This window comes from Saccharothrix sp. NPDC042600 (assembly GCF_040647305.1).
Lineage (GTDB): Bacteria > Actinomycetota > Actinomycetes > Mycobacteriales > Pseudonocardiaceae > Actinosynnema > Actinosynnema mutabilis.
Genome location: NZ_JBEZBW010000061.1, coordinates 1 through 48,793, shown reverse-complemented (window position 1 = coordinate 48,793; position 48,793 = coordinate 1). Strand labels below are relative to the sequence as shown.

General features: G+C 73.3%; 42 protein-coding genes and 1 pseudogene. 17 read left to right on the top strand and 26 right to left on the bottom strand.

The window, feature by feature from the left end:
• Positions 1–313 precede the first annotated feature (313 nt).
• From secA to AB0A74_RS28885, 7 genes are all read right to left on the bottom strand, one after another.
• Positions 314–3,187, bottom strand: a complete 2,874-nt coding sequence (gene secA, locus AB0A74_RS28915) for a preprotein translocase subunit SecA (RefSeq protein WP_358254282.1) — start codon at positions 3,185–3,187, stop codon at positions 314–316.
• 532 nt (positions 3,188–3,719) lie between these two features.
• Entirely contained in the window at positions 3,720–4,412 is a 693-nt protein-coding gene (gene raiA, locus AB0A74_RS28910; protein ID WP_343935857.1) for a ribosome-associated translation inhibitor RaiA, read from the bottom strand.
• 431 nt (positions 4,413–4,843) lie between these two features.
• Complete coding sequence (locus AB0A74_RS28905; RefSeq protein WP_358254280.1) at positions 4,844–5,506, bottom strand: phosphoribosyltransferase; 663 nt, start codon at positions 5,504–5,506, stop codon at positions 4,844–4,846.
• 149 nt (positions 5,507–5,655) lie between these two features.
• Positions 5,656–7,455 carry an LpqB family beta-propeller domain-containing protein gene (locus tag AB0A74_RS28900; protein WP_358254278.1) on the bottom strand — a complete coding sequence of 600 codons (1,800 nt, stop codon included), beginning with the start codon at positions 7,453–7,455 and terminating at the stop codon, positions 5,656–5,658.
• Positions 7,452–9,179 carry an MtrAB system histidine kinase MtrB gene (gene mtrB, locus AB0A74_RS28895; RefSeq protein ID WP_358254276.1) on the bottom strand — a complete coding sequence of 576 codons (1,728 nt, stop codon included), beginning with the start codon at positions 9,177–9,179 and terminating at the stop codon, positions 7,452–7,454. Before mtrB ends, AB0A74_RS28900 begins: the two co-directional genes overlap by 4 nt.
• Positions 9,180–9,189: 10 nt before the next feature.
• Positions 9,190–9,867: an MtrAB system response regulator MtrA gene (gene mtrA / locus AB0A74_RS28890; protein WP_121009184.1), complete on the bottom strand. Its 678-nt coding sequence runs from the start codon at positions 9,865–9,867 to the stop codon at positions 9,190–9,192.
• Between the two features lie 186 nt (positions 9,868–10,053).
• Positions 10,054–10,704, bottom strand: coding sequence for a dTMP kinase (locus tag AB0A74_RS28885; protein WP_358254273.1), 651 nt, complete (start codon positions 10,702–10,704; stop codon positions 10,054–10,056).
• Between the two features lie 143 nt (positions 10,705–10,847).
• Here AB0A74_RS28885 and AB0A74_RS28880 point away from each other — a divergent pair, with 143 nt between their 5' ends.
• Positions 10,848–11,786 carry a hypothetical protein gene (locus AB0A74_RS28880; RefSeq protein ID WP_358254271.1) on the top strand — a complete coding sequence of 313 codons (939 nt, stop codon included), beginning with the start codon at positions 10,848–10,850 and terminating at the stop codon, positions 11,784–11,786.
• 123 nt (positions 11,787–11,909) lie between these two features.
• On the opposite strand, the pseudogene AB0A74_RS28875 reads toward AB0A74_RS28880, so the two are convergent.
• The 4 genes and pseudogenes from AB0A74_RS28875 to ahcY form a co-directional block, all read right to left on the bottom strand.
• Positions 11,910–11,999: pseudogene (locus AB0A74_RS28875) on the bottom strand (DUF2510 domain-containing protein); the annotation flags it as partial.
• Positions 11,999–12,673, bottom strand: a complete 675-nt coding sequence (locus tag AB0A74_RS28870) for a DUF4041 domain-containing protein (RefSeq protein WP_358254269.1) — start codon at positions 12,671–12,673, stop codon at positions 11,999–12,001. The pseudogene AB0A74_RS28875 and the gene AB0A74_RS28870, both read right to left, overlap by 1 nt.
• A complete protein-coding gene (locus AB0A74_RS28865) occupies positions 12,661–12,978 on the bottom strand; it encodes a hypothetical protein (RefSeq protein WP_358254267.1) in 318 nt (105 codons plus the stop codon). Before AB0A74_RS28865 ends, AB0A74_RS28870 begins: the two co-directional genes overlap by 13 nt.
• A 158-nt stretch (positions 12,979–13,136) precedes the next feature.
• Complete coding sequence (ahcY, locus tag AB0A74_RS28860) at positions 13,137–14,600, bottom strand: adenosylhomocysteinase (RefSeq protein ID WP_358254265.1); 1,464 nt, start codon at positions 14,598–14,600, stop codon at positions 13,137–13,139.
• 130 nt (positions 14,601–14,730) lie between these two features.
• Between ahcY and AB0A74_RS28855 the strand changes: the two genes are divergently transcribed.
• A complete protein-coding gene (locus AB0A74_RS28855) occupies positions 14,731–17,124 on the top strand; it encodes a hypothetical protein (RefSeq protein WP_358254263.1) in 2,394 nt (797 codons plus the stop codon).
• Between the two features lie 168 nt (positions 17,125–17,292).
• Complete coding sequence (locus tag AB0A74_RS28850) at positions 17,293–17,976, top strand: Crp/Fnr family transcriptional regulator (RefSeq protein WP_358254261.1); 684 nt, start codon at positions 17,293–17,295, stop codon at positions 17,974–17,976.
• Here the strand turns inward: AB0A74_RS28850 and AB0A74_RS28845 are convergent, their stop codons facing one another.
• Entirely contained in the window at positions 17,977–19,338 is a 1,362-nt protein-coding gene (locus AB0A74_RS28845) for a glutamate mutase L (protein WP_358254259.1), read from the bottom strand. It lies immediately after the preceding gene.
• A gap of 80 nt (positions 19,339–19,418) precedes the next feature.
• On the opposite strand from AB0A74_RS28845, the gene AB0A74_RS28840 reads away from it, so the two are divergent.
• Together AB0A74_RS28840 and AB0A74_RS28835 are read left to right on the top strand one after the other, a co-directional pair.
• Positions 19,419–20,942, top strand: a complete 1,524-nt coding sequence (locus AB0A74_RS28840; protein WP_358254258.1) for an amino acid permease — start codon at positions 19,419–19,421, stop codon at positions 20,940–20,942.
• Between the two features lie 11 nt (positions 20,943–20,953).
• Complete coding sequence (locus AB0A74_RS28835) at positions 20,954–23,116, top strand: hypothetical protein (RefSeq protein ID WP_358254256.1); 2,163 nt, start codon at positions 20,954–20,956, stop codon at positions 23,114–23,116.
• Here AB0A74_RS28835 and AB0A74_RS28830 read toward each other — a convergent pair.
• The 6 genes from AB0A74_RS28830 to AB0A74_RS28805 all read right to left on the bottom strand — a co-directional run bounded on the left by AB0A74_RS28830 (position 23,074) and on the right by AB0A74_RS28805 (position 28,354).
• A complete protein-coding gene (locus AB0A74_RS28830; RefSeq protein ID WP_358254254.1) occupies positions 23,074–23,994 on the bottom strand; it encodes a cation diffusion facilitator family transporter in 921 nt (306 codons plus the stop codon). The two genes, AB0A74_RS28835 and AB0A74_RS28830, sit on opposite strands and share 43 nt — an antisense overlap.
• 62 nt (positions 23,995–24,056) lie before the next feature.
• Entirely contained in the window at positions 24,057–25,265 is a 1,209-nt protein-coding gene (manA, locus tag AB0A74_RS28825; RefSeq protein WP_358254252.1) for a mannose-6-phosphate isomerase, class I, read from the bottom strand.
• A gap of 13 nt (positions 25,266–25,278) precedes the next feature.
• Entirely contained in the window at positions 25,279–26,355 is a 1,077-nt protein-coding gene (locus AB0A74_RS28820; RefSeq protein WP_358254250.1) for a hypothetical protein, read from the bottom strand.
• A gap of 4 nt (positions 26,356–26,359) precedes the next feature.
• Positions 26,360–26,557, bottom strand: a complete 198-nt coding sequence (locus AB0A74_RS28815) for a Trm112 family protein (RefSeq protein ID WP_358254286.1) — start codon at positions 26,555–26,557, stop codon at positions 26,360–26,362.
• 5 nt (positions 26,558–26,562) lie between these two features.
• On the bottom strand, positions 26,563–27,915 hold the full coding sequence (locus AB0A74_RS28810; RefSeq protein WP_358254248.1) for a phosphomannomutase/phosphoglucomutase: 1,353 nt from the start codon (positions 27,913–27,915) through the stop codon (positions 26,563–26,565).
• A 79-nt stretch (positions 27,916–27,994) separates the two neighbouring features.
• Positions 27,995–28,354, bottom strand: coding sequence for a DUF3499 domain-containing protein (locus AB0A74_RS28805; RefSeq protein ID WP_121225427.1), 360 nt, complete (start codon positions 28,352–28,354; stop codon positions 27,995–27,997).
• Between the two features lie 138 nt (positions 28,355–28,492).
• Between AB0A74_RS28805 and AB0A74_RS28800 the strand changes: the two genes are divergently transcribed.
• A complete protein-coding gene (locus AB0A74_RS28800; RefSeq protein ID WP_343935946.1) occupies positions 28,493–28,939 on the top strand; it encodes a metallopeptidase family protein in 447 nt (148 codons plus the stop codon).
• A gap of 90 nt (positions 28,940–29,029) precedes the next feature.
• On the opposite strand, the gene AB0A74_RS28795 is transcribed toward AB0A74_RS28800, so the two are convergent.
• Together AB0A74_RS28795 and AB0A74_RS28790 are read right to left on the bottom strand one after the other, a co-directional pair.
• Positions 29,030–32,296: a glycosyltransferase gene (locus AB0A74_RS28795; protein ID WP_358254246.1), complete on the bottom strand. Its 3,267-nt coding sequence runs from the start codon at positions 32,294–32,296 to the stop codon at positions 29,030–29,032.
• A 63-nt stretch (positions 32,297–32,359) separates the two neighbouring features.
• Positions 32,360–32,668: a WhiB family transcriptional regulator gene (locus AB0A74_RS28790; RefSeq protein ID WP_358254244.1), complete on the bottom strand. Its 309-nt coding sequence runs from the start codon at positions 32,666–32,668 to the stop codon at positions 32,360–32,362.
• 274 nt (positions 32,669–32,942) lie between these two features.
• On the opposite strand from AB0A74_RS28790, the gene AB0A74_RS28785 reads away from it, so the two are divergent.
• From AB0A74_RS28785 to AB0A74_RS28770, 4 genes are read left to right on the top strand one after another with little or no spacing between them, the layout of a single operon-like run.
• Positions 32,943–33,710, top strand: a complete 768-nt coding sequence (locus tag AB0A74_RS28785) for a site-2 protease family protein (protein WP_358254242.1) — start codon at positions 32,943–32,945, stop codon at positions 33,708–33,710.
• Between the two features lie 39 nt (positions 33,711–33,749).
• Positions 33,750–34,715, top strand: coding sequence for a 2-phospho-L-lactate transferase (cofD, locus tag AB0A74_RS28780; protein WP_358254240.1), 966 nt, complete (start codon positions 33,750–33,752; stop codon positions 34,713–34,715).
• Positions 34,708–36,042, top strand: coding sequence for a coenzyme F420-0:L-glutamate ligase (locus AB0A74_RS28775; RefSeq protein WP_358254238.1), 1,335 nt, complete (start codon positions 34,708–34,710; stop codon positions 36,040–36,042). The genes cofD and AB0A74_RS28775 overlap by 8 nt, the downstream gene beginning before the upstream one ends.
• The gene (locus AB0A74_RS28770; protein ID WP_358254236.1) at positions 36,039–36,581 is read left to right on the top strand and encodes an NUDIX hydrolase; all 543 of its coding nucleotides are present in this window, start codon (positions 36,039–36,041) and stop codon (positions 36,579–36,581) included. Before AB0A74_RS28775 ends, AB0A74_RS28770 begins: the two co-directional genes overlap by 4 nt.
• On the opposite strand, the gene AB0A74_RS28765 is transcribed toward AB0A74_RS28770, so the two are convergent.
• On the bottom strand, positions 36,566–37,453 hold the full coding sequence (locus AB0A74_RS28765) for a DNA-3-methyladenine glycosylase 2 family protein (RefSeq protein ID WP_358254234.1): 888 nt from the start codon (positions 37,451–37,453) through the stop codon (positions 36,566–36,568). The two genes, AB0A74_RS28770 and AB0A74_RS28765, sit on opposite strands and share 16 nt — an antisense overlap.
• Entirely contained in the window at positions 37,446–38,525 is a 1,080-nt protein-coding gene (locus tag AB0A74_RS28760; protein ID WP_358254232.1) for an NDP-sugar synthase, read from the bottom strand. The genes AB0A74_RS28765 and AB0A74_RS28760 overlap by 8 nt, the downstream gene beginning before the upstream one ends.
• Positions 38,526–38,682: 157 nt before the next feature.
• Here AB0A74_RS28760 and AB0A74_RS28755 point away from each other — a divergent pair, with 157 nt between their 5' ends.
• Positions 38,683–39,171 (top strand): hypothetical protein, encoded by a 489-nt coding sequence (locus tag AB0A74_RS28755; RefSeq protein WP_358254230.1) that lies wholly within the window; start codon positions 38,683–38,685, stop codon positions 39,169–39,171.
• Between the two features lie 5 nt (positions 39,172–39,176).
• Here the strand turns inward: AB0A74_RS28755 and AB0A74_RS28750 are convergent, their stop codons facing one another.
• The 3 genes from AB0A74_RS28750 to AB0A74_RS28740 all read right to left on the bottom strand — a co-directional run bounded on the left by AB0A74_RS28750 (position 39,177) and on the right by AB0A74_RS28740 (position 42,289).
• Positions 39,177–40,031 (bottom strand): glycosyltransferase family 2 protein, encoded by an 855-nt coding sequence (locus AB0A74_RS28750; RefSeq protein ID WP_358254228.1) that lies wholly within the window; start codon positions 40,029–40,031, stop codon positions 39,177–39,179.
• A 19-nt stretch (positions 40,032–40,050) separates the two neighbouring features.
• Positions 40,051–41,175, bottom strand: coding sequence for a glycosyltransferase family 1 protein (locus AB0A74_RS28745; RefSeq protein WP_358254284.1), 1,125 nt, complete (start codon positions 41,173–41,175; stop codon positions 40,051–40,053).
• Positions 41,176–41,242: 67 nt separating this feature from the next.
• Positions 41,243–42,289, bottom strand: coding sequence for a glycosyltransferase family 1 protein (locus AB0A74_RS28740; RefSeq protein ID WP_358254226.1), 1,047 nt, complete (start codon positions 42,287–42,289; stop codon positions 41,243–41,245).
• A 20-nt stretch (positions 42,290–42,309) separates the two neighbouring features.
• Here AB0A74_RS28740 and AB0A74_RS28735 point away from each other — a divergent pair, with 20 nt between their 5' ends.
• Genes AB0A74_RS28735 through AB0A74_RS28715 form a run of 5 tightly spaced genes read left to right on the top strand, consistent with a single transcriptional unit; the run spans position 42,310 to position 47,952 of the window.
• Positions 42,310–43,227: a glycosyltransferase family 2 protein gene (locus AB0A74_RS28735; protein WP_358254224.1), complete on the top strand. Its 918-nt coding sequence runs from the start codon at positions 42,310–42,312 to the stop codon at positions 43,225–43,227.
• An 8-nt stretch (positions 43,228–43,235) separates the two neighbouring features.
• On the top strand, positions 43,236–43,760 hold the full coding sequence (locus tag AB0A74_RS28730) for a CU044_2847 family protein (RefSeq protein WP_358254222.1): 525 nt from the start codon (positions 43,236–43,238) through the stop codon (positions 43,758–43,760).
• 47 nt (positions 43,761–43,807) lie between these two features.
• Entirely contained in the window at positions 43,808–46,300 is a 2,493-nt protein-coding gene (locus AB0A74_RS28725) for a glycosyltransferase (RefSeq protein ID WP_358254220.1), read from the top strand.
• Positions 46,293–47,384 (top strand): glycosyltransferase family 1 protein, encoded by a 1,092-nt coding sequence (locus AB0A74_RS28720; protein WP_358254218.1) that lies wholly within the window; start codon positions 46,293–46,295, stop codon positions 47,382–47,384. Before AB0A74_RS28725 ends, AB0A74_RS28720 begins: the two co-directional genes overlap by 8 nt.
• A 10-nt stretch (positions 47,385–47,394) precedes the next feature.
• The gene (locus AB0A74_RS28715; RefSeq protein WP_358254216.1) at positions 47,395–47,952 is read left to right on the top strand and encodes a sugar O-acetyltransferase; all 558 of its coding nucleotides are present in this window, start codon (positions 47,395–47,397) and stop codon (positions 47,950–47,952) included.
• Here AB0A74_RS28715 and AB0A74_RS28710 read toward each other — a convergent pair.
• Complete coding sequence (locus AB0A74_RS28710) at positions 47,949–48,092, bottom strand: hypothetical protein (RefSeq protein ID WP_358254214.1); 144 nt, start codon at positions 48,090–48,092, stop codon at positions 47,949–47,951. The two genes, AB0A74_RS28715 and AB0A74_RS28710, sit on opposite strands and share 4 nt — an antisense overlap.
• Before the next feature lie 118 nt (positions 48,093–48,210).
• Here AB0A74_RS28710 and AB0A74_RS28705 point away from each other — a divergent pair, with 118 nt between their 5' ends.
• Complete coding sequence (locus AB0A74_RS28705; protein WP_358254212.1) at positions 48,211–48,651, top strand: Imm1 family immunity protein; 441 nt, start codon at positions 48,211–48,213, stop codon at positions 48,649–48,651.
• The last annotated feature ends 142 nt before the right edge of the window (positions 48,652–48,793 follow it).

The following is a 48,793-nucleotide window of genomic DNA, read 5'->3' as shown; positions in this document are numbered from 1 at the left end:
GCGGCGAGGGCGGCGGCGTGGCGCGGCGTGGCGGCGGTGGCGGCGGGGGTGGCGGGCTCGTGGTGGGTTGGGGGGTGCTGTGGGGTGGCGGGTGTGGCGGGCTGGTGGTGGGTGGCTTGTGTGGGGCGTTGTTGGTGGGGGTGCGTGGGTGGGGTGCCCTTGGGGGTCGGGGGGCCGTTTGCCGCGCTCCTTGTTTACGGGACGTTTGAGATCGGAGTTGGTCGCGGATCCTGTATGTCGCTCGATTGGGTGATGTTGGTCGGGCATGGCGGTGCCCCCGTCCCGAGGGGCGGGGGCACCGGGGGTGAGCTGGTCAGTTGCGCTTGCGGTTGGCCTTTTCGGCGGCTCGGGCTGCTGCTCGGCGTTCCTTGCGGCTCGCCTGGTTCTGGGCGCCGCCTCGTTGCTGGGTGCCGCCGGTCGTTTCCTCGTCGCCGCTTTCCGACGGGCCCGAGTAGGTCAGGCCCTGCTGGGCGCCGCGCTGGTCCAGGCCCTTGCCGCGCAGGGCGGGCGGGATGGCGGTGCCGCTGGACAGCTGTGCCAGGGCCGGACCCGCCGGGGCCTCGGCCGGGGCCTGCTGCTGCTGCTCGGCCGCCGCTGCGGCCGCCGCCCGCGCACGGGCTCGGCTGCCGGTCAGGGGGCCGGCGCCCGCGGCGATCGAGACCTGGACCGGGGGTTCCGGCGCGGGCTCCGGTTCGGCGGCCTCGACCTGCAGGTTGAACAGGAAGCCGACCGTCTCCTCGCGCAGGGCGTCGAGCATGCTGTTGAACATGTCGAAGCCCTCCCGCTGGTACTCGATCAGCGGGTCGCGCTGCGCCATCGCGCGCAGGCCGATGCCTTCCTTCAGGTAGTCCATCTCGTACAGGTGCTCGCGCCACTTGCGGTCCAGCACCGACAGGAGGACCCGCCGCTCCAGCTCGCGCATGGCGCCCGGGCCGACGCGGCCGTCGATGTCGGCCTCGCGCCGGTCGTAGGCCTCCAGCGCGTCCTTCTGGAGCAGCTCCTTCAAGGACTCCTTGGTGATGTCCTCGTCGGACTCCAGGAGGTCCTTGAAGTCCAGCGTGATCGGGTACAGGGTCTTCAGCGCCGTCCACAGGCGGTCGAAGTCCCAGTCCTCCGCGTAGCCCTCGGCGGTCGCGCCGTCGACGTAGTCGCCGACCACGCCGGTGATCATGTGCTCGACCTGCTCGCGCAGGTCCTCGCCGGCCAGGACGCGGTGGCGCTCGGCGTAGATCACCTTGCGCTGCTCGTTCATGACCTCGTCGTACTTGAGGACGTTCTTGCGGATCTCGAAGTTCTGCTGCTCGACCTGGGTCTGGGCGGACCGGATCGCGCGGGTCACCATCTTGTGCTCGATCGGCACGTCGTCCGGCACCCGCAGGCGGGTCATCACGGTCTCGACCATGGCCGCGTTGAAGCGGCGCATCAGCTCGTCCTTCAGCGACAGGTAGAACCGCGACTCGCCCGGGTCGCCCTGGCGGCCGGACCGACCGCGCAGCTGGTTGTCGATGCGCCGCGACTCGTGCCGCTCGGTGCCCAGCACGTACAGGCCGCCGGCCGCGCGCACCTCCTCCGCCTCGGCCTTGACCTCGGAGGTGATCTCCTCGATCAGCTTGGACCAGGCGGCCTCGTACTCCTCCGGGTTCTCCACCGGGTCCAGGCCGCGCTCGCGCAGCTCGTGGTCGGCGAGGATGTCCGGGTTGCCGCCCAGCACGATGTCGGTACCGCGACCGGCCATGTTCGTCGCGACGGTCACGGCGCCCTTGCGGCCGGCCTTCGCGATGATCAGCGCCTCGCGGTCGTGGTGCTTCGCGTTGAGCACCTCGTGCGGGACGCCCATCCGGACCAGCAGCTTCGACAGGTACTCCGACCGCTCGACGCTGGTGGTGCCGACCAGCACCGGCTGGCCCTTCTCGTGCCGCTCGGCGATGTCCTCGGCGACCGCCTCGAACTTCGCCTCCTCGGTCTTGTAGACCAGGTCGGGCTGGTCCTTGCGCTGCATCGGCCGGTTCGTGGGGATCGGCACCACGCCCAGCTTGTAGGTCTGGTGGAACTCGGCCGCCTCGGTCTCGGCGGTACCGGTCATGCCGCCCAGCTTCTGGTACAGGCGGAAGTAGTTCTGGAGGGTGATCGTGGCGAGCGTCTGGTTCTCGGCCTTGATCTCCACGCCTTCCTTGGCCTCGATGGCCTGGTGCATGCCCTCGTTGTAGCGGCGGCCCGCCAGCACGCGGCCGGTGAACTCGTCGACGATCAGGACCTCGCCGTTGCGGACGATGTAGTCCTTGTCGCGGGTGAACAGCTCCTTGGCCTTGATCGCGTTCTGGAAGTACCCGACCAGCGGCGTGTTGGTGGAGTCGTAGAGGTTCTCGATGCCGAGCTGGTCCTCGACGTACTGCACGCCGGCCTCGGTGACGCCGATCGTGCGCTTGCGCTCGTCCACCTCGTAGTGGGTGTCCTTGCGCATCTTGGTCGCCAGGCGCGCGAACTCCACGTACCAGCGGGACGACTGGTCGGCCGGGCCGGAGATGATCAGCGGCGTGCGGGCCTCGTCGATGAGGATCGAGTCGACCTCGTCCACGATCGCGAAGTAGTGGCCGCGCTGGACCATCTCGTCCTGGCTCCACGCCATGTTGTCGCGCAGGTAGTCGAAGCCGAACTCGTTGTTCGTGCCGTAGGTGATGTCGGCGTGGTAGGCGGCCCGGCGCTGCTCCGGGGTCATCTCGGAGAGGATCGCGCCGACGGTGAGGCCGAGGAAGCGGTGGATGCGGCCCATCCAGTCCGCGTCGCGCTTGGCCAGGTAGTCGTTGGTGGTGACGACGTGGACGCCCTCGCCGGCGATCGCGTTGAGGTAGGCCGGCAGCACGGAGGTCAGGGTCTTGCCCTCACCGGTGCGCATCTCGGCGATCTGGCCGAGGTGCAGCGCCGCGCCGCCCATCAGCTGCACGTCGAAGTGCCGCTGGCCCAGCGTCCGCTTGGCGCCCTCGCGGACCACGGCGAACGCCTCGGGGAGCAGTTCGTCCAGCGACTCGCCCTCGGCGTAGCGCTTCTTGAACTCCTCGGTTTTGGCGCGCAGCTCGGCGTCGGTGAGGTCGACGACGTCGTCTTCGAGGTTGTTGATGTGCGCTGCGATGTTGCGCAGGCGCTTGAGCATCTTGCCTTCGCCGGCGCGGAGCAGTCGGGACAGCACCATCTCGGGTCGACCTCATTACCTCATCGCGTCGCGCCCGGGGATGGGCGCCTTCCAGCGGCTCGCCACGGGGGATGACGAGCCCACACCACCCGCCATCGTAGGCAAGCCGTGGAGGTGTGTGCACAGACACAGGTAGGAAGGGGTGCGGAACTGCCCGTAATCGCCTGATCACCCGGCGGGGGAGGCGGCCGGACGGGCGTGCCTGGGGTGCTGGAGGCGGGTCGCGCGGTCGGGCGTGTCGGATGGGTCGGGGTGCTGCGGCGCGGGTGGGTGGAGCGGGCCGGCGTGACGGAGGTCTCGGCGCGGGATGGCCGGGTGACGGGTGCGGCGGCAAGCGCGGGCGGCGGCAGGCGCGGGCGGCGGCAGGCGCGGGCGGTTCGGGGGTCCGGCGGCAGGCGCGGGCGGCGGTAGGCGCGGCGGGTGGCAGGCGGCGGGCGAGCCGGTGGCGGGGCTTGGCCGGGTCTGGACGGCACGAACCCCGGCGTGCAGAGAAACGCCGGGGGTCGTTGAGAGTTGGGTTGGGCCGGCTCCCTCAGGCCAGCCGGATCACGCCGTAGTCGAATCCCTTCCGTCGGTAGACGACGCTGGGGCGCCCGCAGTCGGCGTCGGAGAACAGGTAGAAGTCGTGGCCGACCAGTTCCATCTCGTAGAGGGCCTGGTCCACCGTCATCGGCTTGGCCGCGTGTTCCTTCTCGCGCACGATCTGGCCGGGCAGCTTCTCCTCGATGTCGTCCCACCGCTGCTGCGCGGGCACTTCCGCCATGCCCCCGTAGGTCGGTTCGGACTCCTCGGCTTCGAGCAACGCGGTGTGCCCGAGCCACATGCCCTGTGCTTGTCCGTCGTGGTCGGTCTGGACGGGGGGAAGTGGCGCCCCCAGTCCGCTGGTCGCCTCGGCGACCGAAGTCGGGCCGCGCCGCCCGTGGTGCACCCGCCGTCGGTCGTGCGACCGGCGCAGGCGGTTCTCGAGCTTGGTGACCGCGGAGTCCAGGGCGGCGTAGAAGTCGCCCGCACACGCTTCGGATCGGATTACCGGGCCACGTCCTTTGCCCGTGATCTCCACCCGCTGGCAGTTCTTCGACTGCCTGCGGTTCGGCTCGTGGAAGAGTTCCACGTCAAAGCGGATGACCTTGCGGTCGTATCGCTCAAGCCGGGCCAGCTTCTCGGCGACGTGGACCCGGTAGTGATCGGGCACCTCGACGTTGCGGCCCTTAACGACGATGTCCATACACGACCTCCCTCGCGTTAGCTGCGAGCTATGGCATTGGATCGCTTCGGCACCGGTCGCGCGATCGCCTTCGCGCGTTGTCGCTGAGGGTTGTCCCTCAGACCTCCACCGGCGCCAGGGTCATGGGCTGTTCGCCTCCTCCCCGCGTGCCGGGAACGCTGATAGCGGTGCACGTTAGCCCGGTATTCGCCGATGCGACAGCCCCCGAGGCGGGGGAACTCCATGATTTTTCGTTCGTAACGCAGAGCGACGAAAAACGGGCACCGGCGGTGCGCCAGGCGGGCGCGCCGACAGGACGCCGAGACGGCAGCTCACCCGTTCGGCCCAGGAACGCACGGGCAGCCGCCGGCTCGGTCACTGCGCCGAACGGCCTCCGTGCGCGCCTCATACCCGGCCAACGGCCGAACGTGCCGAGGGGTTCCCGCCTCGAATCACCCGTGTGGGTGGGTTGAGCGGGCCGCGGTCAGCGTCAGGACGGCGGTTACCCGGAACCCGGCCGCCTTCAACACCGCACCGCACACTTCGGCCGTCGCACCCGTCGTGACCACGTCGTCCAGCAGCACCACCGCTGTTCCCGGCGGTGGCAGGCCGCTCGGCCGCAGCCGCACGCGACCGCTCAGGTTGGCGCGCCGGGCCGCCGCGTCGAGGCCCACCGAGTCCCGGACGCCCGGTAAGAAGTGCAAAACCGGGGCCACCGAAGCGCCGGACGCCCGCGCTGTTCCCACCAGGTGGGAGCCGCCGCGCCGCCGGGACGCTGTTCGCCGTGACGGAGCGGGCACGAGCCACCATTTCCCGAACTCGTCGGGACGCACGCCCGGGAGCCGGGGCAACGCCGCCGCCACCAGCGCGCCGAACACGGCCGCCAGCTCCCGCCGCCCGCGTTCCTTGAACGCGAGGACGAGTTCACGTCCGACGCCCGCGTAATCGGCGAGCGTGAACACCGGCGGCCCTTTACCGGATACGCGGACGGATCGGGGTGGGCCGAACGCGCCGAGGCAGCGGGCGCAGCACAGCGCCCCCTCGGCTCGGCAGCCGGCGCAACGGGGCGGAAACAGCAGGTTGATCAGCATGTGATCGAGCGTGCCGGCACCCACCGACAATTCCGCGCGTGCGGCCCGCGGAGGAGTTGCGAAACCCGACGGCGGCCGGCTCGGCGGAGGAGTTGCGAAACCCCACGGGCGGCCGGCTCGCCGAAGGAGTTGCGAAACCCCACGGCAGCCGGGCCAGTGAAGTTGCGCGGCGGTCAGCCCGGGTAGAAAGCCTTCGCGCTCGATTCGACCTTCACCGCCGACGCCCGCCACACGTCGCCGACGTCGCCCGCGCTCCACAGCCCGCTCTCGTCCACGGCCACCACGTTGCGCCCCGGCGCGGCGGTCACCGAGCGGACCGGCACGGTCAGGTTCGACGCGTTGTACCGCTCCACCTTCAGCCCGTCGACGTTGACCTTCGCGATCGGCAGCGACGCCAGCGACGTCCCCGCCACCAGCACGTCCTGCGCCAGCCAGTCCACGGTCAGCACGGCCGTCCCGAGCACGGTCGGCTGCAGGTTGCGCGCGAGCCGCAGCGACACCGACGAGTCCTGCCCGCGCACCACGGCCGCCACCACCAGCCGCCCGCCCGCGACCGCCGCGACCCGCGTGCCGTCCCGGGACAGCCGCAGCTCGGTGATCGGCCCGAACGTCGAGGACAGCTCGGAGGCGTTCACCGCGTTCGCCCGCCACCCGGCGTCGGTCTTGAGCACCCGGACCACGTTCGACCCGTCCGCGACCGTCCACACCTCGGTGCTGGGGTCGTCCTCCCGGCCGCCCAGCAGCCACGTGGGCCGCGTCAACGAGGTCGCGGGCAGGTCCACCAGCCCCAGCGGCTCTTCGAGGTTCCCGACGCGCAGGCGGACGTTCTTCTCGTCCACCCGGCTCACCACGGCCAACTGCGTGCCGTCCAACGACTGCGCCGCGCTGACCACCTGGTACTCACCCGTCCCGGACGGCCCCTTGACCGGCTCGCCGCCCACCAGCTTGCGCACCTGGCCGCCGCTGACCACCAGGCCGGACAGGTCGGCGTCCGGCGTGACCAGGGCCTCCCCGGTCTGCGGCTGGATGTCCGCGAGCCGCCACTCCGCCTGGTCGGCCGAGATCCGGGCACCCTCGACCAGCACGCGGATGCGGCTGCTCGACACGCCGACCAGCGACTTCACCACCTGCGCCACGATCTGCTTGCGCACCTGCACGGTCAGGTCGCCGACCCGGGTCAGGTCCACCTGCAACGCCCCGTCGTCGGCTTCCTGCGTGTTCGTGCGCTGCGACGCGCCGTTCGGGATGGCCGTCACCAGCGCGCCGCGCATGCCGACCGCGGGGCCCTTGAGCAGCAGTTCCGTCACCCGGCGCGGGATCGAGGTGGACGGCGTGACCACCACGTACCGCGGGTCGGGCACCAGGACGGTGAAGTCCGGGTTGTAGAAGTAGAGGGTCACCCGGCGGTAGTTGGAGTTGAAGCCCGCCTGGGGCACGTAGATGCCGTCCGGCGGGTCGGAGATGCGCCACTCGCCGTCCTTGTCGGTCTCCAGGCCGATCGTGGCGGTCAGGTCGCCGACGCGCTGCACGAACGAGTTGTCCACCTCCAGCGAGCCGATGTTCTTGCCCTGGAGCAGGACCGTGCGGCGCTTGGGGTCCGACGGCAGGTCCGCGCCGGTGGGGACGGTGTTGAAGGTCGACTCGATGATGGTCGGCGCGACCTTGATGTCCCAGGCCTTCTTGGCGTCCTCGGTGAGGTAGGCGCGGGCGGCGGCGTAGTCGCCGTCGGGGTTGGCGGAGGCGTTGACGAACTCGCGGACCAGGGTCAGCGGGTCGATGCCCTTGGCGGGCTTCGGGGCGGCGGCCTCGGTGGCGTTCCCGGCCGACGGGTTGATCGGCACCGGCGAGGTCTGGGTCGGGATCGCGGCGCAGCCCGACAGCGCGAGCAGCGCCGCGACCAGCGCGAACAACCGCCGGCCCGGCACGCGACCGGCCGGGCGGGATCGGGGCGGGGTCGGGCCGGAGCGGGTCACCGGACCTCCTCGCGCTCGCCCGTCACCGGCTCGGCGGGCTGCCACGTGATCTCCTCCTCGGTCAGCTCGACCTCGCCGGTGGGCTCCTCGTCCGGTTCGGGCTCGGCCGGCACCGGCGGCAGGTCGGGCGGTTCCAGGGGCAGCGGGCTGGCCGTCAGCTCGTGGCCGTGGCGGCACGGCAGGGTCAGCCGGAACACCGCGCCGTACCCGCGCTCGCCCCACGCCTCCAACCAGCCGCCGTGCAGGCGGGCGTCCTCCAGCGAGATCGACAGGCCCAGGCCGGTGCCGCCGGTGCGCCGGTTGCGCGACGGGTCGGCCCGCCAGAACCGGTTGAACACCAGCTCCGCCTCGCCGGGCCGCAGGCCGACGCCGTGGTCGCGCACGGTCACCGCCACCGCGTCGCCGTCGCCGCGCAGGGTCAGCTCCACCGGCAGGCCCTCGCCGTGGTCGATGGCGTTGGCGAGCAGGTTGCGCAGGATGCGCTCGACGCGCCGCGAGTCCAGCTCGGCGGTCACCTCGTGGTCGGGCAGGTCCATGACGATCGTGGTGCCGCTGCTGTTCGCGATGGCCCGCACCGAGTCGTGCGCGCGCCGCGCCAGCACGCGGATGTCCACCAGTTCGGCGGCCAGCTCCTCGACGCCCGCGTCCAGGCGGGAGATCTCCAGGAGGTCGCCGAGCAGCGACTCGAACCGGTCCAGCTCGTCCACCAGCAACTCGGTGGACCGGGCCAGGCCGCTGGGGAACTGCTCGCGCGACGCGTGCAGCACGTCGGCCGCCATCCGGACCGTGGTCAGCGGGGTGCGCAGCTCGTGCGAGACGTCCGAGGTGAACCGCCGCTGGAGCTGGCCGAACTCCTCCAGCTGGTGGATCTGCCGTTGGATGCTGGCCGCCATCTCGTTGTACGACTCGGCCAGCCGCGCCACGTCGTCCTCGCCGACCACCGGCATCCGCTCGTCCAGGCTGCCGTCGGCGAACCGCTCCGCGATCTCGGCGGCCTGCCGCACCGGCCGCACGACCTGCCGCGTGACCAGGTTCGCGATCACCGCGAGCAGCAACAGCAGCACGACGCCGCCGACCACGAGCGTGGACTGGACGACGTCCGCGGTGGCCTGCTCACCGGTCAGCGGGAACAGCAGGTACAGGTGCATCGAGCGGGACGCCGTGTTCACCGGCTTGCCCACGATGAGCAGCGTGGTGGGTCCGGTGGGCCGTTCGACGGTGGTGATCTGGTAGCCGGCGCTGCCCTGGTCGAGCATCTTGACCAGCGCCTTCGGCACGTCCTCCCAGGGGCCGACGGCCGTGGGCAGCCCGTCCGGGCCGACCTCGACGGGGTCGTAGAGCACCGGTTCGAACGCGCCCGCGCCGGAGGACGACGAGTCCAGGCCCGCGCCCGCCGCGTTGATCTTGTTCAGGGCGGCGGTGAACCGGGCGCGCACGCTGTCCGGGCCCGGGTTGAGGCCGGACAGGTCCGGCTGCACCGCGGCGGCGCTGGCGTCGGCCTGGCGGATCGCCGCCTCGGTCTTGGTCTCCAGCAGCTGACCGGTGATCTGCACCTGGAGCACCATGCCCAGCACGAACACGACGGCCGAGGACAGCGCGAGGGTGCTCACCACCACGCGCAACTGCAACGACCGCCGCCACAGCTCGCCGAAGGCGACGCCGTGGCGGCGGGCGGTGTCGATCCCTCGCCGCAGCTCGCGCCGGGCCGAGTCGAGCAGGGTCATCTCGCACCCGTCACGGAGGACCGGCCTTGTAGCCGACGCCGCGGACGGTCAGGACCACCTCGGGGTGCTCCGGGTCGCGCTCGACCTTGGACCGCAGCCGCTGCACGTGGACGTTCACCAGGCGGGTGTCGGCCGCGTGCCGGTAGCCCCAGACCTGCTCCAGCAGCACCTCGCGGGTGAACACCTGGCGCGGCTTGCGGGCCAGCGCGACCAGCAGGTCGAACTCCAGCGGGGTGAGCTGGATCGGCCGGCCCTCGCGCAGCACCTCGTGCCCGGGCACGTCGATGGTGAGGTCGCCGATCTGGAGCACCTCGGCGGGCTCGGCCTCGGTGCGGCGCAGGCGGGCGCGGATGCGCGCGACCAGCTCCTTGGGCTTGAACGGCTTGACCACGTAGTCGTCCGCGCCGGACTCCAGGCCCAGCACGACGTCCACGGTGTCGCTCTTGGCGGTGAGCATGACGATCGGGACGCCCGACTCGGAGCGGATCGCCTTGCACACGTCGATGCCGTTCATGCCGGGCAGCATGAGGTCGAGCAGGACCAGGTCCGGTTTCAACTCGCGCAGGGCGGGCAGCGCGCGGGCGCCATCGGCCACCACCGCGGTATCGAAACCCTCGCCCCGCAGCACGATGGTCAGCATCTCCGCCAGAGCGGGGTCGTCGTCCACCACGAGCACGCGTGCCTTCATACCCAACATCGTCCCACTAATGGCCGGAGCACCACGCACCGCCCACGGCTCATCGCCGCTGGTCGTCGCACGGGTCCACTCCGTGGTCGGTCTCGGTCGCCGTTCCACGTGCCCACCTCGCCCTCGCCGAAGGGGTCTCGTCAGCGACTCATCGGCACGGCGGTCACGTTTTGTTACTTCGTAATACTAATGGGTGAAATACCGGTCGAGTAGCGGTTCGACGGCGGTGGTCGCGGCGCCGGCCGCGCCGTCGATGACCTCCCACGGTGACAGCCAGTGCGCGGCGGCCAGCTCGTCGTACACGGCGGCGCACCGGGACTGGAGGTCGTCGTCGGACTCGTACAGGTCGCGTTCGCGCTGCTCGGTGGCCTCGCGATGGGCCGCGCGGTCCGCGGCGACGGCGACCGGGACGCGCAGCAGGAGCTGGAGGTCCGGCATCGGGGTCCCGAAGCGGTCCACCTCCAGCGCCTTCACCCAGGCGACGAACTCGCCGTCCGCGTGCTCGCGCAGCCGTGCCGCCCCGTAAGCCGCGTTCGACGCGATGTAGCGGTCGAGGAGGACGACGTCGTACTGGGCGAGGTCGGCGCGGATCTTGGTAGCGGCGTCCCGGCGGTCCAGGGCGTAGAGGACGGACATGCCGTGCACGGAGTCGGTGAGGTCGCCGAGCCGGCCGTGCAGGGCGTCCCGGACGAGTTCGGCGTGCACGTCCTCGTCGTACCTCGGGAACGCGCCCGTGACGACCTTCGCGCCCCGGGCGGCGAGGCCGTCGGTGAGCCCCTTGGCGAGCGTGCGCTTGCCGGCCCCGTCCAGGCCCTCGATCACGACGAGTTTTCCCACGCCGCCACCCTAAGGGGCGGCCTTCGTCATCGATCGGGGGCATCAGATCGCCCACACGGGTGACTGGGCGATCTTTCTCTCACCGAAACGAGTGACTACGGTGTTCCCAACCTGGGGCCTGTGCGGAAGAGGGTGGTGCCGCGGTGACCGCGGATTCCGGGCACGCCACGTCGGCCGGATCGGTCGACCACCCACCCGGGTTGCCCCGTGCCCTGGTCGAGACGCTGCGTTACGGGCCGTTCCACCGGGCGCTGCACGACGCGATCGCCCACCGCGGGTTGTCGCTGGCCCGGCTGCGGGCACACCTGGGGCAGCACGGCGTGCAGGTCGGGCAATCGACGCTGAGTTACTGGCAGCGTGGACTGCGTCACCCGGAAGTGCCGCGGGCGTTGGAGACCGTGCGCGCCCTGGAGACCGTGCTGCGGCTGCCGCCGGACTCCCTGGTCGCCCTGGTCGGCACCCGCCCGCAACCCCGCCCGCCACGCGGGTACGCCGAGCCGGCGTGGGTCGCGCCGACCGACTTCGAGGCCGCGCCGGACAACACGGACCTGGAGGTGCTGTCCGCGCACGACACCGTGCTCGTGGGCCCGCACCGCGAACGCCGCACCGTCACCACGCGGCTGGTCGTGCGGGCGCTGCGCGCGGGCCCGGACCGGTTCGTGGCCGTGCACCGCGGCGACGAGGGTTCGGCCGTGGAGAACGCCCTGGTCAGACCCGCCGAGGGGTGCCGGCAGGGCAGGCTGCGCCGGCAACCCCGGACCCTGGTCTTCGAACTGCTCTTCGACCGCCGCCTGGACGAGGGCGAGGAGCACGTCTTCTCGTTCACGGTCGTGGACGACACCGGCGGCCCGACCCCGGGCCACGTCCGCACCTTCGCCACCCCGTGCCGCGGCTACCTGCTGCAACTGGCGTTCAACCGCAGGGCGCTGCCGGCCCGGTGCACCAAGCAGTTCCGGACCGAGCCGAACACCGTGCCGGTGGACGTGGAGGACCTGGTGTGCGGCATCGGCGGGGTGGTGAGCGCGTACTTCACGGACATCGGTCCGGGAACCGCCGGCATCGGGGTGGAGTGGAGCGGTTAGAAGACGTCCAGGCGGGGCGCGGCTGAGGCCATCTGCGCTGCTCGGGCCACTGCCTGGGCGTCCTCGACCCGGGCGACCCGCACCGAGAACCGGTGCGACCACGGGCCGCGCGACCTCGCGGACGGCGGTGTGGAAGGTCCAGCGGTGGCCGTCCCAGTAGCGGACCAGGGCGTCGTCGAGGGGGTCGGGCAGCCAGGCGGCGGGCCGGGTCATCACTCGCCCCCGTCGTCGGACAGGTCGCCGTCGCCACCCGCGTCGGTGCGCGCGCCGACGGCGACCGGCGCCGGGGTCCCGCGCCGCACCGGGTCGGACGCCCGCCACTCCACCGCCTCGGCGGCCTCGGTGAACTCCAGGACGTGGTCGTCGCCCAGGTCGAGCAGGAGCTCCCGGACCTCGGCGGGCGTGGGGTAGAAGAACTCGCGGCGGGCGTTGACCAGGTTGACCCGCTTGTGCGCCAACCGCTGGTGGAGGGCGGTTTCCAGCGCCACCGCGTCGGTCGAGAAGAACAGCGCGTGCGTGTCGAACCGGAAGGGGACCGAGGCGTCGCCGAGCTCGCGGACGCGGTCCATCGGGTCGAGGCGGCGGGTCATGCCGATCTTGACCATGTCCGGACCGAACGCGCCGATGTTGGAGATCACGCGGTGGGCCTTCGCCTCCTCGCGCTCGTACTCGGCCTTGACCAGGTGGTCGGCGGTGAGGTCGATCTCGACCAGGCGGAGGCGGTGGTAGTCGAGGGAGATCGAGATCCCCATGAGCGCGCCCAGCTTGCCGACGGTCTCGCGGGTCTTGGAGAGCTTCTCCTTGACCGACTCGCGGGTGTGCGGCTTGACCGAGCGGACCGCGTTGTCGGCCTCGGCGTTGTAGGCGCGGAGCATCAGCTTGGCCATGTCGCGGCCGAGCTTCTGGCCCTCCTTTGGAGAAGGGCGAGTTCGCGGGTCTCGACCAGCTGCGATCGCAGGCCTCGCAACTCGGCGGACAGTTGCTGCCGCGAGGCCCCCAACGCGTCGAACGTGGCTTTCTGCTGGTCAACGGCCGCTCGGAGGTCACGCAGCTCGGCTTCGGCGGCTTGAGCGCCCGCGCCCCGGAGCTGGTGCACCCAGCCGCGCAACTCGTTGATCGTGGCCTGCGCCCCCATCAACTGGTCGTACAGCGCCGCCGCCTCCGGGTTCTCCCGGTTCCCGAACAACGCCACGCTCGGCCCCCTCGATGTCACTGTCCGCGATGGCATTCGGGCATCGCAGGGCGACATTCCGGCGTTACCGATCAAGGTCCGCACACGCGAAACGGCCCGGAACCGAAGCCCCGGGCCGTTGACGCGAGCCGCGCGACGCTTGGTCGCGACGATCGGACTCAGTAGCGGTAGTGCTCGGGCTTGTAGGGGCCCTCGACGTCGACGTCGATGTACTCCGCCTGGTCCTTCGTCAGCTTGGTGAGCTTGCCACCCAGCGCCTCCAGGTGGATGCGCGCGACCTTCTCGTCCAGCTTCTTCGGGAGGCGGTAGACCTCCTTGTCGTACTCCTGGAACTTGGTGAACAGCTCGACCTGCGCGATCACCTGGTTGGAGAACGAGTTCGACATCACGAAGCTCGGGTGGCCGGTCGCGTTGCCCAGGTTGAGCAGGCGGCCCTCCGAAAGCACCAGGATGCTGTGGCCGTCCGGGAACACCCACTCGTCGACCTGCGGCTTGATGTTGATCCGCTGGATGCCCGGGTAGCGCTGGAGGCCGGCCATGTCGATCTCGTTGTCGAAGTGGCCGATGTTGCCGACGATCGCCTGGTGCTTCATGCGCTCCATGTGCTCGATGCGCACGACGTCCTTGTTGCCGGTCGTGGTGATCACGATGTCGGCCTTGTCCAGGACGTCTTCCAGCACCTGCACGTCGTAGCCGTCCATCGCCGCCTGCAGGGCGCAGATCGGGTCGATCTCGGTCACGATGATCCGGGCGCCCTGGCCGCGCAGCGACTCCGCCGCGCCCTTGCCGACGTCGCCGTAACCGCAGATCACGGCCACCTTGCCGCCCATCAGCACGTCGGTGCCGCGGTTGATGCCGTCGATCAGCGAGTGGCGGATGCCGTAGCGGTTGTCGAACTTCGACTTGGTGACCGCGTCGTTGACGTTGATCGCCGGGAACAGCAGCTCGCCGGCCGCCGCCAGCTGGTACAGGCGCATGACGCCCGTGGTGGTCTCCTCGGTCACGCCGCGGATGCCCTCGGCGATCTTGGTCCACTTGCCGGAGTCCGCCGCCAGGGACTTGCGCAGCGTCTCCAGGACGATCTGCCACTCCTCCGGGTCGTCCTCCGAGGCGGCCGGCACGACGCCCGCCTTCTCGTACTGGACGCCCTTGTGGACCAGCAGGGTGGCGTCACCGCCGTCGTCGAGGATCATGTTCGGGCCGCCGCCGTCGGGCCAGGTCAGCATCTGCTCGGCGGTCCACCAGTACTCCTCCAGCGTCTCGCCCTTCCAGGCGAACACCGGCACGCCCTTGGGCTCCTCGACGGTGCCGTGCGGGCCCACCACGACCGCCGCGGCGGCGTGGTCCTGGGTGGAGAAGATGTTGCACGAGGCCCAGCGGACCTCGGCGCCGAGGGACACCAGCGTCTCGATGAGCACGGCGGTCTGCACGGTCATGTGCAGCGAGCCGGAGATCCGCGCCCCCTTCAGCGGGTACACCTCCGAGTACTCGCGCCGCAGCGCCATCAAGCCGGGCATCTCGTGCTCGGCCAGGCGGATCTCCTTGCGGCCGAACTCAGCCTGGGAGAGGTCGGCCACGGCGAAATCGATGCCGTTTCGGGTCTGGAGCCTCTCGGCGGTCATGACGGGTTCCTCCATCTCGGGGTCGGCTGCCGACCCTACCGCCCGCCACGCCGGGACTTCGGGTCGGCTGCGACGGGGCGTGCGATGGACCACTATGGCGGGGCTGGCGACACGGCTCGCGGGAGGTTTCGTGCTCATTCCCGGCCCCGACACACGGGTGGTCGAACTGCGCGTGCACGGCGTCCAGGGCACCACCCCGCAGTCCCTGGTGGACGCGGTGGCCGCGGTGGACGTCGCGGGTGACGGGCTGGGGCGGATCGTGCGCCCGGCCGACCGGCTGCGCAGACCCGCGCCCGGGCCGGTGCTCCAGGCGGGCGGGCGGCCGGTGCCGCGCGTGGTCGAGGGCTACGTGTGGGGCGCGATGACCTCCGGCGGCTGGGCGAAGGCGACCTGGGCGCTGCTGTTCCCGTTCTCGCTGGCGAACGTGGCGCACTGGATGCTGCCGCCGGTGCCCACCGGGTCGGTGCCCGCGCACCTGCTCGGGGTCGCGCTGCGGGCGCTGCTGCGGCTGGCGGCGCTGCTGCTGACCGTGCTGCTGGTGGCGCAGGTGGCGGTGATCAGCCTGGACCTGGTGGCCGCGCAGTGCCTCGCGCCGGGCTCGACGTGCCTGTGGGGGCCGGTGTCCGAGGTGCCGTGGCTGCGGTCGGTGGTCGGGATGGCGCCGATCGCGCTGGTGGTGCTCGTGCTGCACCGGGTGTCCAGTGTGGACTGGCGGATCGAGCGGAAGGCCGTGCCGGCGTCCGGTCCGGTGGGGTCGAGCCTGCCCGGGGCGCACGTCGCGACGGACCCGGACGTGCCGGCGCTGCGCGTGCTGCACCTGGTGGCGGCGTTGGGCGCGGCCGTGGTGGTCGGGTTGGGCGGGCCGCTCGGGCCGCTGGTCGCGCCCGGTTGGCACGGCGTCGCGCTGTGGGTGTGCTGGGGGCTGGGCGTGGCGCTGGTGGGGTTCGCGGCGCTGGCCGGGATGCTGCTGGACGACCCGACCGGCGGCGCGCCGCACCGGGGTGGCCGGTGGCTGCGGGCGGTGCTGGGGCGTCGGCCCCGGCGCGTGCTGCTGACGTCCGCGTGGGCGGTGTTCGCGGTGGCGACGGGGCTGGTGACGCGGCTGCCGGACCGGATGCCGGGCGCGGACCTGGCCGTGCAGGTGGTGGCGGCGCTGGTCGCGCTGGTGTGCCTCGCGCTGGGGCTGTTGCTGGTGCCGGCGGCGCTGCTGGCCCGGCGGACGTGGCGGGACCTGCCGCGCGACCAGCGGCCGTGGGCGGGCGGCTGGATGGCCGCGCCCGTGGTCGCGGTGGCGGCGCTGCTGGGGGGCGGGTTCGGGGCCGGGGTGGCGCTGGCGTTGCGGCGGCTGCTCGGGCACGGCGTGCTGCCGCGCGGGTACGACTACATCGCGCTGCTGTGGGGTCTGGCCGGGGTGGCGGCGTTGGCCGCGGTGCTGGTCATGGCGTTGACGACGGGGATGGTGCGATGGAGTTCGCTGCGCCGGGGCGAGGAGTGGGCGCGCGAGGCGGCGCTGCTGCACTCCGGACGGGCGCGGGACGTCGTGCGGGCCGCGCGGGCCTGGTGGTGGGCGCGGTGGCAGCAACGGCACAGCCACCACGTGGTGCTGGTCGCGGCCGGGGTGCTGGTGGCGGGCGCCGTGCCGGCGGCGGTGCTGCGGCTGCGCGAGGTGGACCCGCCGGGGTGGGCGCGGCCGTTCGCGGCGGCGGGGGTCGTGGTGCTGGCCGTGCTGGTGCTGTCGTTGCTGCGGGCGGTGTGGTTGGCGGCGCGTCGGCCGGACACCGCCCGGCAGCTCGGGGTGCTGGCCGACCTGGCGGCGTTCTGGCCGCGCGAGGCGCACCCGGTCGTGCCGCCCTGCTACGCGTTGAAGGTCGTGCCGGAACTGGTGGCGCGGGTGCGGGAGCACCTGGCCGACCCCGGCACGCGCGTGGTGCTGGTCGGGCACTCGCAGGGTTCGCTGCTGGCGGCCGTCGCGGCGGCCCGGCTGGTCGAGGAGTTGCCGGAGGACCAGGTGGCCCGGCTGGGCCTGGTGACCTCGGGGTCGCAGTTGCAGTGGGCGTACCAGCGGGCGTTCCCGGCGGTCGTGCCGCACAGCTCGCTGGCCGCGTTGTCCGGGAGCCTGCGCGGGCGGTGGCGGGCGCTGTGCCGGGGCACCGACCCGTTGGGCGGGGCGGTGACGACGTGGGGCCGGCAGGTGTTCGACGGCATGCTGCTGGGCGTGGGCTTCCTGCCGGACGGCACGACCGGCGCGCTGCCGCCCGCGAAGCGCGGCCCGACCGGGGCGCTGGTGCTCGGCGGGGACCACTGGCTGCCGGACCCGCAGCGCGGACCGTTCCCGGGGCGGCGGTGGGCGGCGGGGGTGAACCGGCACGCGGACTACCCGTCGGACCCGGAGTGGGACCGGGCGGTGGCCGTCGCGGCGGGGCTGGAGGACCTGTCCGCGCCGCCGCCGTCGCCGGGGTTGGTCCTGCCGGTGGCCCGCAACGCGCCGGGACCCGCGGCGCCCGACGTGGTCCCGGGCGCGTGAACCCGGCGCGGCCCGGCTGCGGCCGGCGCGGCTCCGGGCGTGGCGGGGCGGCGCGGCGCGGTGGCACGCAGCGTGGCGGCGGGTCGCGCAGCGCCGCCCGGATGGAGCAGTACCGGGCCGGGCCGTCCGCCCTCTTGTCCCATGTGGAACCTCTCAGCGGGGGTGGCGATGGCTGACCCGGACTGGCCCGTCCGCACCCTCCTGGACCGGCTCCGGCCGGCCACCCGGCAGGAGCTGCTGACCATCGGCGCGCTCGTGCGCTACCCGGCCGACCGCCGGGTCATCGAGCAGGGCGCGCCGGACAACCACGCCCTGCTCCTGCTCGACGGCGTGGTGAAGGTCCAGGTCACCGACGAGTCCGGGGAGACGGGGCTGCTGGGCGTCCGGGGCCGCGGCGACCTGGTCGGCGAGATGGCCGCCATGGACGGCAGACGGCGGTCGGCGACCATCGTGACCTGCGGTGACGTCGTCGCCCGGCTGATCACGTCGAACGAGCTGATGGCGTTCATGCACCGGCGCACCGACATGTTCGTGGAGCTGATCACGATGCTCAACGAGCGCCTGCGCTGGGTCAACGACCGCCGCCGCGACTTCCTCGCCCGACCCGCGGCGGAACGGGTGGCGCGCGTGCTGGCCGAGCTGGTCCAGGCCCACGGCACGGAGCAGGCCGGCGGCTGGGTGCTCGGCGTCCCGCTGACGAAGGTCGAACTCGCGTCCATCGCGGGCATGAAGCCCCGGACGGCGGAGAAGGCGTTCAGCGACCTGCGCCGCGCGGGCGTGGTGGTGAGCCACGTCCGGCGCGACGTCCTGGTGCCCGACCTCGACGCGTTGCGCCGGTTCGGCGGGATGTGACTAGCCGAGGTGGGTGAGCAGCCGGTCGGCGGCGGCCACCCGGCCGGTGTCGGCGAGCAGGCCCGCCGGGGCCAGGACGTAGGCGCGGTCCACCGCGATCGCGGCCGACTTCAGGATCGGGCGCAGCACCGGGTCCCCGCGCAGCGTGCGGTCCACTTCGGACAGGTCCGGCGCGTGGCGGAACACGCCGCCGGACAACACCAGGCGACCGGCGCCCTGCGGACCGAGTTGCCCGTCCACCAGGCGCAGGTGCCGGCGGACGGCCAGGACCGCCGCCAGCGCGGCCAGGCGGAGGTCCACGGTGGGGTCCTCGGCCAGGTAGCGGACGTCCGCCGCGCGCCGGTCGGCCTCGGCGGCGAGCGTGGCGGCCTCGGTCTTGTCGATCAGCTTCTCGGCGACCGCCTCGGCCACCACGCCGGGCGCGGACCAGCGCATGCCCAGGTCGCCCTCGACGGTGCGGCGGTCCGGCGGGAGCGCGACGGTGCGCTCCTTGGTGTCCACAGTGGAGACGGCCGAGTAGACATCCGTTGTGGCGCCGCCCACATCCACCACCAGGACGGCGCCCTCGCTGTCCTGGGTGGCCAAACGCGACACTCCCTTGAGGACGGCGTCCGGCGTCACGGCGCGCACCATGCGGCGGAAGCGCGGTCCGCGGGACAGGCCCTTGCCGCCGATGACGTGCCGCAGGAACACCTCGCGGATCGCCGACCGGGCCGGGCCGGGGGCCAGTTCGCCCACGTCGGGCAGGACGTTGTCGGCGGCCACCACCGTGCGCCCGGCCAGGGCGGCCAGGGCGGCGTCGCGGGCCTCGACGTTGCCGGCCAGCACGATCGGGCACGCCAGCCGGTTGCGGCCGATGCGGTCCGCGTTGTGCAGCAGCACCGACGTGTCGCCGCCGTCCGTGCCGCCGACGAGCAGCACCAGGTCGGGCTTCGCCGCGCGCAACGCCCGCAGGCCGGGACCGTCGAGCAGGCCCGCCGAGACGTGCACGACCCGGGCGCCCGCGGACAGCGCCACCCGGTACCCGGCCTCGGCGCTGACCAGCCGCTCCTGCCCCACCACCGCCAGCCGCAACCCGCCACCGGCCGACGAGCACGCCAACACCTCGACCGCACCTGTCGACCCGGCCGCGCTGACCGACCCCGCCGGGCCGACCGGCCCCGACGCGCCGGCCGGCCCCGACGCGCCGGCCGCGCCGCCCGGTTCGGCCGCACCGACCAGCTCGGCCGACACGGCGGCGATCCCGTCCAGCACCTCGGGCGGCGACGTCGGCCGCTGCGCGGTCCCGAGCAGGTCGCCGTCGGCCGACACCAGGGCGCCCTTGGTCCAGGTCGAGCCCACGTCCAGGCAGAGCACGGTCATGTGGGGAAAGCTACCGGTTGGCGGCCGGGCTCTAGGCTGGCCCGACGTCAGGACAACCCTCGACGAGGAGGAGAAGCACCGTGCCGGGGAACGGGCTTTGGCGCACCAAGTCGATCGAACAGTCGATCGCCGACACCGACGAGCCGGACACCCGGCTCCGCAAGGACCTCACCGCGTGGGACCTCACGGTCTTCGGCGTCGCCGTCGTCATCGGCGCGGGCATCTTCACGCTGACGGCGTCCACGGCGGGCAACCTCGCCGGGCCGTCGGTGTCGCTGGCGTTCGTGCTCGCCGCCGTGGCCTGCGCGCTCGCCGCGCTGTGCTACGCGGAGTTCGCGTCCACCGTGCCGGTGGCGGGCAGCGCGTACACGTTCTCGTACGCCACGTTCGGCGAGTTCATGGCGTGGATCATCGGTTGGGACCTCGTGCTGGAGTTCGCGGTCGGCGCGGCGGCCGTGGCCAAGGGGTGGTCGCTGTACCTCCAGGCGGTGCTCGGGCAACTCGGCCTGGACCTGAAGACGACCGCGGTCGTGGCCGGGTTCGAGGTCGATTGGGGCTCGCTGCTGCTGGTGGCGACGCTGACCGTGCTGCTGGTCGTGGGCACGAAGCTGTCCTCGCGGGTCAGCGCGGTGATCACGGCGGTGAAGGTCGCCGTGGTGCTGCTGGTCATCGTGCTGGGCATCGGGTACATCAAGGCCGCGAACTACAGCCCGTACATCCCGCCCGCGCAGACCGGCGGTTCCACCGCGACCGGGCTGGAGCAGTCGCTGTTCTCGCTGCTCACCGGCTTCGAGGGCAGCACCTACGGCGTGCTGGGGCTGCTCGCGGCGGCGTCGCTGGTGTTCTTCGCGTTCATCGGCTTCGACGTGGTCGCCACCACCGCCGAGGAGACGCGCAACCCGCAGAAGGCCGTGCCGCGGGGCATCCTGGGGTCGCTGGCGATCGTGACCGTGCTGTACGTGGCGGTGTCGCTGGTGATCACCGGCATGCTGCCCTACGACCGGCTCAAGACCCAGCCGGACGGGTCCCGCGCGACGCTGGCCACGGCGTTCGCCGAGAACGGCGTGGACTGGGCGGCGACGGTCATCTCGGTCGGCGCGCTGGCCGGGCTGACGACGGTCGTGATGGTGCTCATGCTGGGCCAGTCGCGGGTGCTGTTCGCGATGTCCCGCGACGGCCTGATGCCGCGCGGCCTGGCGCGCACCGGCAAGCACGGCACGCCGTACCGGATCACGGTGCTAATCGGCGTGCTGGTCGCGATCGCGGCGGGCTTCTTCCCGGCGGGCAAGCTTGAGGAGATGGTCAACGTCGGCACGCTGTTCGCGTTCGTGCTGGTGTCGGCGGGCGTGCTGGTGCTGCGCAAGACCCGGCCGGACCTGCCGCGCGGCTTCCGCGTGCCGCTGGTGCCGCTGGTGCCGGTCCTGTCGATCATCGCGTGCGCGTGGCTGATGCTGAACCTGACCGCGTTGACGTGGGTGCGGTTCCTGGCGTGGATGGCGCTGGGCGTGGTCGTGTACTTCGCGTACAGCCGGCGGCACTCGTTGCTGGGCAAGGGGCACGGGGCCACGAACGTGCCCGTGGTCAAGCCGGACGAGGTGCCGTAGCGTCGCTCACCGTGACCGGTCCGGTGCGCAACGAGCTGTCCGGCGAGGCGACCACCGTCGTCCAGGCCGGCTCGATCACCGGAGGGGTCCACTTCGGTGCTCTTGGACGGCCCGCACCCACCGCACGGGTGATCGCGGAGTGGCATCCGTTCGACCTGGATGTCCACCCGGCGATCACGGTGGGCGCGGGCCGTTTGCCTGATTTGCCGCCTTATGTGCGGCGTGCGCATGACGATGAGGTCGATGCGCTGTCGGGTGCTCGGCGGTCGGCGATGGTGGTGCTGACCGGTGAGTCGTCCACGGGGAAGACCCGGGCGTTGTACGAGGCGGTGCTGCGGCACTTCGCCGACTGGCCGGTGGTGTACCCGCGCACGGCCGAGGACTTGCTGGTCTTGCTGGAGCGCGGTGTGCCGGCGCGGACCGTGCTGTGGCTGAACGAGACCCAGAACCACCTGACGGAGGAGGCGGCGGCCGCGTTGCGGGGGCTGCTGGAGGGTCCGGGGCCGGTGGTGGTGCTGGGGACGTTGTGGCCGGAGTACTGGGCGCGGTTCGTCGCCGAGCCTTCGCACGTGCGGAGCCTTTTGCAGCACAAGGTGTCTCGTGTGCGGGTCGCGTCTTCGTTCAGCGCTGAGCTGGTGGCTGCCGCGCGCGGGTCGGATGATCCCAGGCTGCGGCGGGCCGTTGCCGCGTCGGGCGAGGGCCGGAAGGTCATCCAGACGATGTCCGGCGGCCCCATGCTGGTGGAGTGCTACGAGCATCCCGACACCCCGGACGACCGCTACGCGACCGCCATCGTCACTGCGGCCTTGGATGCTCGCAGGCTGGGCCATCGGGCGTTGCTGACCAGCGGTTTCCTGGTTGATGCCGCCCCTGGGTACCTGTCCGACGAGGACCGGGTGGACGCCCCGGAGGACTGGTTCGAGCGGGGCATGCACGTCGCGGCCCAGGACCGCACCGGCATCGCCGCTCTGCTGCCGAAGCGGATCTCCGCCGGCGTGGGCCCGCCGGATGGGTACGACATCCACGACTACCTGGACCAACACGCCCGCACGTCACGCCGGTGGGCCCTCACGCCGACGTCGTTCTGGGACGCCCTGGTCGCCCACACGACCGACCCGGAAGACCAGTTCCGCCTGGCCCGCAACGCCTTCCACCGGCTGAGGCACCGCCACGGCAGCGCGCTCCACCGGACCGCCGCCGCCCACAGCTCGGCCGAGTCGGCGGCCAAGATGCTCGACGTCCTGGTCGACCACCGCCAAGCGGACGACGTCGCCGCGTTGCTCGCCGCCAACCCGCACGTCCACAGCACCGAGTGGGTCGGTGCGGCCGTTCGGGCTGGGCTGGTCGAGGAAGTGGTCGCCTGGCTGAGGCGCAACCGCAAGCGCGAGGTCCTGGCCACCGTCCTTGCCGACCACGGCCGCTGGGACGAGGCACTGCACGTGGTACGGGAAAGCACGGGCTCCTGGATCGACCGCTGGCTCGCCGAGCGGTTCGCGGCGGCCGGCAACACCGAACGGCTCCGCTGGCTCGCGGCTGCCGGATCGCCTCACGCGGCCCGCCACCTCGCGGAGGACGACCTGGTGAACGGCAGAGTCGAGCAAGGAGTCATCGCGCTCCGGAGCCTGCTGGAAAAGCAGATCTCGATGATTCCGCAGACCCGACTGGTCGGCTCGATGCGGTTGTTCGAGCTGCTGCTCGACCACGGCGAGGAGGAGTTGGCGGTGGCCTTGGCGGTGATTCCCGCGGAGCGGTTCGACGCCGTCCACGCGCTCGTCGACGCGTTCGCCGGCCACGGCCGCCGGGACCGGGCGATCGAAGCGGTCCGCGGACTGATGGCGAACGACGACCGCAACCCCCTGCGCGACCTGCTGCTGCTGGAGCTGCTGGCCGCCGAAGGCCGGTGGGCGGAAGCCCTCCACCTGGCCAGGGCCACCGGCACGGCGGCGGGCTGGGTGCCGACGCACTTGGCCAAGGTGGGCAACGCGGCCAAGCTGCGGGAGCTGGCCGACGGCGGTTCACGCCCGGCGCAGGTGGTTCTGGCCGCGCTCCTCGCGGAACGCGGCCAGTACGCCGAACTGGAAGACCGGGCCCGCCGCGGCGACCAGTACGCGGCCAAGCGGGTCGTCGAGCGCTACGACGTGGTCAGCGAGCGGTCCAGGTCCGGCTCCAGGTAGATCAGCCGGGCCGCCGGGACCTTGTTGCGCACGCGCTGCTCGGCCGCGTCGATGGCTTCCGCCACCTCCGTCACCGTCAGGCCCGGGTTGAGCGCGATCTTCGCCGCCACCAGCATCTCGTCCGGCCCGATGTACTGGGTCTTGATGTGGATGACCCGCTGGACCTTGCCCGCCGCCAGCTCGTCCACGATCACGTCCAGCTCCGCCGGGGCCGCGCCCTCGCCGATGAGCAGGGACTTCATCTCCACGATCAGGATGATCGCGATCACGCCGAGCAGCACGCCGATGCAGATGGTGCCGATGGCGTCCCACACGGGGTTGCCGGTCAGCATCGACAGGCCCACGCCGAACAGGGCCAGCACCAGGCCGACCAGCGCGCCCAGGTCCTCCAGGAGCACCACGGGCAGCTCGGGCACCTTCGACTGGCGGATGAACTGCCACCACGTCGCGTCGCCCTTGATCAGCTTCGACTCGTGGATCGCGGTCTTGAAGCTGTAGGTCTCCAGGCCGATCGCCACCACCAGGATGCCGACCGCGACCCACGGCGAGGACAGCGGCTCGTGGGCCTCCAGCTTGTGGATGCCCTCGTAGAGCGCGAACACCGAGCCCAGGCTGAACAGCAGCAGGGCCACGACGAACGAGTAGAAGTACCGGTCCCGGCCGAAGCCGAACGGGTGGTTCAGCGTCGCCTTGCGCTGGGACGTCTTCTGCCCCAGCAACAACAGGCCCTGGTTCGACGTGTCGGCGACCGAGTGCACCGCCTCGGCGAGCATCGACGACGACCCCGTGATCAGGAAGCCGACGAACTTCGCCAACGCGATCCCGGCGTTGGCCACCAACGCGGCGATGATCGCCCTGGTACCGCCTCCTGCTGACACGGTTGCTCCCTCACCCAAAACGTCCGGTTTGCCGGTGTCGGTGTGACCCTAGTGCGCAGACCTTAATCGCTACCCGATGTCGCCCGGAAAAGCCGGGTCGGCTCGTCGGCTGTGACGACCACCGCAGGGTCGGCCGCGGGCACCCACACGGACTGCCCCCGCGCGACCGCCAGCTCCTGCCCGCCGCACGACAGCCGCGCCTCGCCCTGCGTCACGAGCAGGATCTGCGGGCCGTGGTGGTCCACGCGGGTCTCGCCGCCCGCGGCCAGCTCCAGGCGGGACAGCTCGAACTCCGGGCTGGGCGTCCGGTAGGTCCACACGCCGGGCCCGGTCTCGTCGCCGGTCAGCACCGCCATGTCGCCGCACGTGAAGTCCAGCACCCGCATCAGCTCGGGCACGTCCACGTGCTTGGGCGTCAGGCCGCAGCGCAGCACGTTGTCCGAGTTGGCCAGGATCTCCACGCCGGTGCCGTGCAGGTAGGCGTGCAGGTTGCCGGCCGGCAGGTGGATCGCCTCGCCGGGCTTGAGCACCAGCCGGTTGAGCAGCATCGCGGCCAGCACGCCCGCGTCACCGGGGTAGGCCTCGCCCAGCTCCAGGACGGTGCGGCACTCCAGGTCGAACTCGCCGCGCTCCTTCACGTGCAGCACGCACGCGTCGAGCACCTGTGGCAGCAGGGCGTCCAGCGCCGGCTGCGGCAGCGTGATCAACGTGGTGAACAGGGCGCGCAGCCCGTTCTCGTCCGGCTGCGCGGCCAGCAGCTCGGTGTACGGGGTGAGGTCCGGCGCCTCCAGCGACCGCAGCAGCGCCACGGTCCGCTCCGGCGCCCGGAACCCGGCCAGCGCGTGGAACTCGGTCAGCGCGCAGATCAGCTCGGGCTTGGCCGACGGGTCCTTGTAGTTGCGCACCGACGACTCGATCGGCACGCCGGTCTTCTCCTCCAGCGCGAACCCCAGCGCGGCCTGCTCGGCCGACGGGTGCGCCTGCAGGCTCAGCGGCTCGTCGGCCGCCAGGACCTTGAGCAGGAACGGGAGCCTGCTCCCCCACCGCCCGGTGCACCGCGGCCCGAGCTGGGCGTCCGGGTCCTCGGCCAGCAGGTCGAGCAGCGAGCGCTCGCCGTCGGACCGCAGCACCCGGGACGGGTCGCCGGGGTGCGCCCCCATCCACAGCTCGGCTTCCGGGTGCGGCGCGGGCACCTCCCTCCCGAGCAGCTCGGCGATGGCCGTACGCGATCCCCACGCGTACGCCCGCACCGCGTTGTGCAGCAGTTCCACAGCGAAATTCCCCTCACACGGCCGGCGCGTACAGCCCCGGGCCACCCAGCGTCCCCGCCGCCAGCCCCAGGTACAGCGCGGCCAGTTCGAACCGCAGGGCGAGCAGCGCGGAGCACACCGCGTCGCCGCCGGTCACTTCCTCGGCCGGTTCGAGCACGTCGGCTCCCGGCAAGGTGTCCTGCGCGGCCCGCCGCGCGATCTCGGCGGGCCGGCCCTGGCGCACGGCCAGCAGCAGCACCCGCACCAGGCCGTCGGACTCGTCGTCCGGGTCGGCGAAGATGTCCGCGCCGGACGTGCCGTGCACGGCCCGGCGGTGCAGCACCGACCTGGTCAGCGCCTGCGGGTAGCCCGCGACGTCGCTCACCAGGCCCGCGTAGCAGGCCAGCACGCCCGCGCCGTGCGCCGCGACGGCCGTCGCCGGCTCGTCCAGGCCCCACAGCAGCGGGGTGCGGTCGGCGACGCGCAGCGCGAGCGACTTGGCCGGGTTGACGAACGACTCGTGCATCGGGTGGTCGCGCTCGGCCTCGCGGTCCAGCTCGTCGGCGACCAGGCTGACGTCCACGTCCAGCAGCTTGAGCGCGTCGAGCGCCACCACCCACGCGGCGAACGCGCGGGCGAACCCGAACCCCTGCGGCACCGGCACGCGCGGCGGGATGAGCAGCGCGTGCCCCGCCGCCGACGCGGCCACCGGGCCGTCCGGCTCGGCGGTCAGCAGCACCCGCGCGCCCCGCCGGCCCGCCCGGTCGACGGCCTCGGCCAGCACCACGTCACCGGGGTCCTCGGTGTGCGCGAGGACCACGTCCAGCGCGCCGACCCAGGTCGGCACGTCGTCGGCGACCACGACCGGCACCGGGCACGCCGGTCCCAGCAGCGCGGTCACCAGCTTGGCCACGGCGGGCGCCACGCCCGGCCGGGTCACCAGCACCAGGGCGCGCGGCCGTTCGGCGAACACGCGCCGCACGCCCAGTTCCTCCGCCGCCTCGGCGGTGGCCCGGACCTGCGCGCCCGCCCGCGCGGCGGCCCTCAGCAGGCCGCTGGTGTCCACCTCGGCCAGCCGGGCCTGGTCGTCGAGGAGGCTGTCGTCGAGCACCGGGTCACCCCGCCGACGGCTCGACAGCCTCGTCGAGCAGCAGCACCGGGATGCCCTCCCGCACCGGGAAGGACCGGCCGCACGACGTGCAGGTCAGGAAGTCGGCCTGCGGGTCGGCGGCGGTGCCGGGCTTGAGCGGCGCGTGCTCCGGGCACGGGCAGGCCAGGATCTCCAGCAGCCGGGGGTCGAGTTGGACGGCCACGTCTGTCATCCCCTCACGATCGCCAGGACCTCGTCGCGCAGCGCGGCGACGGAGGCCGCGTCGGCGGCTTCGACGTTGAGCCGCAGCAGCGGCTCGGTGTTGGAGGCGCGCAGGTTGAACCACGAGCCGTCGGGCAGGGCGACGGTGAGGCCGTCCAGCTCGTCGAGCGTGACGCCCTCGCGAGCGCCGAACTCCGCCTTGATCGCCGCGAGCCTGCCCGCCTGGTCGGCCACCGTCGAGTTGATCTCGCCGGAGGCGGCGTAGCGCTCGTAGGCGCTGGTCAGAGCGGACAGCGGACCGTCCTGCTCGCCGAGCGCGGCCAGCACGTGCAGCGCGGCCAGCATGCCGGTGTCGGCGCGCCAGAAGTCGCGGAAGTAGTAGTGGGCGGAGTGCTCGCCGCCGAAGATCGCGCCGGTGCGGGCCATCTCCTCCTTGATGAAGGAGTGGCCGACGCGGGTGCGCACGGGCGTGCCGCCGTGCTCGCGGACGATCTCGGGGACCGCGTGCGAGGTGATCAGGTTGTGGATGACCGTGCCGCCCGGGTCCTTGGCCAGCTCGCGCACCGCGACCAGCGCGGTGATGGCGCTCGGGGACACCGGCTCGCCGCGCTCGTCCACCACGAAGCAGCGGTCGGCGTCGCCGTCGAACGCGACACCGGCGTCCGCGCCCTCCTCCTTGACCCGGGCCTGCAGGTCCACGATGTTCTTCGGGTCCAGCGGGTTGGCCTCGTGGTTGGGGAAGCTGCCGTCGAGCTCGAAGTACATCGGGACGACCTCGACGGGCAGACCCTCGAACACCTTCGGGACGGTGTACCCGCCCATGCCGTTGCCCGCGTCCACGACGACCTTCAGCGGCCGGGAGCCGGACAGGTCGACCAGCTCGTGCAGGTAGGCGGCGTAGTCGGTGAGCATGTCCCGCTCGGAGACCGTGCCCGGGGTCACCCCCTCGGCGTCCGCGACGCCCTGCTCGACGTCGGCGCGGATCTGCGCGAGCCCGGAGTCCTGGCCGACCGGCGCGGCGCCCGCGCGGCACAGCTTGATGCCGTTGTACTTGGCCGGGTTGTGGCTGGCGGTGAACATCGCGCCGGGCAGGTCGAGCTTGCCGGAGGCGAAGTAGAGCATGTCCGTGCTGGCCAGGCCGATGCTGACGACGTCCACGCCCTGCGCGGTCACGCCCTCGGCGAACGCGGCGGCCAGCCCCGGCGAGGACTCGCGCATGTCGTGGCCGACGACGACGGCGGGCCCGCCGACCAGCCGCGCGAAGGCCGCGCCGAAGTCGCGGACGACGTCCGCGTCCAGCTGCTCACCGACGACACCGCGGATGTCGTAGGCCTTGACGATGCCGGACAGATCGCGCACAGCCACACTCCCGGATTGGCTCTTGACGTGGGCGTGCCGAAGCCTACCGGCGCGGCTGTCAGAGCCGTGTCGGGTCCGTTCAGTCTTCGTTCGGATCGGGCAGGACGCGCAGGTGACCTCGTCGGATCGTGCCCGCCGGCACCTCGGGCGCCTCGACCGGCCGATCCGCTCGCCCGGCCTCCCGCACGGCCTCGGCCAGCGCCGTCAGGTCGTCCACGGTGGGTTCGGGGGCGACGAACTGCCCCTGGTGCCGGACGACCTCCCAGCCGCGCGGCGCGGTGAGGCGCAGGGCGTGCTCCTCGCAGAGGTCGTAGCTGTGCGGCTCGGAGTAGGTGGCCAGGGGTCCGACGACCGCCGTGGAGTCCGCGTAGGCGTACGTGAGCGTGGCGACTGCCGGGTTCGCGCACCCGGTTCGCGAGCACCGTCTCACGCTCCGCACGGCGGGGACGATATCGCGTCCGGGCGCAGGTGTGTTGGATTGCCCTCAGCGCGTCGGTGGACTTGGCCGACTCGACCCCCGCCGGCCCGCCTGGTGACCACCCCGCCGGCCGGGGCAACTAACCTGTACGCCGTGGTGATGGCCAGGGGTTCCCGACGTCAAGGCCCGTCGAGCCGACGCAGGCGCGACCGCCACGGCCGAGGCCTGCGCGGCCCGCTGTACCCGGCCACCCTCCCGGCGGCCCGCAGCCGGGCGGAACGCTTCGACGCCCTGGTCCTGGAGGCCCTGGAGCCCATCGAGGCGCGCTGGCGCACCGAGCTGACCCAGCTGGACGTGGCGGTGGACGACGTCCCGGACGTCCAGGCGACGTCCGAGGACGGCGACGTGGTCGAGGACGGCAACGTCCCCCTGGCCCGCCTGCTCCCGGCGGGCACGGACCGCCGAGCCCGCATCGTCCTCTACCGCCGCCCCCTGGAGGCCCGGGCGAAGGACGGCTCGGACCTGGCCGACCTGGTCCACGACGTCCTGGTGGAGCAGGTCGCCAACTACCTGGGCCTGGACCCGGACGTCATCGACGGCGAATAGCCCGGCGCGGACCGCTCTCGACGGGCTGCCAAGCCCCGGGAAGGGCCTCGGTTCGTTCCCCGGGGGCCTGCCGCGCGGCGTTCCCGATCCTCAGGACCGCCGCCGCGAGGGGATGGCGGTCAAGGCGGTGAACAGCGCGGCAGCGGCCTGGACCAGCAACAACAACTCCCGGAGTGTGCTGGACGCCTCGACCCGGACCTCCGAGGCCGTGGCCGGCACCGGCACCCCGACCAGGTGCCCCCAAGCCCGCACCACGGCCACCGCCCGCCCGTCGACGGTCGCCGACCACCCCGGCTCCTCCTCCGCCGCGACGACCAGCAACCGCCCCTCCGGCCCCTCCGACACCCGCACGCCCACCTCGGGCGCGGCGGACTCCACCGGGGCGATGCCGGGCACCCCGAGCGAGTCCGGCGGCATCCCCCCGGTCCGCGCCCGTCGTGCCAGCTCCGGCGACAGCAGCACCGCGTTCCCCGCCGCCAGTTGCACGCGGTACACCGGCCGACCGTCCGACATCGGCGGCGCGACCGCGACCAGGTCACCCACGGCGTCCCGCAGCCGCTGCCCCGACGCCCGGTCCTCCGTCACCACGAACGCCACCCCCGACGCCGCCGCCTGGGCCAACGCCGTCCGGGCCGCCCGCGCGTCCCCGCCCACGAGGTCCCGGCGCCACCGGTCCAGCCGGGACGCCGCCCCGGGCACCGGGACGAGGTCGTCGTCGCCGAAGGCGGGCATCCGCCCGGCCACCTGCCGCGTGGGCGTCCCGAGCACCAGCACCGACCGACCCGTCCGGGGCAACTCCTGCGCCACGGTCGAGGGCAGCCGAGCCGCGTCGGCGGTCAACGGCCCGGACCGCATCCCGACGAACCCGCACCCCGCCAGCGCCACCACCGCCAGCACCCCACCCAGGGCGAACGCCCGCCCGAAACGCACCGGCCGGGCATCACGCCGACAAGCCGCCAGCACCACCCACAGCAAGCCCCACGACGCCACCACCAGCGGCGCGCCGACCCAGCCCCGCTCCGCCGACCCGCCCACGACCGGCGACACCTCGACCGTCCGCAGCACGACCACGGCGAGCCCGGCCCCGACGACCACCACCAACCCGGGCACCATCGGCCGCGAGAACCGCGACACCAGCGCCCCCGCCGCGAACAGCACCACCACCGCGCCCACGAACGGCAGCGCCCCCGGCCCGCCCGGTCGCAGCGCCAGCAGGTCGAGCACACCCGCGTCCGGCGTCGGCACGAACGCGCCCACCCCGTGCAGCACGATCGACGGGTGCTGCAGGACCACCGCCGGCCACGGCATGAGCAGCGCCATCGGCAGCAGCACCACGATGAACAGCCCGGCCACCCGCCGCCGCCCGTCGCCCACCCGCCCCGGCACGGCGACGAACCCGACCAGCGCTCCCACCGCCACCAGCGCGTGCACCAGCGGCGAGAACGCGCCCACCACGGCCAGCCCCAGCGCCGTCCCGGACGCGACCGGCAGCCACGACGTCCCCGACCCGCCGCGCAGCACCGCGAGCACCCCGGCGAACACCGCCGGCAGGAACACGTGGACCACGACGACGTCCAGCCGCCCCTGGCTCACCGCCGACGTCGCCGCCGGGACCAGCGCGTACGCCGCCGCCACCACCGCCCGGACCGGCCGCCGCACGGGCAGCCGCCGCGTCGCCGCGTAAGCCGACAACCCGGCCAGCGGCGCGTTGAACACCAGCAACCCGGCCACCGCGACCGCCGGCCCGCCGACCAGCACGCCGAACGTGCCCAGCACGGCCAGCGCCGCCGGCGCGGGGGCCGACGTCCCGCCCGCCACCGGGTGCCACGCCGCCAGGTACTCCGACCACACCTCGCCCAGCGCCGGCACCGGCAGCAACCGCCCGCCGGACAGGTCCAACCCGATCCGCGCCGCGTTGGCCAGCACCCCGAACACCGCCAGGCCCAGCACCAGCACCAGCGGCGGGCCGAGCACCAGCGACCACAGCACCCTGGCCCGGTCGACCTCGACGAACACCACGGACCCGCCGCGCGGCACGGGCGAGGGCCGCGGCCGCGGCGACGGGCGCAACGAGCCCCGCAGCGGCGCTTCCACCGGCACCGTCGTGGCCGGCCGCCGCAACCCGCCGGTCACCCGCACCGGCCGCCGCCGCGACAGGACACCCGCCGGCAGCGCCGCCGGACCGACCACCCGACGCTCCACTTCGGACGGTGGCGACCACGCGACCGGCCGCACGTCGTCCTCCGGCAGCCGGCCCAGCGCCGCGTCGGCCTCGACCCTCCGCCGGATCAGGTACGCCGACGCGCCGCGAACGGCGTTGCGCAGCCTGGTGATCCGCGTCGTGAACAGCCCGCGCACCACGCCCTTCGCCGGCCGCGCCGCCCGGCCCGCGCGCAGCCCGGCGCGTCCACCCAGGACGTACCCGACCGCGCCCAGTTCCCCCCGCGCATCGGAAAACCTCCGCACCACAAGGAAACCCAGCGCGCGCAACAACCCGAGCACCGCGAGCCGCGGCACGCCCCACAGGAACGCCAAGCCGCCGCAGTTGACCAGGAACGTCCGCAACCCGTGCGCGCGGTCCACCCCGCGCAGCAGCGGGCCGGGCCGGGCGACCGCCGCGTCCAGCTTGCGCATCCCGCGCGACGCCGCCCGCACGTGCCGCATCCGCGCCACCGGGACCGACAGCACCAGGTGCCCGGCGCGGTTGGCGCGCCAGCCGAAGTCGATGTCGTCGCGCAGCAGCGGCAGCTTCCGGTCGTAACCGCCCAGCGACTCCCACACCGCGCGCCGGATCAGCGAACCGGCCGACGGCACGGCCAGCGCCTCGGTGCTCTGGTGGAACGCCCCGGCGAACTCCACCCCGCCGATGCCGGTCTGCCGGTGCCCCGACGAGTCCGTGGACAACCCCGCCTCGACCACCAGCCGCGGGTCGGCCCAGTCCAGGCTCAACGGGCCCAGCACGGCCGCCGACGGCGACACCTCGGCGGCGGTCAGCAGCAGCGACAGGCAGTCCGGGTCGGGCGCGCAGTCGTCGTGCAGCAGCCACAGCCAGGCCCCGGGGTCACCCCAGCGCTGGACCGCGTGGTCGACGGCCGCGTGGACCGCTTCGGCGAACCCCGTGCCGCGGGGCAGCGTCAGCACCCCGTCGATCACCCGATCGGTACCTTCCGCCGCCTCGGCGAGGATCTTCGGCGTGCGGTCGAGGGACCCGGTGTCGACGGCGATCACGTGCCGCGGCCGGGGGCGCTGCCGGCGCAGCGCGGACAGGGCCGTGCCCAGCCACTGGTCGCCGTCGTGGCACACCAGCACGGCCAGCACGGGCACGGTGCGCAGCCGTGGAGTGGCGCCGCTCGTCAAGTGCCGCTCCCGTCCGTCCGACAACCCGTGGACGACACGGTAAGGCAGAGCGCGGCGAAACGATCACACGGCGCGCTTTTTGAGCTTCCTCCGCTCCCGTTCGGACAACCCGCCCCAGATCCCGAAGCGCTCGTCGTGCTGCAGCGCGTACTCCAGGCACTCGGAGCGCACCTCGCAGCCCAGGCAGATCCGCTTGGCCTCGCGCGTCGAGCCGCCCTTCTCCGGGAAGAACGCCTCCGGGTCGGTCTGCGCGCACAGGGCGCGCTCCTGCCAGTCCTGCTCGTCGGTCGCGTCGAAGAGTTCCGTGAACACCACCGACTCCCGCGCCGGCGCGTCCCCGTCCACCTCACGACCCCCGTCGAATTCCCGCATACCGTCCGCCTCCTCGCCTTCCGCTCTCCCCGGTTGGCGGACACCACTCGCCGTCCCCACAACGACGAATGACACCGATGTGATTACACCTGTGTCACAACACCCGGTCAAGCCGAGTCCACAGGACGGGGGATATTCCCGCGATCGGCGGCGAAAACCTTGACTGGCAGCACAGACGGTGATTCGCACGGCACACCGAGCGACAACCGCCGCCCGGACGGCCCAAAGCCGCCTGCCTTGTCGGCCACCGCGCCGAGGGGGCCACACTGGTGGGGTGAAGCGATCAGCGGTGCGACCCAGTCCACTGTTCCTCGGCCTGCTCGCGATCACGGTGGCAGGCGCCGTGCTGACCCTCTTCGGCGACCGGGAGAGCCCGATCGACGACCCCGTGGTGATCGCCGGCACCGTGCTGTTCGTGCTCGGCGGCTGGGCGGTTTCCCTGTGCCTGCACGAGTTCGGGCACGCGGTCGTCGCCTACAAGGGTGGCGACTACGCGGTGAAAGCACGCGGTTACCTGACGCTGGACATCCGCCACTACACCGACCCGATCATGTCCCTGGTGCTGCCCCTGGTGCTGCTGGCGTTCGGCGGCATCCCGCTGCCCGGCGGCGCGGTGTGGATCAACCACCACGCCCTGCGCAACAAGCGGGTCGAGTCGTTGGTCTCGCTGGCCGGGCCGGTGAGCAACCTGGTGCTCGGCGCGCTGCTCAGCCTCTCGGTGCTGCTCTTCCAGCCGCCCGCCGGCCTGGCCGCCGCGCTGTCCTACCTCGCGCTGCTCCAGGTCCTGGCGTTCGTGCTGAACATCCTGCCGGTGCCGGGCCTGGACGGGTGGGGCGTGATCGAGCCCTGGATGTCCTACCAGGCGCGACAGTTCGGGGCGAAGGCCCGGCCGTGGGCGCCGCTGGTGCTGTTCGCGGTGCTGCTCGCGTTCCCGGCGATCGCGGCGATCTTCTTCGACCTGTCCTACACCGTGTTCGGACTCGTCGGCGGCGAGCCGCTGTGGGCCGGGCTGGGGCAGGGCACCTTCATGTTCTGGCGCTGAGTGTCGGCCGCTGCGGCCCCGGTGGGAGGATGGCGTCCCGTGAAGGTCGTCGTACTGGTGGGAGGGGTCGGCGGGGCTCGGTTCCTCGTCGGCCTGAAGTCGTTGTTGGGTGCTCCGGAGCACGAGGTCACCGCGGTGGTGAACACCGGGGACGACGTGTGGATGCACGGGTTGCGGATCACCCCCGACCTGGACACCTGCATGTACACGCTGGGCGGTGGGATCGACGCGGAGCGCGGTTGGGGCCGCGCCGACGAGTCGTGGACGGTCAAGGAGGAGCTGGCGGAGTACGGCGCGGAGCCGACCTGGTTCGGCCTCGGCGACCGGGACATCGCCACGCACCTGGTCCGGACCCGGATGCTGCGCGCGGGGTACCCCCTGTCGGCCGTGGTGGAGGCGCTGTGCCACCGGTGGCAGCCGGGCGTGCGGCTGCTGCCGATGTCCGACGACCGGGTGGAGACCCACGTGGTCGTGTCCGAGGGCGACGAGACCCGGGCGATCCACTTCCAGGAGTGGTGGGTCAAGCACCGCGCGGCGCTGCCGGCGCGGTCGTTCGCGTCGGTCGGCGCGGAGTCCGCGACCGCCGCGCCGGGCGTGGTGGACGCGATCCTGGAGGCCGACGCGGTGCTGCTGGCGCCGTCGAACCCGGTGGTGAGCGTCGGCACGATCCTCGCCGTGCCGGGCATCCGCGACGCGCTGCGCAAGACCGAGGCGGGCGTGGTGGGCCTGTCCCCGATCATCGGCGGCAAGCCGCTGCGCGGGATGGCGGACGCGTGCCTGACCGCGATCGGCGTGGAGACGTCGGCGGAGGCGGTGGGCCGGCTCTACGGGTCGCGCAAGACCACCGAGGGCGGCGTCCTGGACGGGTGGCTGGTGCACACCGGCGACCGGTGCGACGTGCCCGGCGTGGCGGTGCGCGCGGTGCCGCTGCTGATGTCCGATGTGGACGCGACGGCGGCGATGGCCCGGGCGGCGCTGGAACTGGCCGGTGTCTCCGTTGGCTGACCACGCGGCCGGCGGCGCGGTCACGGTCCTGCCGGTCACCGGGCTGCCGGAGTTCCGGCCGGGTGACGACCTGGCGGGCGCGATCGCGTCCGCCGCGCCCTGGCTGGAGCCCGGGGACGTGGTCGTGGTGACCAGCAAGGTGCTGTCCAAAGTGGAAGGTCGGCTGGTGTCCGTGCCGGCCGACCCCGAGCAGCGCGACGCCGTGCGCCGGTCCTACGTCGAGGCGGAGGCCGTGCGGGTGATCGCCCGGCGCGGGCGGACGCTGATCACCGAGAACAAGCTGGGCGTCGTGCAGGCGGCGTCCGGCGTGGACGCCTCGAACGTGGCCGGCGACGAGATCGCGTTGCTCCCGGTGGACCCGGACGGGTCGGCGGCGGCGCTGCGGGCGGCCCTGTCCCAGGCGCTGGGGGTCGAGGTGGCGGTCGTGGTGACCGACACCATGGGCCGGGCGTGGCGGGTCGGGCAGACCGACGCGGCGATCGGCGCGGCCGGGCTCGCGGTGCTGCACCGGTACGCGGGCTCGGTGGACGCGCAGGGCAACGAGCTGCTGGTGACCGAGGTGGCGGTGGCCGACGAGGTCGCCGCCGCGGCGGACCTGGTGAAGGGCAAGCTCGGCGCGGTGCCGGTGGCCGTGGTGCGGGGCCTCGCGGTCGCCGACGACGGGTCGTCGGCGCGGGACCTGGTGCGGCCGATCGAGGACGACCTGTTCCGGCTGGGCGTCGAGGAGGCGGTGGCGCAGGGGCGGGCCGAGGCGGTGCTGGTGCGCCGGTCCGTGCGGTCGTTCACGGCCGACCCGGTGGACGCCGCGGTGCTGCGGCGGGCGGTGGGCGCGGCCCTGACCGCTCCCGCGCCGCACCACACGCGCCCGGTCCGGTTCGTGCACCTGCGGGCCCGTCGGGTCGCGCTGCTGGACGCCATGCGGGAGCGCTGGCGGTCCGACCTGCGGGCCGACGGGTGGTCCGAGGAGCGCATCGCCAAGCGGGTGGCGCGCGGCGACTTCCTGCGCGACGCGCCGGAGGTCGTGCTGCCGTTCCTGGTGGCCGAGGGCGCGCACAGCTACCCGGACGCGGCGCGGACGGCGGCGGAGCGCACGATGTTCACCATCGCGGGCGGCGCGGCCGTGCAGGGCCTGCTGGTGGCGCTGGCGGCCGAGGGCCTGGGGTCGTGCTGGGTGTCGTCCACGATCTTCTGCCCGGACGTGGTCCGGGACGTCCTGGACCTGCCGGACACGTGGGAGCCGTTGGGCGCGGTGGCGGTGGGCCACCCGGTCGAGCCGTTGACCCCGCGCGCGCCGCGGGGTGTCGAGGAAGGGTTCCTGGAGCTGTGAGCCTGCACGCGGACGCGGTGGACGTGCTGACGGCGTGGCGGCCGGCCGGGCGGGAGCAGGAGGCGCTGCGCCAGGCGTACCTGGGCTTCCTGGCCGCGCGGCCGGACGCGTGCGAGCGGTCCTGCGTGCCGGGGCACATCACCGCGTCCGCGCTGGTGCTCGACGCGACGGGTGGGCGGACGCTGCTGACGCTGCACCCGCGCGTGGGCCGGTGGTTGCAGCTGGGCGGGCACTGCGAGCCGTCCGACGAGACCTTGGCCGGGGCCGCGTTGCGGGAGGCCGAGGAGGAGTCCGGGATCACCGGGCTGCGCATCGACCCGACCCCGGTCCACCTGGACGTGCACCCGATCACGTGCTCGCTGGGCGTGCCGACCCGGCACTTCGACGTGCGGTTCGTGGTGCGGGCGCCGGTGGACGCGCGGGCGGTGCGCAGCGAGGAGTCGGTGGACCTCCGGTGGTGGTCGGTGGACGACATGCCGTCGAACGCCGACGACCTGCTCCCGATGGTCGACGCGGCGCTGGCTCAGATCGCGCGGTAGTCGCGGGGCGAGAAGCGCGGGGCGAAGCGGGGCTTGCGGGCGCCCGACAGTTCCACGTACCGGACCGCGCGGTGGCGTTGCGGCGAGTAGGGCGACAGCTCCTCGGCCATGCCGTCGTCGTCCAGCGGGCGGCCGAGCAGGGCCCAGCCGACCAGGCCCGCGAGGTGGAAGTCGCCGAAGCTGACGGCGTCCGCGTCGCCCCACACGCGCTGCGCGACCTCGGCCGCCGTCCACACCCCGATGCCGGGCACCTTGCGCAGCAGGTCCCGACCGGCCTCGCCGCGCAGCCGCGCCGCGTCCTCCAAGCGGTGGGCGACCTGCGCGGCGGCGACGAGGGCCCGCCGGCGAGCCCCGTCCACGCCCGCCTTGTGCCACTCCCAGTCGTTGATCGACAGCACCGCGCGCGGCGTCGGCGGCACGAACATCCCGGTCGCCGGCCCCGGCGCGGGCGTGCCGAACCGGCGGCACAACTGGGCGTAGGACCGGTGCGCCTCGGTCGAGGTCACCTTCTGCTCCAGCACGGCCGGCAGCAGGCAGTCCCACACGCGTCCCGTGGACCCCAGGCGCACGCCCGGCCGCCGGCGTCTGGTCTCGGCGACCAGCGGGTGGTGGCACTCGAAGGCCGAGTCGTCGTCCTCCGCGCCCAGCAGCGCGGGCAGGCCGTCGAGCAGCCACTCCGCGCCCGCGCCGAACGCCTCCGCCTCGACGGCGTCCGGGCGGGTGATGTGCAGCGTGCCGGGCCCGGCCGGCGTGTTCGCGGTCAGCCAGACGCCCTCGACCGCGCGGAACGCGACGTCACCGGGTCCCCGCCGGAGGGGGCCGACGACGGCCCCCAGGTCCAGCGGGAAGTCCGGCCGCCACGTCCTACGCATCGGTCGAGAACCGCACCCCTGCCTCGGGCAGCACGACACCCGGCCACACCCGCGCGCCGCCGATCAACTCGCACCGGGCGCCGATCACCGCGCCGTCGCCGATCACGGCGTCCTTGACCACCGCGCCGGCCTGGACCAGGGCGTTGGCCCCGACGACGCTGCGCTCGACCACCGCGCCCTCGCCGACCACCGCGCCGTCGAACAGCACGGACCCGTCGACCACCGCGCCGGACGCGACCGTGCACCCGAGGCCGACGGTCGAGCCGCCGGTCAGCCGGGCGCCGTCGTCCACCTTCGCGTCCGCGAGGACGATCGCGTCACCGGGCGCGGCGGGCAGCGCGGCGGACGGCGCGACCCCGCGCACCAGGTCGGCCGAGCCCTGCACGAACGCGGCGGGGGTGCCCAGGTCGAGCCAGTAGGAGGTGTCCACGTGGCCCTGCAGCCGCGCGCCGGACTCCAGCAGCCCGGGGAACGTCTCGCGCTCCACCGACACCGGCCGGCCGGCGGGGATGGCCTCGATCACCGAGCGCTTGAAGACGTAGCAGCCGGCGTTGATCTGGTCGGTCGGCGGGTTCTCGGTCTTCTCCAGGAACGCCGTCACCCGGCCGTCGGCGTCGGTCGGCACGCAGCCGAACCGGCGCGGGTCCTCGACCTTCACCAGGTGCAGCGTGACGTCGGCCTCGTTCGCGCGGTGGGTGTCCAGCACGGCGCGCAGGTCCACACCGGACAGGATGTCGCCGTTGAAGACCATCACGTCGGGCTCGCGCAGCAGGTGCGCGACGTTGCGGATGGCGCCGGCGGTGTCCAGTGGCACCTCCTCGACGACGTACTCCAGCTCCAGGCCGAGCGACGAGCCGTCGCCGAAGTGCTCCTCGAACACCTCGGCCTTGTAGGACGTGCCGAGCACCACATGCGTGATGCCGACCTCCCGGATGCGGGAGAGCAGGTGCGTGAGGAACGGCACCCCCGCCGTGGGCAGCATCGGCTTGGGGGCCGAGAGGGTCAGTGGCCGCAGGCGGGTCCCCTTGCCCCCGACCAGAACCACAGCCTCGGCGCCTTGCAGCTCCGACATGCCGTTTTTCCTCCTCCGCTTACTTCCGCTCGTGGATGCGAATACTCTGGCACGAGCACCTTGACGACACGGGCGCAGGTCCGGTGTCGCGGAGCGTCACCGATCGGCACGCCGGCTCCCCGGGAGCCGGCCCAAGGGAAACGCAGGAGAGATCCGGATGGACCCCCGCGCTCGGGCCGACGCGGCGCTCGCCCGTGCTCGTGCACGTGGCATCCACGTCGTGACCCCGGACAACATGACGAGCCCGATGGACTCGTCGGCCACCCAGCAGATCCCGAGATCGATGGTCAACGCCGCCGACCCGCGCATGGTGGACCCGGAGTCCACGATGATCCTGTCGGCCCAGGCGGCGGCCGGCCGCGCCCCGCAGACCCAGCCGCTGCCCGCGCAGCCCCAGCCCGTCCAGAACCAGGCCCCGCAGAACCAGGTCCCGCAGACCCAGCCGCTCCCGGCCCAGCCGCCGGCCGCCGGACCGCCCGCGCACCAGCAACCGCCCGCGCCCCAGCCGGAGCCGGAGTTGCGGGTCGCGCCCGGCCCGGTGCCGACCGTGCAACAGGTCTCGACGTCCCGGCCGTCGCTGTCGCAGCGCCTGTCGGGCGGCCAGGACCAGCCCCCGCAGGGGCTGTCCCAGCGCCTCAACGGCTGAGGGTCTCAGGACCGGCGGGTCACCAGGCGCAGCCGCAGGCCCAGGCCCGTGCGCACCGCGAACCGCAGGGGTGCCCACAACGGCCCCTGGTGCCGGTCCGACAGGTACCGGTAGGCGCTGCTGTGGTGGGCCGCCAGCATCCGGTTCGACATCCTCGACGTCGAGTGCCCGCCGATGTGCGTCACCGACGCGTCCGGCACGTACACGTTCAGCCACCCGGCCCGGCCGAGCCGCTCGCCGAGGTCCACGTCCTCGAAGTACATGAAGTACCGGGGGTCGAAGCCGTCCACCGAGTCGAACGCCTCGCGCCGCAGGAGCAGGCAGGACCCGGACAGCCAGCCGGCCGGCCGTTCGCGCACCTCGGCGGTCTCCTGCCGGTACTCGCGCGTCCACGGGTTGCCCGGCCACACCTTGCCGAACACCGCGTGCCCCAGCCCCCGCCCCAGCGACGGCAGCCGCCGCGCCGACGGGTAGACCTCGCCGCTCGGCTCGTGGATCAGCGGCCCGAACGCGCCGCCGCGCGGCCACCGCTTGGCGGCCTCCAGCAGCACGTCCAGCGAGCCCGGGTCCCACGACACGTCGGGGTTGGCCACGACCACCCAGCCGTACTCGTCGGACAGCGACGCCACGCCCCGGTTCGCCGCGGCCCCGTACCCGAGGTTGCCGCCGGTGGGCAGGAAGGTCACCGAGGGCGACGCCGCCGCCCGCTCGGGCGCGCCGTCGGTCGAGCCGTTGTCGGCCAGGACGACCGCCACCGGGCGGGTCGTCGCCCCCGCCAGGGTGGACAGGAAGGTGTCCAGGGTTTCCCCCGGCGAGTAGGTGACGGTCACGACCGCCAGTCCGTCTCCGTAGCGCGTCACGCCGGCCACCCTAGTGGCGTCAGCGGCGGTGGGTCCGGAAGGCCCTCTCGTAGGCCAGGCGGTGCCGCGCGGCGGAGGTGGACCACGTGAAGTCCTTCGCCCGCACCAGGGCCGCCGACGACAGGGCCGCCCGGCGGGCCGGGTCGTCGAGCAGCTCGCCCAGCGCCGCCGCGATGTCGCCCGCGCCGACCCCGCAGTACGCGACCGCGTCCCCGCCCACCTCGGGCAGGCTCAGCCGCCGGGTGGTCAGCACGGCCGCGCCGCACGCCATCGCCTCCAGGACCGGCAGCCCGAACCCCTCGCCCAACGACGGGTAGGCCACCACGTCCGCGCCGCCGAGGAACCCGGCCAACTGCCCGAACGGCAGGTACCCGGCGCGGATCACGCGGATGCGGTGCGGCACGGCGTCCAGCGCGCGTTCCACCTGGCTGTCCCACCCGGGTTGGCCGGCGAGCACCAGCGTCGGCGGGTGCGCCCGGCCCCGGCACGCCTGCGCGAAGCCCCGGATCAGCGCCGGCACGTTCTTGCGCGGCTCCAACGCGCCCAGGAACGCCACGTACGGCGCGTCGCCGAGGGACAGGGTCCGCCGGACGGTCGCGACCTCCTCGGGCGTCGGCGGGTGGAACCGCTCGGTGTCCACGCCGTGCTGGGCGATGTGCAGCACCCGCCGGTCGGCGCCGGCGACGCGGGTCAGCTCGTCGGCGGTGGCCCGGCTGGGCACCACGCACAGCGCGGCCCGGCGCAGCGACGCCCGCGTCCACGCGCGGAAGAAGCGGGCCTTGACCGACGAGTGCAGGACCGGGTCGGTGAAGAAGGTGGCGTCGTGCAGGGTGACGACGGAGGCGGCGCGGCTGGCCAGCGGCACGGTGTAGTGCGGCGAGTGCACGACCCCCACGCCCAGGCGGGAGGCCAGGCGCGGCAACGAGGTCTGCTCCCAGGTCAGGCGCGCGGTGCGGGTCGCGACGGCGTCGGCGGCGGCGATCACGCGGGAGTGCGGGGCGAGCCTGGTGTAGAGGTCGGCGTCGCGCGGCTGGCACACGACGCTGATCTTCGCGCCTTCCGCGTCCAGGGCCGCCACCAGCGAATCCACGTACCGCCCGACGCCACCCCGGTCCGTCGGCACGGCGGTGGCGTCGATCAGCACGCTGGGTTCGACGGACGACACGCGGTGAAGGGTACGGGTGGCGACGGCCCGGTTACCCGGGATTGGCTCAAACGGGACGCGGCCGACCGGGCGACAGGTGCGCCGACCACACCTCCCGGGCGGCGTTGTCCCAGGTGAACGCCTGTGCCCGGGCGCGGCCGGCGGCCACTATGCGGTGCGCTACACCCTCGTCGGACAGCACCGTCCGCAGCGCCTCGACCAGGGCCGCGCGGTCACCCCGGGGCGCCACCAGCCCGGCCCCGCCACCCACCTCCACCAGCGCCGGGGCGTCGGAGTGGACCACCGGGACGCCGGCCGCCATCGCCTCCGCCACCGGCAGCCCGAACCCCTCGGCGAGGCTGGGCGCGGCGAGCACGGCGGCGCGGCGCAGGACGTGGGCCAGCCGCGCGTCGGTGAGCCGGCCCAGCAGCCGCACGTGCGGCGCGCGCAGGTCCACCCCGCCCCACCCCTGCGGGCCGACGACCACCAGGGGCACGTCCAGCTCGGCGGTGGCCTCGACCAGCACGTCGAAACCCTTGCGCGGCTCGATGGTGCCGATGGCGAGGACGTACCGGTCGGGCACGTCCACCGGCTCCTCGGCGGGGAATTCGGTGACCCCGTTGTGGACGACGTGCACGGGCGCGCTGCCCGGCGCGTACCGGCGCAGCTCGTCCGCGACCGCCTGTGTGGGCACGACGATCGCCCGGGCCCGGGACACCGCGCGCAACACCACCTTGCGGTGCCAGGCCGCGCCGCGCCGGGTCAGCGTCTCGGGGTGGGTCCACGGGACGGTGTCGTGCACGGTGACGACGACCCGGCCGCGCGGCGGGGCCAGCGGGGTGGGCGCGTGCACGGCGTCGCCGCCGGGCCAGTACGGGACGCCGTGCTCCCACGCGGCGATCAGCGCGCGGCGCGGCAGCGGCAGCACCTTCGGCCCGAGCACGCCGGGGACCCGGGCGGCCGAGGTGTCGGCCTGCCGGCTCACCGCGCCGGTGACCTCCCAGCCGGGCGGGGCGGTGCGGGCCAGCGCGGCGGCCAGCTCGCGGGTGTACCGGCCGGTCCCGCCGGGCACGGGGGCCAGCAACTGCTCGGTCAGCACAACCAGGTTGGGCACGTCGCGTACCGTCTCACGCCGTGCCCACCCCCGGTACGACGGTGGTCGTGGTGACGTGGCGCGGTCGCGCCCACATCACCGCGTGCCTCGACGCGCTCGCCCGGCAGCGTCCACAGAGGACGATCGTGCTGGACAACGCGTCCGACGACGGCACCGCCGAGCTGCTCGCCCGGCACCCGAGCGCGCCGGAGGTGGTCCGGCTGGACCGCAACCGGGGTTACGCGGGCGGCCTGGCGGCCGTGCTGCCGCTGGTCGAGACCGAGTACACGGCCTGGCTCAACGACGACGCCGTGCCCGACGACGGCTGGCTGGCGGCCCTGGAGCGGGCGCTCGCGGACGACCCCGGCGCCGCCGCGGCGACCTCGTCGATGCTGCTCGCGGACGGGTCCACCCAGTCGGTGGGGGTGGCCCTGACCCGTGACGGGCACGGCGCGGACCTGGTGCTCGCCGGGCGCGAGGTGTTCGGGTTCTGCGGCGGCGCGGCGCTGCTCCGGACGGACGTGCTGCGCGCGGTGGGCGGCGTCCCGGCGGGCTTCTTCTGCTACTACGAGGACACCGACACGGCGTGGCGGCTGCGCCTGGCGGGCCACCGGGTGGTGTCGGTCGGCCCGGCCCGCGTCCGCCACCGGCACGGCGCGAGCACCCGCCCCGGATCGCGGCTGTTCCACCGCTGGAACGAACGCAACCGGCTGCTCATGCTGCTGCGCTGCGCGCCCCTCCCGGTGGCCTTGGCCCAGTTGGCGCACTTCACGGCGTTGACGGCGGCCCTGGTCCTGCGCCGGGGCCCGCGACCTGCGAACTTCCGGGTCCCGCTGCGCGTCCAGGTGCTCGCGGAGATCCTCTTCCGGTCACCGGCGACGCTCGCCCAGCGGGTGGCGGTCGGCCGCCGGTCGACGGTGTCCCGCCGCGCCGTGTGGCGCGAGTGGGCAGGCAGGTAGGAGGGGACGTGGAGCCCGCCGAGCGCGCGTTGGTCCGGGTGTTCCGGGGTGGCGAGGCGGTCGGCACGGGCTTCCCGGTCGGCGACGACCCGCCTGCGCGCTTGTCGACGGACCGGTGTGCTGACGAGAGGAGAAGAGTGGCCGAGTACATCGCCATCCGGACCGAGGACGGGGCGTTCGTCCCGTTCGAGGTCGAGGAGGAGTACGACGGGCCCGTGCGGGCCGGGCGGAAGTTGGACGAGGCGTTGGGGGTGGTCGACCAGACGTTGGAGGCCGGGGTCGACAACGCCCGCCGGCTCGCGCGGGCGGTCGCGGAGAAGATCGGGGCCATGCCCGACTTCCGGCCCGACAAGGTGATGGTCGAGGTCGGGTTGAAGGTGACCGCCGAGGCCGGGGTGGTGATCGCGAAGTCCGGGGTCGAGGCGCACGTCAAGATCACGGCCGAGTGGCAGCGGGCGAACCTGCCCACCGCCCCCGCCGAGGACGACGACGACCGGGACGAGCCCGCGGACGACGCCGGTTCGGCCGGATAGGGCACCTTCGTCGAACGCGCCGGCACGGCATGAGGCAGGCTTAACGCGTGGAGCGAGCGAGCCTGCCTGACGTGTCGGTGGTCGTGGTCAACTACCGCGGCGCCGAGGACACCATCACCTGCCTGCGCGCGCTGTACGCCGACCTGTCGTACCCGGCCGAGAAGCTGCAGGTCGTGTGCGTGGACAACGCGTCGGGTGACGGCAGCGCGGAGCGCATCCGCGCCGCCGTGCCCGCGGCCACGGTGGTCGAGGCGCCCGCCAACCTGGGCTTCGCGGGCGGGTGCAACCTGGGTGCGCGGCACGCGACCGGGTCGGTGCTCGCGTTCCTGAACAACGACGCCCGCCCGCACCCGGACTGGGTGCGGGCGGCGGTGCGGGTGCTGCGCGACGAGCCGACCGTGGGCGCGGTGGCGAGCAAGGTGCTGGACTGGGACGGCCGGGCGATCGACTTCGTCGACGGCGGGCTGACCTGGTTCGGGATGGGCTACAAGCGGCACGCGGGCTCGCCCGACGACGGGTCGCACGACGCCCCGAAGGACGTCCTGTTCGGGACCGGGTCGGCGCTGCTGGTGCGCGCGCCGCTGTTCCGCGAGCTGGGCGGGTTCGACGAGCGGTTCTTCATGTTCTACGAGGACGTGGACCTCGGGTGGCGGCTGAACCTGCGCGGCTGGCGGGTGCGGTTCGAGCCGAAGTCCCTGACCTACCACAAGCACCACGGCTCCATGTCCACTGTGGACATCAGTCGTGAGCTGTACCTGTTGGAGCGCAACGCCCTCGCCACCCTCTACAAGAACGCCTCCGACGAGACCCTGGCCAAGGCGCTGCCCGCCGCGCTCGCGCTGTGCGTGCGCCGGGCCACCGCGCGCGGCGAGATCGACCCGACCCAGCTGGAGATCACCCGGCGGCCGGCGGACCCGGCGGCGGACGCCGAGCCCGTGCCCGTGCCGCGGCAGGCGTTGGCCGGGTTCCTGGCGATCGACCAGTTCGTGGAGCTGCTGCCGGCGCTGGCGGAGTCGCGCAAGATCGAGCAGGCGGCGCGCGCGGTGAGCGACGCGGACCTGGTCACGTTGATGCGCAAGGCCCTGGAGCCCGCGTACCCGCTGGAGCGCTACCTGGCGGCGCACGACGTGCTGGTCGAGGCGTTCGGGATCGACGAGCTGTACGGGCGTCCGCGCCGGGTGCTGATCGTGACCGGTGACGCGATCTCGGAGCGCATGGCCGGTCCGGCGATCCGGGCGTGGCACATGGCGGAGGTGCTGTCGGCCGAGCACGACGTGCGGCTGGTGACGTTCAACCCGCTGTGCGTGCCGCCCGAGGCGCGCTTCGCGGTCCACGGCGTGCAGCCCCGCGACATCGACCCGCACCTGGTGTGGGCGGACGTGGTCGTGCTGCAAGGGCACGCGTTGGAGTTCCTGCCGCAGCTGCGCCAGCCGGGGTCGAACAAGGTCGTGGTGTGCGACATCTACGACCCGATGCACCTGGAACTGCTGGAGCAGGGCCGCGACGCCACCGACGAGCAGCGCGAGAAGGACCTCCAAGGCGTGCAGCGCGTGCTGGACAACCAGTTGCGGCGCGGCGACTTCTTCCTGTGCGCGTCCGAGCGCCAGCGGCACTTCTGGCTGGGCCACCTGGCATCCATGGGCCGCCTGACCCCGGCCCTCTACGACAACGACCGCACCACCCGGTCGCTGCTGGCCGTCGCCCCGTTCGGCCTGTCCGGCAAGCCGCCGCAGCGCACCGGTCCGGGCCTGCGCGACGTGCTGGGGATCGCCCCGGAGGACAAGGTCGTGCTGTGGGCGGGCGGCGTGTACTCGTGGTTCGACCCGCTGACCCTCATCCGGGCGATGGACCGGTTGCGGGCCCGGCACTCCGACGCGCGCCTGGTGTTCCTGGGGATGAAGCACCCCAACCCCGAGGTGCCCGAGATGGACATCGCCGACCACACCCGGCTGCTGGCCGAGCAGCTCGGCCTCACCGGCACGCACGTGTTCTTCAACGAGACCTGGGTGCCCTTCCACGACCGGCAGAACTGGCTGCTGGACGCGAACGCGGGCGTCACGACGCACTACGAGCACGTGGAGACGACGTTCGCGTTCCGCACGCGGGTGCTGGACTACCTGTGGTCGGGCCTGCCGATCGTGACGACCGACGGTGACGCGTTCGCGGACCTGGTGTCCCGCGAGGGCCTCGGCGTCGTGGTGCCCTCGGAGGACCCGGACGCGCTGGCCGCCGCGCTGGAGAAGGTCCTGTACGAAACCGAGTTCGCGACAGCGTGCGCGGAACGCATAGCGGTCGTGCGGGAGCGCTTCACCTGGGAGGCGGTGCTGGAGCCGCTCGTGGAGTTCTGCCGCCACCCGCGCCCGGCCGCCGACCGGCTGCCCGGCGGCGCGCCGATGGTGCGCAACCCGCCGTTGGGGCGCAAGGAGAAGCTGCAACGGGACGTGAAGCTCGTGCGGGACTACCTGAGCCAGGGCGGTCCGCGCGAGGTGGCCAAGCGGGCGACCGGCCGCGTGCTGAAGAAGTTGCGCGGCCATGGCTAAGCCGCTGAAGGTCCTCATCGACGGCACCCCGCTGCTCGGCCACCGCACCGGGATCGGCCGCTACACCGCCGCGCTGGCCGAGGAGCTGGCGTCCATGCCCGACGCGGTGGACGTGCGGGCGGTCGCGTTCACCCTGCGCGGGTGGCGCGCGCTGCGCACCGTGCTGCCGCACGACGTGGTGGCCCGCGGCCTGCCGGTCTCGGCGCGCCTGCTGCGCCAGTTCTGGCTGCGCGGGCCGTTCCCGCCGGTGGAGTTCCTGGCCGGCCCCACGGACGTCATGCACGCCACGAACTTCGTGCTGCCCCCGGCGATCCGGGCCGGCGGCGTGACCACGATCCACGACCTGGCGTTCCTCGACGCCCCCGGCGAACTGCCGCCGTCGGACCGCCGCCTGCCCGAACTGGTACGGAAATCGGCCCTGCGAGCCGACATCGTGTGCACCCCCACGCAGGCCGTGGCGAACGTCGTCACGGACCGCTTCGGCGTGGAGCCGGACAAGATCGTCGTGACCCCGCTGGGCGTGGACCCGGCGTGGTTCGCCGCACGCGCACCCTCCGCCGGCCTCCGCTCCCGCCTGGGCCTACCGGGCGAATACCTGCTCTTCGTAGGCGCCGGCGGCCCCCGCAAGGGCCTTTCCACCCTCCTGGAAGCCCACGCCGCAACCCCATCACTTCCCCCGCTGGTGCTGGCCGGCCCGGGTGAGTCCCGTGTGGACGGTCGGGTGCTGCGCACCGGCTACCTCAACGACGTGGACCTCCGCAGCGTCGTGGCCGGCGCGGCCACCCTCGTCCTCCCCTCCCGCGACGAGGGCTTCGGCCTCCCCGTCCTGGAAGCGTTGGCCTGCAACGTCCCCGTCGTGTGCACCGACGTCCCGGCGCTGCGCGAGACCGCCGGCGGCCACGCGACCCACGTCCCGGTCGGCGACCCGGAAGCCCTGGCGCACGCCCTGACCACCGCCGTGGAGACCGAGCCCAACGCCACCGACCAGGCCGCCCGCCGCGCCCACGCCTCCGGTTACACCTGGCGCAACACCGCCGAGAGAACCCTGGAGGCGTACCGGCTCGCCGCCGCCGCGCGCCGGTAGCGTCGGACGGGTGACCGACCACAAGGAACGCATGCTGCGCGGCGACCCGTACCGGGACAACGACCCGGTGCTGGTCGCCGAGCGCCGACGCTGCCAGGAACTGCTGGACGAGTTCAACGCGACCAGGGCGGGCGAGGACGAGCGCCGCGCGCGACTCCTCGACGACCTCCTGGGCCACATCGGCGAGGGCTCGTGGGTCATGCCGCGCTTCCAATGCGACTACGGCTACCTGATCCGCTTGGGCCGCAACAGCTTCCTCAACTACGACGCCATCCTGATGGACTGCGCGCCCATCACGATCGGCGACGACGTGTCGATCGGCCCCCGAGCCCAGCTCCTGACCGCGCTGCACCCGGTCGAGGACCACGAGCTGCGCCGGCAGCGCTGGGAGACCGCCGCCCCGATCACCATCGGCGACAACGTGTGGCTGGGCGGCGGCGTGATCGTGTGCCCGGGCGTGACGATCGGCGACAACGCGGTCGTCGGCGCGGGCAGCGTGGTGACCAGGGACGTCCCGCCGCGGGTGTTCGCCGCCGGCAACCCGTGCCGGGTCGTCCGGCAGCTCTAGCGGCGCGGCGCGGGCTTGGCGGCCAGAACGGCCCAGGAGATCTGGCGCGACCCGGTCACCGCGCAGACGCGGCGGAGGAAGCGCTGGCGGTCGTCGAGGCGCGGCGGGGTCGCTTCGGGGAGTCGCCCGGGTTCGGACATGCCGCACAGGCTCCCGCACCGCTCGCGCGCAAAACCAGTGCGACAAGCGCGGTCCACCCCAACGGCCCAACCCCCACCTCAGGTGGTCACTCCCCGCGTTCACTGCGATGATGCCGCCATGAGTTTCACCGCAGTGTGGCCGATCCACGACCCGGACGACACGGAAGCCGCCGACCAGCTCACCGTGCAGAGCCCGGAGGACGTGGACACCCTGCTGAGCCGCCTGGCCGAGCCGGGCGCCGGCCCGGCGGTGATCGAACACCAGGACCGCCCGCTCATGGACGACACGGAAGGCCTCCTGGGCGAACCGGGCCAGACCAAGATCCCGGACCACGACGTGGCGGCAGCGGTCCACGCCGGCTACGGCTACCTGACCTACGCCGACCCGGACCACGACTACTCGACCCTGTCCGGCGAACCGAACTCCCCGGAATACCGCTCGGAGTACGTCGACTACCCGGCGGGAGCAGGCGTCCCGGTGGAAACCCTGGCAATGGCCCTGAAAGACTTCCTGACCACCGCCCAACGCCCCACCTGCGTCCACTGGCGAGAAGCCTGACCACCACAGCACCGCAGGTGCGCGCCCTTCGAAGGGCTATCAGCCACAGGAAGGGCCTCGGTTCGTTCCCCGTACGGCCTGGGCGCAGCCCAACCGCGCTTTGGGGTTCTTGGCAACCAGCTTTTCCGGTTGCCAAGAACCC

Excerpts from the sequence above, each read along its gene's own strand:
- secA (WP_358254282.1), bottom strand. The coding sequence starts at position 3,187 with ATGGTGCTGTCCCGACTGCTCCGCGCCGGCGAAGGCAAGATGCTCAAG.
- raiA (WP_343935857.1), bottom strand. The coding sequence starts at position 4,412 with ATGGACATCGTCGTTAAGGGCCGCAACGTCGAGGTGCCCGATCACTAC.
- mtrB (WP_358254276.1), bottom strand. The coding sequence starts at position 9,179 with ATGACCCTGCTCGACTCGGCCCGGCGCGAGCTGCGGCGAGGGATCGAC.
- mtrA (WP_121009184.1), bottom strand. The coding sequence starts at position 9,867 with ATGAAGGCACGCGTGCTCGTGGTGGACGACGACCCCGCTCTGGCGGAG.
- AB0A74_RS28870 (WP_358254269.1), bottom strand. The coding sequence starts at position 12,673 with ATGGCCAAGCTGATGCTCCGCGCCTACAACGCCGAGGCCGACAACGCG.
- ahcY (WP_358254265.1), bottom strand. The coding sequence starts at position 14,600 with ATGACCGCCGAGAGGCTCCAGACCCGAAACGGCATCGATTTCGCCGTG.
- AB0A74_RS28850 (WP_358254261.1), top strand. The coding sequence starts at position 17,293 with ATGGCTGACCCGGACTGGCCCGTCCGCACCCTCCTGGACCGGCTCCGG.
- AB0A74_RS28845 (WP_358254259.1), bottom strand. The coding sequence starts at position 19,338 with ATGACCGTGCTCTGCCTGGACGTGGGCTCGACCTGGACCAAGGGCGCC.
- AB0A74_RS28800 (WP_343935946.1), top strand. The coding sequence starts at position 28,493 with ATGGCCAGGGGTTCCCGACGTCAAGGCCCGTCGAGCCGACGCAGGCGC.
- AB0A74_RS28790 (WP_358254244.1), bottom strand. The coding sequence starts at position 32,668 with ATGCGGGAATTCGACGGGGGTCGTGAGGTGGACGGGGACGCGCCGGCG.
- AB0A74_RS28765 (WP_358254234.1), bottom strand. The coding sequence starts at position 37,453 with ATGCGTAGGACGTGGCGGCCGGACTTCCCGCTGGACCTGGGGGCCGTC.
- AB0A74_RS28760 (WP_358254232.1), bottom strand. The coding sequence starts at position 38,525 with ATGTCGGAGCTGCAAGGCGCCGAGGCTGTGGTTCTGGTCGGGGGCAAG.
- AB0A74_RS28755 (WP_358254230.1), top strand. The coding sequence starts at position 38,683 with ATGGACCCCCGCGCTCGGGCCGACGCGGCGCTCGCCCGTGCTCGTGCA.
- AB0A74_RS28720 (WP_358254218.1), top strand. The coding sequence starts at position 46,293 with ATGGCTAAGCCGCTGAAGGTCCTCATCGACGGCACCCCGCTGCTCGGC.
- AB0A74_RS28710 (WP_358254214.1), bottom strand. The coding sequence starts at position 48,092 with ATGTCCGAACCCGGGCGACTCCCCGAAGCGACCCCGCCGCGCCTCGAC.
- AB0A74_RS28705 (WP_358254212.1), top strand. The coding sequence starts at position 48,211 with ATGAGTTTCACCGCAGTGTGGCCGATCCACGACCCGGACGACACGGAA.